This window comes from Microbacterium sp. ZOR0019, from assembly GCF_000800925.1.
In the GTDB taxonomy this organism is placed as follows: Bacteria; Actinomycetota; Actinomycetes; order Actinomycetales; family Microbacteriaceae; genus Microbacterium; species Microbacterium aurugineum.
In genome coordinates this window covers 56,108-111,525 of the sequence record NZ_JRKC01000010.1, presented here as the reverse complement: position 1 = coordinate 111,525, position 55,418 = coordinate 56,108, and the positions used below count along the sequence as shown (strand labels likewise).

The window sequence follows — 55,418 nt, the reverse complement described above, 5'->3', positions numbered from 1 at the left end:
CGACGGCGAGGTGACGGGCGCGGCCCGCATCGAGCTGCTGCCGTTCGTGCACGAGCAGTCGATCTCGATCACCGCACACCGCTACGGCAACCTCGACCCGTGGAGCAGCGACGTGATCTGACGCTTCTCACGCGTGTTCCCGTCCGTCCCTCCGCTCCCGTCGCGTCCCTCCGCTCCCGTCGCGATATGGCACCAGATTCCCTCGAATAGGGCGCCATATCGCGACCGGAACGGGGGAGAACGCTCCGAATGTAAAGAATTCTTGACTCCTACGCCTCTCGGACGTACGCTGAGTGTGTCAAGAATCTTTTACATCGGAGGCGTCATGGTCTACGAAGAACGCAACGCCTGGTCGGGGCTCATCGTCAGCCCGATCGTGATGGTCGTGTACGTCGTGCTGGTGCTTCAGCAGGCCGGGGGAGGACCGCTCACCGACGTCGACTGGTTCCCGCTCATGCTGTGGGTGATCGGTGGCGGCATCGTCGCGACCATCGTCCTCAGCATCGTCTGGGGGATCATCGCCGGGATGACGGATCCGGACGGGGTGGGTCGCTCGGACATCCGCGACCGCGACATCAGCCGCATGGGCGGACGGGTCGAGCAGGCCTTCGTCGTGGTCGCGGGACTCGGAGTCATCGCGCTGTGCGCCGTCGGAGCCGATGTCTTCTGGATCGCGAACACCATGTTCGCGGGTTTCGCGGTGTCGGCGCTCGTCGGCGGCATCGCGCGGGTGATCGCCTACCGGCGAGGACTCGTCTGATGGTCAAGCCCACCCGCGTCTCGAACACCATCCGTGTGCACCGCGAACAGGCAGGACTCACCCAGGCCGAACTCGCACGCACGGTCGGTGTGACGCGCCAGACGCTCATCGCGATCGAGCAGCAGAAGTACTCGCCGACGCTCGAGCTCGCCTTCCAGATCGCCCGCGCGTTCGGTGTGGGCCTCGACGACATCTTCGAGTATCCCGACACGTCAGGAGCATCCGCATGAACCGGTCGATGCAGGCATGGTCCCGGGAGACCTACGGGCCGGCCGACGGCGTGACGCTGCAGAGCATCCCCGTCCCGACGCCCGGTCGGGGGGAGGTGCTGCTGCGGGTGCGCGCCACAGCCCTGAACGCGGGCGATGTGCGTCTCCTCCTCGGTGATCCGCTGCTCGTCCGGCCGGTGTACGGCCTGACCCGTCCGAAGCATCCGGTGCGCGGTATGGAGGTCGCCGGCACCGTGGTCGCACTCGGGCCCGACGTCGTGGGCGCGGAGCTGGGGGAGGACGTCGTCGGAGAGCTCGTCGGCGGCGGAGGCCTCGGCGAATACGTGAGCGTCCCGGCCTCACGGCTCGTGCCGATCCCGCCCGACATCGCGCCCGAGTCCGCCGCGTGCCTTCCGGTGGCCGGGGGGACTGCGTGGCAGGCGCTCGACCTCGCCGGGGTGGGGCTCGCGCATGCCGGGACGCCGCGCGTCCTCATCATCGGCGCCTCGGGTGGTGTCGGTACCTTCGCCGTGCAGCTCGCGGCGCTCCGTGGGGCCGAGGTCTGGGCGACCTGCCGTGCCCGCAACGCACCGCTGGTCGAGCGGCTGGGCGCCGTCCGCACCTTCGATCACCGGGAGTCTCCGCTGGCCGACCTCCCCACAGGACGGTTCGACGCGATCGTCGACATCGCCGGGGGGATGCCGCTGCGGGAGCTGAAGCGCCTCGTCGCTCCCGGCGGCACCGTGGTGCTGGTCACGGGAGACGGCGGACACGTGCTCGGCCCGATCCCCCGGATGCTGCGCGCCGTGTTCCTGTCGATCGGCTCGCGGAGCATCCGCCCCCTCGCCGCGGCACCGCGTCCCGAAGTGCTCGCGAAGCTGCTCGAACTCGTGGCCGACGGTCGTGTGGTGCCCGTCGTCGAGCGAGAGTACCCCTTCTCGGAGGCATCCGCCGCCCTGTCCCGCATCGAGGCCGGACATACGGTTGGCAAGCTGGTCGTCAGCGGCACGGCCTGAGACGGCGAACGGGTCCGTCGTCCCGCAGGGCGACGGACCCGTCGGTGTGCTCGGGGGTCAGCCCAGGGCCTTGGCCTTCAGCGCGTCGTACTCGGCCTGATTGATCGTGCCGGCGTCGAGAAGCGCCCGTGCCTTGGCGATCTCGTCGGAGGGGCTCGCCGCCGCACCGGCGCCCGCGACCGACTTGATGTACTCGGACTGCGCCTCCTGCAGATGCTTTGCCTGCGCCTGGCTGCGCTCACCCATGCCGCGGCCCCGGGCAATAAGGTATACCAGTGCCGTGATGATCGGGAAGAACAGCAGGAAGATGATCCACACCGCCTTCCACCAGCCGTTGAGCTTGTGGTCGCGGAAGAGATCGCCGATGATCGCGAAGAGTACGAACAGGTAGCTGATGAAGACGAAGACCGCCAGGAACCACCAGATGATGTCCCAGAACGAACCCCAGAAGCCCTGGTATTCGTAGCTGATCGGCGTGATCGTTTCGAGAAGTCGCATGGGAGGTCCTTTCAGCGCGACGAAGAGAGAAGCAGCTCACGGTATCGCTGTGTCGATGCTCTGCGCCAGGATTCCGCTGCAATGAGTCCGGACGAACGCTCGGCGCTGTGCTCTGGCGGCATACAGGCGGCGGGTGACACAATGGACCCCGGCGTGCCCGAGTCGCATCTTCCCCGACGCCCGCTCTGAACGAGCGAAGGGTCGAAGGACCGCCGGGCCCCTGGACAGCGTCCGCCGCGCCCGTCCTCCGAGGAGAGCACCCATGTCGACGCCTGAAGCCGCCGTCTCCCCCGCCCCCGCCCGCACCGCGCACCACCGCCGCTACCTGATGTGCAAGCCGGAGCACTTCACGGTCAACTACTCGATCAACCCGTGGATGGAGCCGACCAGGCCGACCGACACCGCCAACGCGGTCGCGCAGTGGCAGAAGCTCCACGATCTGTACATCGAGCTGGGCCACGAGGTCGAGCTCATCGATCCGCTCCCCGGATACCCCGACATGGTCTACACGGCCAACGGCGGGTTCCTCATCGACGGTCGCGCCTACGTGCCCGAGTTCCGCTTCGTCGAGCGTCAGGGCGAGTCCCCGGCCTTCGCCGACTGGTTCCGTGCCGCGGGCTTCGACACCGTGATGCCGAAGGAGGTCAACGAGGGTGAGGGTGACTTCCTCCTCGTCGGCGACGTGATCCTGGCCGGCACCGGCTTCCGGTCGACGGGAGACAGCCACCGTGAGGTCGGCGAGGTCTTCGGCCGCGAGGTCGTCTCGCTCACCCTGGTCGACCCGCGCTTCTACCACCTCGACACCGCCATCGCCGTGCTCGATCCGGTGCAGGGCACGGAGAACGGCGGCCCCGAGCGCGCGAACATCGCGTACCTCCCCGGTGCCTTCGACGACGCCAGCCGCGCGATCCTCGAAGAGCGATTCCCCGACGCGATCCTCGTCTCGGATGAGGACGGTTCGGTGTTCGGCCTCAACTCGGCGAGCGACGGCTACAACGTGGTCATCTCGCCGCGTGCGAAGGGCTTCGAGAAGCAGCTGCGTGAGCGCGGATACAACCCGATCCTGATCGACCTCTCCGAGCTTCTCCTCGGCGGTGGCGGGATCAAGTGCTGCACGCTCGAACTGCGGGGTGCGAAGTGACCGCCCTCGACGAGACCACCACCGCGGGCACCGAGCCGCACGTCGCGCACAACTATCACCCGCTGCCGGTGAACATCGCCCGCGCCGAGGGTGCCTGGGTGACGGATGTGGAGGGCAAGCGCTACCTCGACCTGCTCGCTGCGTACTCCGCCGTGAACTTCGGCCACCGGCATCCGGCCCTCGTCGCGGCGCTCACCGAACAGCTCGGACGCGTCACGCTCGTCAGCCGCGCGTTCCAGAGCGACCGGCTCGAACCGTTCGCCGCGGCACTCGCCGAACTCGCGGGCAAAGACCTCGTGCTGCCGATGAACACCGGGGCCGAGGCCGTGGAGACCGGCATCAAGGTCGCCCGGGCCTGGGGATACCGCGTCAAGGGCATCGCCGAGGGCAAGGCGCGCATCATCGTCGCGGCAGGGAACTTCCACGGTCGCACGACCACCATCGTCAGCTTCAGCGACGACGAGACGGCTCGCGACGACTTCGGTCCGTACACGCCCGGTTTCGACGTCGTGCCCTACGGGGACGCGGACGCGATCGCCGCGGCCATCACCGACGAGACGGCGGCCGTGCTCGTGGAGCCGATCCAGGGCGAGGCGGGTGTCGTGATCCCGCCGGAGGGCTACCTGCGCCGCATCCGTGAGATCTGCGACGAGAAGAACGTGCTGTTCATCGCCGACGAGATCCAGGCGGGCCTGGGACGGGTGGGGGAGACCTTCGCGTGCGACCGGGAAGGCGTCGTCCCCGACCTGTACCTGCTCGGCAAGGCCCTCGGCGGCGGCCTCCTCCCGGTCTCGGCCGTGGTCGGCGACGCCGACGTGCTCGGCGTGATCCGTCCCGGCGAGCACGGCTCGACTTTCGGCGGTAATCCGCTCGCCGCGGCCGTGGGTCTGCGCGTGGTCGAGATGCTGCAGACCGGCGAGTTCCAGGAGCGGGCGCGCGCACTCGGCGCTCACCTCGACCAGGCCCTCCAGCCGCTGATCGGCCACGGCGTGACGGCCGTGCGCATCGCCGGTCTCTGGGCAGGAGTCGACATCGACCCGGCGAAGGGTACCGGCCGCGAGATCGCCGAGAGGCTGCTCGAGCGGGGTGTGCTCGTCAAGGACACGCACGGGCAGACCATCCGCATCGCGCCGCCGCTCGTGATCCGCGCGACCGAGCTCGACTGGGCGGTGGAACAGCTCAAGCTCGTGCTGGCCTGACCCGCTGCCGCGCTCAGGCGGGCGGGGAGTCCGGGTCGAGCGTCTTCAGCGAGTCCTCCTCGGCCTCGTTGTCCGCGTCGAGCTGCTCCTCGGTGTTCTCGTCACCGCCGAGGGCCGAGCGATGGCCCTGACCCGCGTCGCCTTGGATGGCGCCACCGGTCGACTCGCCCCGGGAGCTGTCGCCCTGGATCGCTCCGCCGGTGCCGTCGCCCTGGCCCGAGTCCTCGTCCGGGACGGCGGTTTCCGGTGCGCCCTCTGCCGGGTCCGTCGAGTGGGGGGTGCGTTCCGTGTTCTCATCCATGCGACGACGATACGTACGGCCGGGGCAGCCGTGGAGGGCGTTGACAAACCCGGCGCGGAGGGTCAGCGATCGTCGTCGCGGTTCTTCGGGCTGCGGATCGGCGTGGTCACGGCGGCTTCGTCGCTGAACTCGATCGGGTCCACCTCGACGACCCGCAGCGGACGGGTCTCGTCGAGGGTGAGCAGGAATCGACGGTTCTCGGCGCGACGCAGGCGCCCCGAGGTCGCGACCCAGATGACGCCGATCGCGCACGCGACGAATCCGGCTGTGCCACCGAGCATGATGGCCGCGCGCGGTCCGAAGACGTCGGCGACCCACCCGGCGATCGGCGCGCCCACGGGGGTCGATCCCATGATCACGGCCATGTAGAGGGCGAGCACGCGTCCGCGCAGGGTCGGTTCGGTCGTGATCTGCACGTACCCGTTGGCGGTCGTCAGCAGGGTCACGATCATGAACCCGGTGAACGTCAAGGTGACGGCATAGGACGCGTAGGTCGGCATCGCGGAGGAGACGAACGCGGCGATGCCGAACCCTCCGGCCGCGAGGATGACGACCCGCACCCTGGCCCTGTCGCGGCGCGCCGCCAGCAGCGCGCCGATGAGGGAGCCGATCGCGAGAACGGAACTGAGGACGCCGTAGCCGTCGGCCCCGGCACCGAACTCGAGCGCCATGGTCGAGGCGAAGATCGGGAAGTTCATGCCGAACGCGCCGATCAGGAACACCGTGACGAACACCACGCGCAGATCGCTGCGGCCCCATACGTATCGGAAGCCGTCGGCGAGGCCGCCGCGACTGCGGCTCTTGAGGCGGGGTGCGAGGAGGCCCGTGCGCAGCATCGACAGGGCGAGGATCATCGCGAGGAAGGTCGCGGCGTTCACGATGAAGACCCAGCCGGAACCGATCGCGACGATCAGCAGACCGCCGACCGCCGGGCCGATCATCCGCGCCAGGTTGAACGACGCCGAGTTCAGGGCGACCGCGTTGGAGGTGTCGCCGGTCGAGACCATGTCGGAGACGAAGGCCTGTCGAGCGGGAGCGTCGAAGGCGTTCACGATGCCGAATCCGAGGGCGAAGCCGAACATCATCGGCAGCGTCATCAGGCCGTTCAGCAGCAGCACGCCGACCGCGACGGCCAGGGCGAGCAGCGCCGACTGCGTGGCGAACAGGATGTGTCGTCGGTCGAACCGGTCGGCCACCCAGCCGGTGAGGCTCACCAGCACGAGCGGCGGCCCGAACTGCAGGGCCATCGTGACGCCCATCGCGGTCGCGTCGTTGTCGGTCAGCTCGGTCAGCACGACCCAGTCCTGGGCTGTCGCCTGCATCCAGCCGCCGACGTTGGAGACCAGGGCTCCGGCGAACCAGATCCGGTAGTTGATGTTCGCGAAGGAACGGAACATCGCGCTCATCGCTCCACCACCCGTCGCATCAACGCGCTCGCTTCGCGCAGCGTGGTGAGTTCGTCCTCGGTGTAGTCCACCTCGCGCAGCATGTCGGCCAGCAGCTCGTCGCGCCGCCGGATGGTCTCGGCGACGATCTCGATGCCCGCGTCGGTGATGTCGACCTGCACGCGTCGACGGTCGTCTTCGTCGGGGGTGCGCACGACGAAGCCCTGTTCCTCGAGGCCGTTGATCGTGCTGGTCATCGAGGGCGCCGTCACCCGCTCGCGCTCGGCGAGGGTCGAGATCGTGCGGCGACCGTTCATGCGCAGGTCGGCGAGCACCGCGAGCTGCGCGTCGCTCATCGAGTCCGCGGCCCGTGCGCACCGGAGGCGCCGAGCCAGGCGGAAGGTGGCCATACGCAGGTCTGTGGCGGTGAGGTGGAGGGATTCATCGGACGCAGACATTACTTAGATAGCCTATCTAATTTTCTGGCTCTCGGGTGCGGCCGAGGCCGGGCACAATGGAGGGGTGACCCGAACGATCGCTCTCGAAATCGCCGTGCAGGACCCCGCAGGAGTGCGCATCGCCGCAGAAGTCGGCGCCGACCGCGTCGAACTCGCGACGGCCCTCGCCCTCGGTGGGCTGACCCCGTCGCCCGCGACCGTCGAGCTGTCGGTCGAGGCGGCCGGACAGGCCGGCCCCGAGGTGCACGTGCTGATCCGGCCACGCGCCGGCGGTTTCCACTACTCCGAGGATGAGCTCGCCGTCTCCGAGCGCGACGTCCGCCACGCGATCAGTGCCGGTGCGAGCGGGGTGGTCATCGGCGCGCTCGACGCCGAGGGACGCCTCGACCTGTTCGCCATGGCACGGCTTCGTGACGCGGCCGGGGGAGCCCCCGTCACGCTGCACCGTGCCATCGACATGACCGCGGACCCGGTCGCGACGCTGCGCAGCGCCCGCGAGCTCGGTCTGCGCCGAGTGCTCACCTCGGGCGGCGCGTCCGCCGCGATCGACGGCATCGACACCCTGCGTGCTCTCGTCGCCGCAGCCGAGGGGGAGATCGAGGTCATGGCAGGCAGCGGGGTCGACGTCGACAGCGCCCCCGTGCTCGCGGCCGCCGGCGTCGACGCGCTCCACTTCTCCGCCAAGCGGGCCGTGCTCGAAGACGGCGGCGTGCGGATGGGATCGGCCTCCGATGGGGTCGGCGGCTACGAGGTGACCGACCGCGACACCGCGTTCGCGATCCGGGATGCGCTCGCGCGGTAGCCGCTCCTCCGCGCTCTCGATAGGCTCGCACCGTGATGGATACCCGCGAGTTCACCGATGCCTATGGCGTCGACATCGTCTATGACGTCCATCCTGCGGACGGGACGCCCCGCGGAGTCGTGCAGCTTCTGCACGGCGTCGGGGAGCACGCCGGGAGATACGGCGCCCTGATCGGGGCTCTCACCGCCGCCGGCTTCCACGTGTACGCCGATGACCACCGGGGCCACGGCCGCACCGGCATCCGTCAGCACGGCGGCCCCGAGAAGCTCGGACGCCTGGGCAAGGGCGGGTTGCGCGCGGCCGAGGAGGCCGTCTGGCAGCTGACGGGCATCATCCGTGCGGAGAACCCCGATCTGCCGCTCGTGCTGCTCGGGCATTCCTGGGGCTCGTTCCTGGCGCAGATGCTCGTCAACGACCATCCCGAAGCCTGGGACGCCGTCATCCTCTCGGGGTCCGCACTGCGGATGCCGGGGTCGCTCAACGCGGCGCCCCTGAACGCCCGGTGGGCCGGCGAGGGGGCCACCGGCCTCGAATGGCTCAGCCGTGACCCGGCCGTGTGGGCCGCTTTCGACGAGGATCCGCTGACCACCGACGTCCCGCTCCTCAAGCTCTTCGGTCCGATCGAGGCGGCGAAGCTCTACGGTCGGCCCGCGAAAGACCTCGGCCACGACATCCCGATGCTGCTGCTGGTCGGGCGCGACGACCCGGTGGGCGGTCCCCGCAGCGTGCACAAGCTCGCCGACGAGTACCGCAACCGGTCCGGACTCACCGACGTCACGACGCTGGTCTATCCGGACGCGCGCCACGAGATCTTCGCGGAACTGCAGCAGGACGAGGTGCGTGCCGACGTGCTCTCCTGGCTCGACAAGCACATCCCGGCGCGCTGACGGCTTCTTCCCCGGCGGTGCGGGATCGAAAACGCGCCTGAGGGGCCGGTGCGAGGCGCGAAATCCATCCCGCACGGGCCCCGCGGGCGGAGTTCCGCGCCTTAAGCTGGAACCGTGCACGGTGAATACAAGGTTCCAGGCGGAAAGCTCGTCGTCGTCGACCTCGAGATCGAGGACGACCGGATCGCTCGCTTCCGCCTCGCCGGCGACTTCTTCCTCGAGCCGGACTCGGCGCTGGACGACATCGACGCCGCCGTCAACGGGATGCCCGCCGAGTCGGATGCCTCGGCGATCGCCGCCGCCGTCCGCGGAGCCCTGCCCGACGGTGCGCAACTGCTCGGATTCACCCCCGAGGCCGTCGGTACCGCGGTGCGCCGCGCGCTCGTGACCGCTCCGGGATGGCGTGACTTCGACTGGGAGATCGTGCACGACGCGGCCGTGTCGCCCCGGATGAACCTGGCGCTCGACGAGGTTCTGACCTCACGCGTCGGCGAGGGACGACGTCGTCCGACTCTGCGCATCTGGGAATGGGACGAATCGGCCGTCGTGATCGGGTCGTTCCAGTCCTACCGGAATGAGGTCGACCCGGAAGGGGCTGCGAAGCACGGGTTCGACGTCGTCCGCCGCATCTCCGGCGGCGGGGCGATGCTCATGGCCGCCGGGCAGATCATCACCTACTCGCTCTACGTGCCGGCGTCCCTCGTCGCGGGCATGACGTTCGCCGACTCCTATGCGTTCCTCGACGACTGGGTGCTGCAGGCCTTGCGGTCGCTGGGCATCGACGCGGTCTACCAGCCGCTCAACGACATCGCGAGCCCGACCGGCAAGATCGGGGGTGCCGCGCAGAAGCGACTCGCGAACGGGGGAGTGCTGCACCACGCCACCCTCTCCTACGACATCGACGGTCAGATGATGACCGAGGTCCTGCGTATCGGGCGCGAGAAGCTCAGCGACAAGGGCACCATGTCGGCGGCCAAGCGAGTCGATCCGCTGCGCACGCAGACCGGGCTCGAGCGTGCGGAGATCATCGAGCGCTTCAAGGACACCTTCCGCTCGCTGACCGACGCGGAGACCGGATCGGTGACAGCGGACGAGTATGCCGATGCCGAGGCCCTCGTCGCTTCGAAGTTCGCCACCGAGGCATGGCTGCATCGGGTGCCGTGACGGCTCCGGAGCCTGACCTCCCGACCCCGATCACCGGTGCGGTCACGATCATCGAGGGCGACAACCTCGTGGTCGCGGCCACTCTGCCGTCGGCGTCGTTCACGCTCGTGTACCTCGATCCGCCGTTCAACACCGGTCGCACGCAGGAGCGCCAGGTTGTGACCGCGCGACGCTCGTTCACAACTCCGCAGGAATCCGCGGCGGTCGCGGAGCCCGGTCCGGAATCCGGGGGTGCCGAGGGTGTGAGCAGTGCAGAACTGAGGAGTTCTGAACCGGGGCCCGCCGTGCCCGAGACCGAGGTGCGCCACGGATTCCACGGCCATGCCTACGAGCGGGTGCGCGGAATCCTCCGTGCCTACGACGACCGCTTCGACGACTACGGTGCCTTCCTCATGCCGCGGCTCGAGGAGGCGTGGCGACTGCTCGCCGACGACGGCACCCTCTACCTGCACCTCGACTACCGGGAGGCGCACTACGCGAAGGTGATGCTCGACGCGGTGTTCGGGCGCGACTGCTTCCTGAACGAGCTGATCTGGGCGTACGACTACGGCGCGAAGTCGCGCAGCCGTTGGCCGACCAAGCACGACACGATCCTGGTCTACGTCAAGAACCCTCGGGCGTACGTCTTCAACTCGGACGAGGTCGACCGCGAGCCGTACATGGCCCCCGGGCTCGTGACTCCCGAGAAGGCGGCTCGCGGCAAGCTCCCCACCGACGTGTGGTGGCACACGATCGTGCCGACGACCGGGCGCGAGAAGACCGGCTATCCGACGCAGAAGCCCGAAGGGATCCTCCGGCGGATCGTGACCGCCTCGAGCCGCCCGGGCGATCGGGTGCTCGATCTGTTCGCGGGCAGCGGGACGACCGGCGCGGTGGCATCGGCGCTCGGTCGCGATGCCGTGCTCGTCGATGACAACCCCGAGGCGATCGGGATCATGAGGGCGCGGATGCCGCACGCCGAGGTGACGCCCCTTGACGCGGGGTCACACCGGGCGTAGCAGCACGAGGAACTGCTCGATCTCGGCGGCCATGTCGAGGGAGGGGTCGAGCATCCACGCGGTCTGGAGCCCGTCGGCCAGGGCATGCAGCGAGCGGACGACCCAGGCCGGATCGAGGTCGGCTCGGAGGAGGCCGGCTTCCTGGTCGGCGGCGACCTGCGCGCGCGTGAAGGCTTCGATGCGGTCGGTGCGCTCACGGAAGTAGGCATGCGCGGGGTGCGCGGGGTCTCCGGCCTCCGCGGCCAGCTGCGCATACAGCTGGACGAGGCCCGGCACCGACGCGTTGTGGCGCATGATCGCGAGGAAAGCTGCGGAGGCGTCTTCGGCCGCGTGCTGCTGCTGGTCCCGGTCGTCGCGGGCGCGCAGGATCGCGACGAACAGCTCTTCCTTGGAGCCGAAGTAGTGCAGGAGTCCGGCGGGGCTGAGTCCCGCTGCATCCGCGATCTCGCGGACGGAAGCCTTCCGGTATCCGTGTTCGGCGACGACGGCGAGCGCCGCGTCGAGGATCTCCTCGCGCTTCGCCACGCCCTTGGCGTAGGCCCCTCGTGTCGACATGGCCCCAGGGTATCCGTCGTGTCCGGATCACGAAAACCAAACATCGTTCGTGAATGTCTTGCGGCAGGGGTGACCGATCTGCCAGCATGTCCGATGAATACCGAACATCGTTTGGTATTCATACACAACCGCTCAACGAGGAGCCGACATGTCCCTTCCCCCTCTCGACCCGGCCGCCGAACTCGCCCCGACCGGCGCGATCCGCTCAGCCCCGCCCGCAGCCGGAGAACCGGCGGCGAGCCCGCCCGCGAACCGGCGACTGCTGCCCAGCCTGCTGATCGCCTCGCTCACCCTGTTCGCCACCTACGGCGGTCTCATCGCGATCCTCCTGCCCAGCCAGGTGCTGATGATCGACGAGGCGAACAAGGTCGGCAACCTCGCCGTCGTCACCACGATCTCCTTCGTGTTCACGCTGTTCGCGCAGCCGATCGTCGGCGCCTTGAGCGACCGCACGCGCTCGCGCTTCGGGCGCCGCGTGCCGTGGATGGTGCTCGGTGCGATCGTCGGCGGTGTCTTCCTGTTCGGCATGGGGTCCCTGACGGACATCCTCTGGATCACGGTGTTCTGGGTGATCATCCAGGTGGCGCTGAACTTCTTCCAGGCGCCCCTCACCGCGATCACCGCCGATCGCTTCCCGCGCTCGAAGCGCGGCGGAGCGAGCGCGATGATCGGACTCGGCACGCAGGTCGGCATGACGGTCGGCGTCATGCTCGCCGGTGCCTTCGCCGCGCAGATCGGCGTCGGCTACGCGGTGTTCGGTGGAGCCGTGATCGTGGTGGCGCTGCTGTTCGCGTTCGTGAACCGGGACTGGTCCTCGCAGCACGCTTCGGTCGATCCGTTCCGCTGGAGTGCGTTCTTCAGGGGCTTCTGGATCGATCCACGCCGTCACCCGGACTTCGCGTGGGCGTTCACGGCTCGGTTCCTGCTGATCCTCGGCTACTTCGTCGTCAGCGCCTATCAGCTCTACATGCTCACCGACTACATCGGGCTGCCGCTCGCGGATGCGCAGGGCGCCGTCGTCACCCTGACCCTCGTGGCCTTCGTCCCGACGCTGATCGCGATCGGCCTGTCCGGATGGTGGAGCGACAAGGTCGGTCGTCGCAAGGTGTTCATCTACGTCGCCTCCGCGGTGATGGTGGTGGGCCTGGCGATGCCCGTGCTGCAGCCGAACATGACGGGGATGATCCTGATGAGCATCATCAACGGCATCGGGTTCGGTCTGTACATGTCGGTGGATGCCGCGCTGATGACCGAAGTGCTGCCGAACGAGGGGGTGTCGGCGGGCAAGGACCTCGGCATCCTCAACGTCGCGACCAACGTGCCGCAGGCGCTGAGCCCGGCGATCGGCGGAGTCATCATCACGTCCCTCGGGGGCTATGCGATGCTCTTCATCTTCGCGATCGTGTTCGTGATCCTCGCCGCCGTCGCGACCGCACCGATCAAGGGAGTGCGCTGATGACCAGGAATGACCGGGAGAATGCTGTGATGACCGATACCGAGTTCGACACGGCCGCCGATTTCGTCGAGGTGGACACCACGGCAGGACGGGTGCGTGGTCGCTGGCGCCCGACCACGGGAGGGCGGGGCAACCCGCGGACGGCGGCCTTCCTCGGCATCCCCTTCGCAGAGGCACCGACCGGCCCGTTGCGCTTCCAGGCTCCGGTGCCCAAGGCGCCGTGGGACGGCGTGCGGGACGCGCTCGAGTTCGCCGCCACCGCACAGCGCGGCGACCCGGGGGTGACGCTCATCCCCGAGCCGAGCATCGAGGGCGACTCCACGCTCAACGTGAACGTCTTCACCCCGAGCCCGGAGGCCACCGAGCAGGGGGCCGGTCTCCCGGTGCTGGTCTGGATCCACGGCGGCGGCTACTTCGCGGGCTCCCCGGCGAGCCCCTGGTACGACGGTCGGAACTTCAACCGCGACGGCGTGGTGACCGTGTCGCTCTCGTACCGTCTGGGATTCGACGGCTTCGGGTGGATCGAGGATGCGCCGTCGAACCGCGGTGTGCGCGACTGGCTGCTCGCCCTGGAGTGGGTGCAGCAGAACATCGCCCGCTTCGGCGGGGATCCGTCGCGGGTCACGATCGCCGGGCAGTCCGCCGGGGGTGGGGCCGTGCTGACCCTGCTCGGCATGGAGAAGGCGCAGCACCTGTTCCACGGCGTCTACGCGATCTCCGGAGCCCTCGCTGATGTGGCTCCGGCGCGCGCGGAGGAGTTCGGTCGGGGGCTCGCCGCGTCCGCCGGGGTGGAGCCGACCGTGGCCGGGTTCTCGTCCCTCGCCGAAGACCGCATCCTCGAACTGCAGAAGAAGGCCACCGAGCTCGGCCCCGATGCTCTCGGCAGCGTGGTGGAGGACGGCCTCCCGCTCGGCCCTGCCGTCGACGGCGATCTGCTCGTGCGTCCTACCCGGGAGTCGATCGCCGCGGGGGTCGGCGCGGACAAACCTCTCGTGCTCGGCGCGACCGATGACGAGTTCACCATGGTGTTCGCGGGGGCCGAGAAGAAGCTGCGCTGGGTGCCGCGGTCGCTTCTGTTGAACCGGCTCGGGCTGCCGAAGAGCGCGCGGAGGGCGTACCTGGCCGCCAACGCCGACATCACCGGACTCGGCAATGCCCGCGTGGGCGGTCGGCTGCTGACCGACCGCATGTTCCGCACGGCGCTGCTCAAGGTCGTGGCCGACCGCGGTGACGCGCCGACCTGGCTGTACCGGTTCTCCTGGCCGTCCGGACACTTCGGCTTCGCCGAGCACTGCCTCGACGTGCCGTTCTTCTTCGACTGCCTCGACGGTCCGGCCATGGAGCCGCTCGCCGGACCGAACCCTCCGCAGGAGCTGGCCGAAGAGGTGCACGGGGCCGCCGTCGCCTTCGTCACCACCGGCGACCCGGGCTGGCCGCGCCATCAGGGGGCCGCGGGCATCGCACGGGTCTACGACGTCCCCACGCGCGACGTCGCTGACGCCTATGCCTCCGTGCGACCGCTGCTCGGCTGACATCGGCCGACGCACCGGGGTGTCAGGCGACGTAGACCTTGCGCAGCGTCTCGGTGACGGTCCAGGTGGTGCGCATGCCTTCCGCGAGGCGCACCACCGAGCCGGGGCCGACCTCGAGATCGGGCAGCCCGGACGAGGCGAACGCGATCGTGGCACGGCCCGACAGCACGACGAAGACCTCGTTGGTCTCGGTGTCCGTGGCGGTGCCCGGCGTCATCTCCCAGATGCCCACTTCGACACCGCCGAGGGTCGCGAGCTCGTGCACGGCGGTGGTCGGAGCCCCGGCGATCACCTCGTCCGCGGGTAGGGGAGCATGCGCGAGGTCCAGGGCGATGGCATCCACTCCGCCGCCCGCAGCGAGGCTGCTCATGAGTCGAAGCCCATGCCGAGGGCGTCGAGCGTCTTGAGGAAGAGGTTGCGCTTGCCCTCGTTGTGGTCGGCTCGATCCATCGCCGCGCGCACCAGGTTGACGCCGATCGAGGCGGCGGGCTCGGGCGGGAACGGAATGGGCTTCTCCCGCACCATCCGCAGCTCGGTGCGCTCGGTCTCCTCGCCCGCGAGCTTGTCGAGCATCACGTCGGCGGCGAAGCGCGCCGCGCCCACACCGAGACCGGTGAAGCCGGTCGCATAGGCCACGCGTCCCTTGCGCGCGGTGCCGAAGAAAGCGCAGAACCGACTGGACGAGTCGATCGCACCCGCCCACCGGTGCGTGAAGCGCAGGCCCGCGAGCTGCGGGAACGTGGTGAAGAAGTGCGAGGCGAGCCGGCGGTGGCTCTCGATGCGGTCCTCGTACTCCGGGCGCACCTTGCCGCCGAAGTGGTAGATCGCGTCGTAGCCGCCGAACAGGATGCGGTTGTCGGCGGTGAGGCGGTAGTAGTGGAACTGGTTCGCGCTGTCGGCGAGACCCTGCCGGTTCGACCAGCCGATCGCGGCGAGCTGCTCCGTGGAGAGCGGCTCGGTCATCAGCACGTAGTCGTACACGGGCACGGTCATCAGGCGATTGCGCTTGAGGAGGGAAGGGAAGACGTTCGTGCCGAGCGCGACCGCATCGGCGACCACCCGGCCGTTCGGGGTGACGAGGGCGATGGGGCCGGACCCGTCGCCCTCGATCGCACGCACCAGGCTGTGCTCGTAGATCTCGACGCCGAGGTCGGCAGCCACACGTGCCAGCTCGACGCCGAGCTTCGCGGGGTGCACCATCGCACATCCTTCGCGGTCCCAGTCGCCGGCGAGGAACGTCTCCGAGTGCACCTCCGCCTGCACCGCCTCGCGGTCGAGGAATCCGGGTTCCTCGCGGAACCAGTCGACCTGGTGCGGTTCGACGGCGACGGCGAGCTGTCCGGTGCGCTCGAACTCGGCGTCCATGCCGTAGCGCGCGATCGTCTCCTCGATGCCGTCGAGGTTGGCGTGCCCCAGCTCTTCGAGCCGGTCGATCTCCTCCGGCCAGCGGTTCACACCGTTCTCGTGGCCGTGCGTCAGGCTCGACTCGCAGAAGCCCCCGTTGCGGCCGGACGCGGCCCACGCGATCCGCGACGCCTCCAGCAGGACGACGCGTCGTCCGGGGTCGCGTTCCTTGGCGCGCACGGCGGTCCACAGGCCGGCGTACCCACCGCCGACGATCGCGAGATCCGCGCGGACCGTCCCGTTCAGGGAGGGATGCGTCGGCCGATCGACGTCGTCGAGCCAGAACACGCGGAGAGCCGTCTCGCGCAGGGAGTCGTCGACGATTCCCTGCGGCGGACGTCGGCGTTCGAAGACGGTGGTGCCCATGTTCACTCCGATGTGAGGGGGGCGCGTCAGCGCGTTCCCCAGTTGTAGAGGTCTTTGTAGAGGCCCGCGTAGAGCAGGCTCTCGGTGTGCGCGATGCCGGGGATGGTCCGGATGCGGGTCGCGATCAGGTCGATCAGGTGCTCGTCGTCCTCACACACGGCTTCGACGAGGATGTCGAACGTCCCGAGCGTGACCACGACGTAAGCCAATTCCGGGATGGTCGTGAGTTCTTCGGCGATGGTGCGGGGGTCGCCCGACACGCGGATGCCGATCATCGACATGCGCCGGAAGCCGAGCTGCATCGGATCGGTGACCGCGACGATCTGGATGACACCCGCCTCGGTCATCCGCTGCACGCGCTGCCGTGCGGCGGCCTCGCTCAGACCGACCTCGCGTGCGATCTCCGCGTAGGGACGGCGGCCGTCCTCCTGCAACAGTTCGACGATGCGCTTGGAGATGTCATCCAGTGCGGGCTGGGCAGGCTTCGAGCTCATGTGTCGATATTGTCAGCTATGACGCTGATCTGCAACTGATTCAGTTGAATTATCGGTCTACATCTTCAGATTCCGCACCCGACGCGCTAGCATGACGCCATGCCCAGCACTCTTCTGAAGACCTCCGCTCCCTTGCAGAACTTCATCCGCGGACACTTCGTGCCCGCGAACGGCTCGGGGCGGATGCCGCTCATCGATCCTGCCACCGAGGAGATCTACGGGGAGTCGCCCGTCTCGGCCGCGGCCGACGTCGACGCCGCCTACGCCGCCGCGTCCGCGGCCTTCCCGCTCTGGCGCGACACGACGCCCGCCGACCGACAGCTCGCGCTGTTCCGGATCGCCGACGAGATGGAAGCCCGCGCGGAGGAGTTCGCCGACCTCGAATCGCAGGACACCGGCAAGCCGCGGGCGAGCCTCGTGGCGGACGAGATCATGCAGTCGGTCGATCAGCTGCGCTTCTTCGCCGGGGCCGCGCGGAGTCTCGAAGGACGAGCGGCAGCGGAGTACCTCGCCGGCCACACGTCGTTCGTCCGCCGCGAGCCCGTCGGTGTGATCGGGCAGGTGACGCCCTGGAACTACCCGCTGAACATGGCCGTGTGGAAGATCGCCCCTGCGCTCGCCGCCGGCAACACCGTCGTGCTGAAGCCCGCTGAGTCCACTCCGCTGACGACGTTGCTGCTGGCGGAGATCGTCGCCCGGCACACGCCGGCCGGCACGTTGAACGTCGTGCTGGGCGATCGCGACACGGGTGTCGCGCTGGTGGAGCACCCGACCCCGCAGATGGTCGCGATCACCGGCTCGGTGCGTGCGGGGATGGCGGTCGCGCGGTCGGCGGCGAGCGACGTCAAGCGCGTGCACCTCGAACTCGGCGGGAAGGCGCCCGCGATCGTGTTCGCGGATGCGTCCCTCGAGAAGGCCGTGGAGGGCATCATCACGGGCGCCTTCTTCAACGCCGGACAGGACTGCACGGCCGCGACCCGCGTGCTGGTGCATGAGTCACGGCATGACGAGCTCGTCGAGGCACTCGTCGCGCGGGCGCGCAGCCATGCGCGCACGGGCGGTCCGCGGGAGGACGGCGTCCTCTACGGCCCGTTGAGCAGCGCCGCACAGCTCGCGCAGGTGCAGGGCTTCATCGACCGCCTCCCCGCGCACGCGAAGATCGAGACCGGTGGTCGCCGTCAGGGCGAACAGGGCTACTTCTGGGAGGCCACGATCGTGTCGGGCGTGCGGCAGGACGATGAGGTGGTCCAGGGGGAGGTCTTCGGGCCGGTCCTCACGGTGCAGTCGTTCTCGGAGGAGAGCGAGGCGTTGGAGATGGCGAACGATGTGCCGTACGCGCTCGCGTCCTCGGTGTGGACGACGGATCACGCCCGCGCGATGCGCTTCTCGCGCGACCTCGACTTCGGCTGCGTGTGGATCAACACCCACATCCCGTTCGTGTCGGACATGCCGCACGGAGGGTTCAAGCACTCGGGCTACGGCAAGGACCTCTCCCAATACGGCTTCGACGACTACACCCGCATCAAGCACGTGATGAGCGCCCTCGACTGACGCCCACCCGCGCCGGAGGCCCTGCGATCAGGGTGCCAGCAGCTTCACGCGGCGGTGCTCGCAGAGGGTGAACCCGGGGCGCTCCTCGATCTTGATGGCGCCGTCTTCGATCCAGCCGTGGCGCGCGTAGAACGTGTCGGCACGCACGTTCCCGTCGAGCACCCACAGGTAGGCGCGCGCGTGTCCGGCGTCGGCCATGCGCTGTTCGGCGGCGTCGAGAAGCGCGTGTCCCGCGCCCGTCGACCAGGCATCGGGATCCGCGTAGATCCCGTACACCTCGGCGTAGGCCAAGCCGTCGGGGTCGCGGCCGGAGCCGAACGACGTCCACCCGAGGATGCGGTCGTCGCGTTCGGCGACCAGGAGCCCGAGAGTCGTGGGCAGCGGATCCGTGATGAGGCGACGCCAGCCCGTCGCGCGTTCGGCGATGGAGAGCCCGTCGAGCACGGACTGGTCGATGAGCCCGCGGTAGGCAGCCTGCCAGGACCGTACGTGCACGCGAGCCACCTCGTCGGCGTCGTCGACGCCCGCTTCCCGGACCACCAGCGGACTCATCCGTCCACCCTAGGGGAGGGGCGAGAGGCTCTCCGCGGCAGGGTGCGCCTCAGCTCACGTTCTTCTCGAGCCACGGCATGGGATCCACCGCGACCGTGTTGATGTGGACTTCGAAGTGCAGGCAGGAGCCGAACACGTACCCGGTCGATCCGACGTCGCCGATGTACTGCCCGGCGTCGACGCAGTCGCCGACCTCGACCGCGCGGGTGCCGTAGTTCAGGTGCGAGTAGACGGTGCTCACGGCCTGGCCATCGACGATGCTCTCGATCTGGATCGTCACTCCGTAGCCCTGATAGCTCTCGGTGGAGCGGGAGACGCAGCCCGTCATCGCGGCGTTGATCGGCGTGCCGACCCCCGCGGCGAAGTCCTGGCCGAGGTGCGACCGGCCGGGGCGGGAGGCGCCGAAGCCGTCGGTGAACGTGTAGGTGCCGTCGGCCATCGGCATCACGACGCGATCGGCGACGGGGATCTCCATGGCACTTCCGAGAGGCATGCCGGCGGCGATCGCGGCGGCGACGGCACGCGAACGCGTTTCCTTGATCTCCTCCGGCGTCGTCGCGGCGAAGTTCCCTCGAGGCGCGATCTCCGCGCGGATCTCGTCCGTCGAGGTGTACGACTGCGCGAAGTCGCTCGCGGCGGTCGTGACTTCGGCGGAGGCGGCGGCGACCGAAGTGATCTCCGGGTTGAACGCGGGCAGTGCTGCCCCGGTGATCATCGCGCCGACCGCGAGTGTGGCTCCCACCGCCTTGGCCTTCGCCCACGGGCGCGTCGCTCGGCGGGGACGGATCCGCGGGGTCGAGGCCTTCCGCCGACGGGTCCGCGTCGCGCTCGGGGGCTGCTCAGTCGGTTCCGGGGATGGCGTCGAGGGCTGCGTCGGTTCCGGGGATGGCGTCGGTTCCGGGGATGGCGTCGGGGGCTGCTCGCGGGCGGCGCGCGGGCGGGACTCGGTCGGCGATGCCGGAGGCGACGACGGGCGAGGGGCGTCCGTGTCCGGCGTGTTCGCGGTGCGGGCGGGCTGCTGCTCGGCGTTCGCGGAACGGCGCAGGTCGCGCCGCAGAAGCGGTCGAGGCGTACCGGCGGTTTCTGTGGGGGCTTCCGAGGCGTCGTGAGCGCTCTCGGGCGGCAGGGAATTCGTGACGGGATCCTTCCGGAGGGGAGGTGTGCGTGGCGGGCGATCCCCCCGGATGCCGCCGTTACCGATCTGTAATCTAAGCGGCGAACCCCGAGAGCGTCAAATCGAGGGCGGAAAGGAGCGGCGAACTGTCGACGAGTGCGACGCGATGTGGCATGCTTGCGGACACCGCGTCGAGGACGCGCGAGCGAGGGAGACGCCGGAACGCATGTCCAGACCACTCGCGGGACCGCAGGGCCTGCTCCGCACGCTCAACGGCCGCGCGATCCTGGAGGCCCTGGCGCGCAGCGGTCCGCAGACCCGCGCGGAGCTGATGTCGACGACCGGTCTCTCCCGCACCGCCGTCACCCAGGTGCTGCGGATGCTCGAAGGGGCAGGAGCCGTCGCCGCGGCCGGCGTGGATCGAGAGACCCGCGGACCCGCAGCCGGACGGGTCGCCCTGCATCCGCGACTCGGCTTCGCCGCCGCCGTGCACATCGACCACCACGCAGCGCATGTCGTCCTGGTCGACGCGAGCGGGGCCGTGCGCGCCGAGCAGCACGCTGCGCTCACGTCCACCGAAGACCGCGTCGCGCACATCGTCGACCTCGTCGACCGCTGCCGTCGTGCGGTCAAGGCGACGAAGGACGCCGTCCACCTCGCTGTCGTCGGCGTCCCCGGCATCGTCACCCCGGATGGCGGCATCCGGGATGACCTCGGCCCTGACGGCGGCGCCTTCCGCACCGCGCTCGCCACGGCCCTCGACTGCCCGGTCCGGATCGAGAACGACGTCAACCTCGCAGCCCTCGCCGAGCTCACCGCCGGCGCGGGTGGGGACCTCGCCAGCTTCGCGCTGCTCCTGCTCGACGACGGACTGGGAGCGGGCATCGTGGTCGACGGAGCGTTGCACCGCGGATTCTCCGGTGTGGCGGGCGAGGTCATGTACCTGCCGCAGCCCCCGCTCCCGATCGGTGCACCCATCCTGAGCGACGCCGTCGTCCGCGATCTCGCTCTCAACGAGGGGTGCGACCCCGACGCCTCCCTGGCGGACCGCCTCGAGGCCGCTGCGCGCGGGGACGCCGCCTCGGCCCGGGTCGTGGAGGAGATCGGACGACGCATCGTGCTCGTGGCCGGCAGCGTGGGTCTGGTGCTCGACCCCGAAGCCTTCATCCTGAGCGGCCGGGCAGCACACCCCGCGCTCGTGGCGGCGATCGAGCGGATCGCCGAAGAATACGTAGCGCAGCTCCCGCTGCGGTTCCTCGTCTCCTCGTTCGGACCCGAGGCGCCGCTCGTCGGTGCCGTCGGCGAGGCGGCGTCCGCGCTCCGCGGCACCCTGTTCACCCGCATCCTCACGCCGGCCGCGAAGCCCGGACGCTGAGGATCGCCGCCCCCCACCGCCCCTTTCCGACAGGATCACCGATGACCCTTCCCTCCGACCTCGCCGACCGTCTCGGCCTCGCCCCCGGCGCACGAGCGATCATCCTCAACGCGGATGACTTCGGCATGTGCCATGCGGCGAACACCGCCATCGTCGACCTCCTGGACGCCGGCCGGATCGACTCGGCGACCGTGATGGTGCCATGCTCGTGGTCCCCGGAGGCGCTCGCCTTCGCCGCCTCCCGCCCTGACCTCGACATCGGTGTGCATCTCGTGCTCACGAGCGAATGGTCTCGCTACCGGTGGCGGCCGCTCACCGGCACGGCCACGAGCCTCGTCGACGCGGCGGGCTTCTTCCCCGTGGATGTCGCGTCCGTCGAGCAGACCGCATCGGACGAGGATGTGGCCGCCGAACTCGCCGCCCAGCTCCAGGCCGCGCTCGACGCCGGCGTCGACGTGACGCATCTCGACAACCACATGGGTTCCGTCTACGGGCTCGAGACCGGTCGCGACTTCCTTCGTCCGGTGTTCGAGCTCGCCGCGCGTCACGGCCTTCCGTTCCGGCTGCCGCGCAGCATGGACGGCGTGGGCGAGGACGCGGCCCTGCAGGCGACCCTCGATGCCGCTGCTGCTGCCGCCGATGCGTCCGGCGTCGTGATCATCGACCGGCTCTGGTCGCATCCCTTCCCGCTGCTCGGGGAGGGCACGCCGGAGGAGGAGACCTACGAGCAGGTGCGTGACGGCTTCATCGCCCTGTTGCGCGCGGTTCCCGCAGGCGTGACCGAGATCTATCTGCATCCGATGGTCGACGACGAGGAGCTGCGGTCAGCGGTCGATTTCAGTGCGACGAAGCGCGGCTATGAGTTGCGATTGCTCCGCGACCCCGCGGTGCTGCAGGCGATCGAGGATGAGGCGCTCGTGCGCGTCGGCTGGCGTGCCCTGCGTGACGTGCAGCGGGCAGGTGTCCGATGACCTCGGTGGGCGAGCGCCTGCGCGACCGCCGTCTCGACGCGGCTCCGACCCGACGGCAGGCGATCGCGTTCGGAGCCTCCGGCTTCCCGACGCAGCTCATGGCGCAGACCTTCTCCGCGTTCGTCGTCTACTTCTACGTCTCGCACCTCGCGGTGCCGGCAGGGTGGGTGGCCGTGGCGATGATCGCCCACGGCATCCTGAACGCGGTGTTGAACCCCGTCGTGGGGGCGATCTCCGACCGGCTGCGCACCCCCTGGGGCCGTCGCATCCCGTGGATCGGGCTGGGCGTCGTGCCGCTCGTCGTCGCGTTCACGCTGGTGTGGATGCCGCCCGAACTTCCCGTCGCCGGTCTCATCGTCTGGTTCCTCGTCGTCGTGGCCGTGTACGACATCGCCTTCGTCGTCGTGGTGCTGAACATCTCGGCACTGTTCCCCGAGATCTTCCGCACCACGGAGGAGCGCGCCCGCGGCAACGTCCCCCGGCAGATCTTCGCGATCCTCGGCATGGTCCTCGGCACGGCCGGCGCCCCCGCCCTGTACGGCGCTCTCGGATGGCCGGGTATGGCGCTCGTGCTCGGCGCGGTCTGCCTGGTGCTGCTCGCGTGGTCGTTCTTCGGCGGGATGATCGAGCGCCGGGTGCCCGAGGCGGCGTCGGAAGCCATGCGGTGGAAGGATCAGCTGACCTACACCTTTCGCAACCGGGCGTTCGTCCCCTACGTGCTGGGCTCGCTGTTCGTCCAGACCTCGATCGCGGTCATCCTGGCCGCGGTCCCCTTCTACGTGCGGTACTCGCTGCACGCCGAGGAAGGGGAGGGGAGCCTGCTCCTCGGGGCGATCTTCGCCACGGCGATCCCCTCGATCGTGCTGTGGAGCGCGGTCGTCCGTCGCACGTCACCGCGCACCGCCGTGCTGTGGAGCGTCGCGGTGTTCGGCGTCGCCGTGCTCGGCTACCTCGCGCCGTCGACCGTGCTCGGGGCGTCGCTGGTCGGAGTCGCCGTGGGGGTCGGCGTCGGCGGACTGCTGCAGCTGCTCGAGGTGATGCTCGCGCAGATCATCGATGACGACACCGTGCGCACCGGGCACCGACGGGAGGGCGCCTACTTCGGAGTGAACGGTTTCGTGGTGCGCGGTTCGGTCGTGCTGCAGGCGGTCGTGGCCGCGGTGGTGCTGACGGTTTCGGGGTTCGACGCCACGCTCGGCGATGCCCAGCCCGAAAGCGTCGACGGGGGTATCCGTCTGATGCTCGCGGTCATCCCGCTCGGGTTCACCGCCCTCGCGTGGCTGTGCTTCTGGCTCTATCCGATCCGCACCCGCGACCTCTGAGCCCTAGAGGGACGCCGCCTTCCGCGCCTCCCATCCCGTGCGCACCATCTCGTCGACGGTGTATCGCATGGTCCAGTCGAGGTCGCGCGCGGCGAGCTCCCCGGTGGCCACGATGCGGTCGGGGTCGCCAGGACGGCGGGGTCCGATCTCGGGGGTGAAGTCGATGCCGGTGACTCGGGCCACGGCGTCCATGATCTGCGTGACGCTGAGTCCCTCGCCGGATCCGAGGTTGTATGCGGTCTCGATCGGTCGTCCGTCTGCGAGGCGCTGGGCGGCGGCGACGTGCGCTGCCGCGATGTCGCCGACGTGCACGTAGTCGCGCACGTTGGTGCCGTCCTCGGTGTCGTAGTCGTCGCCGAAGATCTTCGGCGTCCTGCCCTCGAGCAGTGCTTCGAACACGATCGGGAAGAGGTTGTGCGGGCTCACGTCGTAGACCGTGGGGTCGGCCGAGCCCACGACGTTGAAGTACCGCAGCGAGGTGTGGCGCAGCGGGTGTGCGGAGTCGGCCGTCGCGATCGCCTGGTCGCGCAGCAGCCATTCCCCGATGAGCTTCGACTCTCCGTACGGACTGGCCGGCTTCTTCGCTGTGTCCTCGACGACCAGCGCGACATCAGGAGTGCCGAACACGGCGGCCGAGGAGGAGAACACGATGTTCGAGACGCCCGCGGCCTCCATGGCCTCGAGGATGATCCGGGTGCCCTCGACGTTCTGGGCATAGGTGTGCAGGGGGCGCTGCACCGAAACGCCCGCGTACTTGTACCCGGCGACGTGGATCACGCCTTCCGCGTCGTGGTCGCGCAGCGCTTTCTCGACGAGTGCGCGGTCGAGGATGCTGCCCCGCACGAACGGGACGCCCTCGGGGACGAACGGTGCGACCCCGCTGGACAGGTCGTCGAGGACGACGGGGGTCATCCCCGCGCTCGCGAGGGCGCGGACGACGTGGGCACCGATGTAGCCGGCACCGCCGGTGACGATCCAGGACACTGCATTCCTCTCCTGCCGCGGAATCTTCGCGGCCCGATGGATCATTCTGTCAGGCGTCGCGGTGAGGTCCCGCAGAAGGGGTGACGGTGAACAGGTGCGGTGCCGCGAACCGGGCTGCGACGAAGGCCGCGTTCACCGCTGCGGATACGGTCTCGACGGCATCCTTTTCGATCAACGCGATCGCCGCGCCGCCGAAGCCGCCGCCGGTCATCCGCGCCCCCAATGCCCCCGCCGAGAGTGCGGTGTCGACCGCGGTGTCGAGCTCGGGGGTCGAGATCTCGAAGTCGTCACGCATCGACGCGTGCGAGGCGATGAGCAGGTCGCCGATGGCCCGCGCGCCGTCCGTGCGGAGCGTGTGCACCGTGTCGACCACGCGCTGGTTCTCCGTCACGACGTGCCGCACTCGGCGGAAGGTCTCCTCGTCCAGCCGTTCGCGGGCGCGGGGCAGGTCGGCGATCGACACGTCGCGCAGTGCGGGCACCCCGAGGGCTGCGGCTCCGCGCTCGCAGGAGGCGCGACGATCGCGGTAGCCACCGGTGGAGTGGGCGTGCTTCACGCGGGTGTCGATCACGAGGATGGCGAGGCCTGCCTCGGCGATGCCGAGCGGCACGAGTTCGGTCTCGAGTGAACGGCAGTCGAGGAAGAGAGCGGTGTCAGGCGCTCCCAGCATGGACGCCATCTGGTCCATGATCCCGGTGGGTGCGCCGACGGCTTCGTTCTCCGCCCGTCGTCCGATCCGGGCGAGGGCTCTGCCGTCGAGGCCCGTGCCCCACAGCTCGTCGAGCGCGGAGGCCGTCGCTCCCTCGATCGCGGCGGAAGAGGAGAGTCCGGCTCCCACCGGCACATCGGAGGCGATCGCGATGTCGACACCACGGAACGGGCCGTCGCCGGTCGCGGCCTGGCGCAGCGCCCACGCGACGCCGAGCGGGTAGGCCGCCCATTCGGGAACGGCCGGAGACGTGCCCGGTGCGGTCGGGAAGAGCCGGTCGAGTTCGTCGAGGCCGACCTCGACCGGATCGGAGGCGAAACGGGAGCTGACCCGCACGCGGCCGCGGTCGTCGTCGCGGCGGCCGACCGCGGCGAAGGTGCGTTGGGGGATGGCGAACGGCAGGACGAAGCCGTCGTTGTAGTCGGTGTGCTCGCCGATGAGGTTCACGCGGCCGGGTGCGGACCAGACGCCGTCCGGTCGCCGTCCCGTGAGCTCGGTGTAGAGCGCTCGCGCGTCGTCGTGGGCCGTGGTCATGCGGATGCTCCTTCTCCGGTGGTGGTCGGCGACGCGCGCTCGATGGCCTCGCGCAGGCGAGCGGCCCCCGCTTCCGGCGGGACTTCGGCGGCCCAGGCCCACATCGCGGCCTCGGAGCCGGCCAGGAATTTCAGCTTGTCGGCGGCGCGGCGCGGACTCGTGAGCTGCAGGTGCAGGCGCACGGTGTCGCGTCCGACGTGCACCGGTGCCTGATGCCAGGCGGCGATGTACGGGGTGGGGGAGTCGTAGAGGGCGTCGACGCCGCGCAGCAGGCGCAGGTAGAGCGGAGCGAGCTCGTCGCGCTCGGACGCGGTCGTCTCGGCGAGGTCGGGAACGTGGCGGTGCGGCATCAGATGCACCTCGAGTGGCCAGCGGGCGGCGAACGGCACGAAGGCGGTCCAGTGCTCGCCGCGGAGGACCACGCGCTCCGACGCCTGCTCGGATTCGAGGATGTGCTGGAACAGGTCGGGGGCCGTCCGGTCGATCGACTCCAGGACGCGGGTCGTGCGGGGAGTCACGTACGGGTAGGCGTAGATCTGGCCGTGCGGATGCGGCAGGGTCACGCCGATCGCCTCGCCGCGGTTCTCGAAGGGGAAGATCTGCTCGATGCCGGGCAGTGTCGACAGGGCAGCGGTGCGGTCCGCCCAGGCCTCGATCACGGTGCGGGCGCGGGTCTCGGACTGCGTGCCGAAAGAGCCGGAGTGCTCGGGGCTGAAGCACACGACCTCGCAGCGTCCGACGGCGGCACGGGTGCGGCCGAGGCCCAGCGCGGAGAGGTCGTCCCGTCCGCGTGGTGCATTGGGCGCCTGGGGGGCACCGCCCACGGCTTCGCTGAGCGCGGGGCCGAACGCGGGGGAGCGGTTCTCGAACACCGCGACGTCGTATCGCGAAGGGACCTCGGACGGGTTGCCGGGCGTTTGCGGTGCCAGGGGGTCGGCGTCGGCGCCGGGCATCATCACGCGGTTCTGCCGATTCGCGGCCACCGTGATCCAGTCGCCGGTGAGCACGTCGAGGCGCATGGTTGCGGTGTCGGGCCGTGGGTCGAGCACGCGGGCGTCGACCGCCCGCTCGGCGCCCAGAGTCGTGCCGGGTTCGTCGTAGTAGAAGAGGTCGCGGCCGTCGGCGAGGGTGGTGGTGCGTTTGACGACGCCGGCGCCGAGGGCCTCGGTGCGCAACTCAGGAAGATCGTGCGTGTTCACGTAAACATGGTACGCACAGGGCCGTGATAACGTCAACATGACGGAGTTGTGAACCGGTGGACGGAGAGACAGGGTGAGCGAGCGCAGCGAAGTCGAGGGCCTCAGGGTCGATCGGCGACGCTCCTCCACGGGGCGCGTGTCGATGGCCATGGTCGCCGTCCGCGCCGGGGTCTCGGGACAGACCGTCTCGCGCGTCGTCAACGGCAGCCCGCGGGTCGACCCCGACACCCGAGCTCGGGTCGAGCGTGCGATGGCGGAACTCGGCTATCGACCCCACCGCGCCGCTCGGGCGTTGCGCACCGGCCGTTCGCAGACCATCGGACTCGTCGTCACCACCCTCGCCACGGTCGGCAACTCACGGATGCTGCAGGCCACCGCCGAGGCCGCGGCCGAACGCGGGTACGCCCTCACGCTCGTGACCGCTGCCGCCGATGTCGCCGAGGCCTTCGATCGACTCGCCGAGCAGGAGGTCGACGGTGCGATCGTGCTGAACGAGGCCTCGGCGCTCGTCCCCGGTGCACAGCCGCCCGCCGGACTGCGCCTGGTCGTGGTGGACGCCCCGACCGAAGCCGGGTTCGCGTCGGTGCACAGCGATCATGCCGGTGGTGCCTCCGCTGCCACGGCCCGACTCCTCGCTCTCGGCCACGACACGGTGCACCACCTCGCGGGACCAGCCGACTCCTTCGCCGCAATCGAGCGTGAGCGCGGATGGCGCGAGACCCTCGTGACCGCCGGAGTCCGCCCGCCCCCGGTGGTTCGCGGCGACTGGAGTGCGGACTCGGGGTATGCAGCGGGCGGGGAGTTGCGGGCGGCGTCCGCCGTCTTCTGTGCCAACGATCAGATGGCGCTCGGTCTGTTGCGCGCGCTCGCCGAAGCGGGGCGACGCGTGCCGGACGACGTCGGGGTCATCGGGTTCGACGATGTGCCGGAGGCGGCGAACTACCGTCCTCCGCTGACCACGATCCGCCAGGACTTCGCGGCTCTCGCACACCGGGCCGTGTCGTCGCTCGTCGCGGCGATCGAGGGTGCTGCGGGAGATGCGGTGTCGGTCGTCGTCCCGACGGAGCTCGTCGAGCGCGCCAGCACATCCTCGCGCTGACGCGTCCCTGCTCCTTCCTCCCACCCCCGCCTCCCGACGCCCCTTCCGCTCCTCCCGACACCTCCTCCTGTGTCGAGACCCCCTCCTGTCGTCGACGCCCCCTCCTGACGTCGTGCGCGCGAGGGGGTCTCGGCGCGCACGGGGGGCGTCGACGGAAGTGGTGAGGCAGGGCCGGGAGTCCGGACCGGATCGGACCGGACCGGGGCCCCGGACCGGATCGGGGCGCCGGACTCCCGGACCGGATCGAGGCGCCGGACTCCCGGACCGGATCGAGGCGCCGGACTCCCGGACCGGATCGAGGCGCGGGGCTGCCGAACCGGAGCGGGGCGCGGGGCCGCCGGGTCGGATTGCGTGGTTGCACTCGGGCGGAAGCTCATGACATGATCTCGGAAAGCGCTTTCCGGTCCTGTGGATCGGAACTACGACCAGCCTCCCGAGACAGAAACGGAACACCATGGCACAGGCGAACACCCGCGAGATCGGGATCATCATGAACGGCGTCTCGGGGCGCATGGGCTATCGGCAGCACCTCGTGCGCTCGATCCTCGCGATCCGCGATCAGGGCGGTATCGAGTTGTCCGACGGCTCCCGCATCACCGTGAAGCCGATCCTCGTCGGCCGCAACGAGTCCAAGCTCGCCGAGCTCGCCGCGAAGCACGGCATCGAGGACTGGACGACCGACCTCGACGCCGCGCTCGCTGACCCCCGGTGGGAGATCTACGCGGACTTCCTCGTGACCAAGGCGCGCGCCTCCGCGATCCGCAAGGCCATCGCCGCAGGCAAGGCGATCTACACCGAGAAGCCCACCGCCGAGTCGCTCGAGGAAGCACTCGAACTCGCGCGCCTCGCGAAGGAGGCCGGCGTGAAGACCGGGGTCGTGCATGACAAGCTCTACCTGCCGGGCCTGCAGAAGCTCAAGCGTCTGATCGACTCGGGCTTCTTCGGTCGCATCCTCTCGGTGCGCGGCGAGTTCGGGTACTGGGTCTTCGAGGGCGACTGGCAGCCCGCGCAGCGCCCGAGCTGGAACTACCGCACGGAAGACGGTGGCGGCATCATCACCGACATGTTCCCGCACTGGAACTACGTGCTGGAGAATCTCTTCGGCGAGGTCAAGAGCGTCTACGCGCAGGCGGCCGTGCACATCGCCGACCGCTGGGACGAGCACGGCGAGCACTACACGGCGACGGCCGAGGACGCGGCCTACGGCATCTTCGAGATCGAGGGCGGCGTGATCGCCGAGATCAACTCCTCCTGGACCGTGCGCGTGAACCGGGACGAGCTCGTCGAGTTCCAGGTCGACGGCACCCACGGATCCGCGGTGGTCGGGCTGTTCGGCGCGAAGATCCAGCCCCGCAACGCCACCCCCAAGCCGGTGTGGAACCCTGATCTCGAAGACACCCGCGACTACGACGCGGACTGGCAACAGGTGCCGACCAACGATGTCTTCCTCAACGGCTTCCGCCAGCAGTGGGAGGAGTATCTGGTGTCGTACGTCGAGGGCACCGACTACCCGTTCGACCTGCTCGCGGGCGCCCGTGGAGTGCAGTTCGCCGAGGCCGGTCTGACCTCCAGCGCCGAGGGCCGCAAGATCGCCCTCGAGTCGTTGACCCTGGATTGAGGCGCACGATGGCCACGCTCCGACTCCTGCACCCGACAGGCGCGACCACCGACGTCGCTCTCAACGATGTCGGCGCCTGCACACGTCCGACCGCGCCGCTGCGAAGCCGTGTCGCGTACGCCGCCGCACACGTCGTGCCCAAGGTGCACGCCGACAACACCCCCGGGCAACCCGCCGACATCGACTGGGACGCCACGCTCGCGTTCCGCCGCAACGTGTTCTCCTGGGGGCTCGGAGTCGCCGATGCGATGGACACCGCGCAGCGCAACATGGGCTTGGACGCCGCGGCCACGCGGGAACTGATCGCTCGCAGCGCTGAAGTCGCCCGCGAGGAAGGCGGCTCGGTGGTGGTCGGCGTCAACACCGACCACATCGCCGAGTCGGCGATCTCCCTCGACCAGGTGATCACGGCCTACACCGAACAGCTGCACTTCGCCGAGGAGCACGGTGCCGGTCCTGTGCTGATGGCGTCCCGGCACCTCGCCCGCGCGGCGACGGATGCCGCGGACTACCGTCGTGTGTACCGCGAGGTGCTGTCCCGGGCGACGACCTCCGTCGTGCTGCATTGGCTCGGAACCGCCTTCGACCCTGAGCTCGCCGGCTACTTCGGGGCAGACGGCTGGCAGGAGGCATCCGAGGTGCTGCTGCAGATCATCGCCGAGAACCCGGGGAAGATCGCGGGAGTGAAGATGAGTCTGTTGAACGCCGAGTCCGAGATCTCGGTGCGCGCACGGCTTCCCGAAGGCGTGCGGATGTTCACGGGCGACGACTTCAACTACGTCCGTCTGATCGGGGGCACAGCGGAAAGGATGACGCCGGGCGACGACATGCACTCCGACGCGCTCCTCGGCGCGTTCGCGGCGATCACCCCGGTGGCTTCGGCGGCGATCCAGGCTCTGGACGCCGGTGACCAGGAGGAGTATCTGCGCATCCTGGGCCCGACCGAAGCGCTCAGCCGGCAGATCTTCGCCGCCCCCACGTTCTATTACAAGACGGGCGTGGCCTTCCTCGCCTGGCTGAACGGGCATCAGCCCGCGTTCCAGATGGTCGGTGGCCTGCATTCCGCGCGCAGCCTGCCGCATCTGAGTCGCATCGTCGAGCTTGCGAACACCTCGCTCGCGCTGGAGCAGCCCGACCTCGCGCAGGAACGGTGGCACCGCATGCTGCGCGTGAACGGAGTGGACGCATGAGCCCTTCTTCGCAGATCCCCGACCCGCGCCTGTCGATCAACCAGGCGACGATCAAGCATGCCGATCTCGCCACCGCACTGCGGGTCACGGCCGACGCGGGGGTGCGATCGATCGGCCTCTGGCGGGAGCCCGTGCACGCGGTCGGCCTCGACGTCGCTGCGCGGATGCTGTCCGACTCGGGTCTGCGCTTCTCGACCCACTGCCGGGGCGGCTTCTTCACCCTGCCGGCCGGTGCGGACCGGGAAACGGCGTTGGATGACAACCGCAGGGCGATCGAGGAGACCGCAACGCTGGCCGCGGCCGGTGCGGAAGGCTCGACCGCCGTGCTCGTGCTCGTCGCGGGCGGATTGCCTGCGGGATCACGCGACCTGAACGGAGCGCGGGAGCGGGTGCGCGATGCGATCGGTGTCCTCGCTCCCGAGGCGGAGGCGGCGGGGGTGACGCTCGCGATCGAGCCGCTGCATCCGATGTACGCGTCGGATCGCGCCGTCATCTCGACGCTCGGGCACGCACTCGACATCGCCGCTGACTTCGCGCCCGAGGTGGTCGGGGCCGCCGTCGACACGTTCCACATCTGGTGGGATCCGCAGGTGCTCGAACAGATCGCGCGGGCGGGCAGGGAGAACCGGATCGCGACCTATCAGGTGTGCGACTGGAAGACGCCCCTCGCCGCCGACGTGCTGCTCTCCCGGCACTACACAGGAGACGGGGTGATCGACTTCGGCTCACTCACCCGCGCGGTCGTCGCGACCGGGTACGACCGCGACATCGAGGTCGAGATCTTCAACGCCGAGATCTGGGCGGATGCCCCGGAGAGCGTCGTGCGCCGCACGGCGGAGACATTTGCGGCTGCCGTCTCTCCGCACCTCGCATGAGGTCCGATCCGGAGGTTCGGCGTACCACCTGTCGGGAGCGCGCACGGATGCAGGGCGCACGGGCGGCTTTCCGTCCGACATCCATGCATCGGCCCGACATCCGTGCAGGGGGCGTCGGTGCGTCGGCGGGCCACCCGTGACCCCCGAGGTCGGCGCGGTACCGGGCGGGGAAGTAGGATCTGGGGCATGACAGAGCCCGCATCGTCGGCGGAGCGGCCGGCGCCGACCAGGGCCCAGCGTCACACGCGGGGACCCGCACCCACCCTGCACGACGTGGCTCGCGAGGCCGGTGTATCGCTTGCGACCGCCTCCCGTGTGCTCAACGGATCGGAGCGCAAGGTCGCCGAGTCGTTCCGTGAGCGTGTCGAAGCGGCGGCCGCGGAACTGGGCTACACCGCGAACGTCTCCGCCCAGGCGACCGCGCGTGGCACCTCGCCGGTCATCGCCCTGCTCGTCGCCGACATCGCCGACCCCTACTTCGGTCTGATCGCCTCGGGGGTGGCGCGCGGTGCCGACGAGCACGGGCTCGTCGTCACGGTCGCCATCACCGACCGTGATCCGGCCCGGAAGGCGCGCATCGTCCGAGCTCTGCGGGGTCAGCGGCCGCGGGGCCTGATCCTCGCCGCCTCCGGCACGCAGGACCCGATCGAGGCCGATGTCGCCCACGACCTCGCCGAGTTCTCGCGTCTGGGCGGCAGGGTGGTCGCCTTCGGGCCGGGCTCCGGCGTGGAGCGGAGTATCGAGATCGACAACCGCTCCGGAGCCGAGGCGCTGGGTCGACGGATGGCCGAGCGGGGGTATCGCTCGGCGATCGCGCTCGGTGCCGCCGAGGGCGTGTGGACCTCGGATGATCGTCTGGCCGGGTTCCGCGCCGGGTTCGAGGCTTCAGGAGGAGCTGTCGTGCGCACGCTGCGTGGCGGCTTCCTCCGTGAATCAGGCGCGGAGAGTATGGCCGCGGCGCTCGCCGATGGTGTGCCCACCGGCACCCTGGTCTTCGCGATCACCGATGTCGTCGCGATCGGCGCGATGTCCGCGATCCGCGACGCCGGTCGGGAGATCGGCGCCGACATCGCGGTCTGCGGCTTCGACGACGTGCCCGCGAGCAGCGACGTCTCCCCGGCATTGACGACGGTGCGTGTGCCGCTGAGCGAAGTCGGCTACCAGGCCTTCCGTGCGACGGTGGATGCGGACTGGGAGCAGGCGCCGCTGCCGCTCGACGTGGTCGTGCGCGCCAGCACCCCGGGAGTCCCGCGGTGACCCGGGTCGTGCTGGCCCCGGACAGCTTCAAAGGCACGATCACGGCAGCCGATGCCGCGGCGGCGCTCGCCGAAGGATGGGCGTCCGTCGACCCCGCGGCGGAGTTCGTCCACCGGCCCATGGCGGACGGCGGCGAGGGCACCGTGTCGGCGTTCGAGGCCGCGGTCCCGGGGGCCGTGCGGATGCCGGTCACGGTCGACGGGCCTGCGGGGCACCGGATCGATACCGCCTGGCTGCTGCTTCCCCCGACCGAGGATGCCCCCGCGGGGACGGCTGTCGTCGACCTCGGCTCGACATCGGGCATCGAGTTGCTGACGGAGCTGCGCCCCTGGGACGCCGACACCGCCGGGTTCGGGCAGGCCATGGCCGCGGCCCTCGATCACGGGGTCTCGCGCCTCGTCGTCGGGATCGGCTCGAGCGCATCGACCGACGGCGGCACCGGCATGCTGTCGGCACTGGGGGCGCGGTTCCTCGATGCCGCGGGCGCTCTTGTCGCTCCGGGCGCACGGGGACTCGGAGACATCGCCGCGGTCGACCTCTCCGGACTGCGCCCGGCTCCGGAGGTACGCGTGCTCACCGACGTGACGAACCCGCTCGTCGGTCCGCGCGGGGCCGCCGCGGTGTTCGGCCCGCAGAAGGGACTGCGCACCCCCGACGACATCGTCGTCGTCGACGACGGGCTGCGCCGGCTCGCCGCACTGCTCGGCGTCGATCCGGACGGCGCGGGCAACGGCGCGGCCGGAGGGACCGGTGCCGCCCTGGTGGTGTGGGGCGGAGTCCTCGCTCCCGGCGCATCCGAGGTCGCGGAACTCATCGGGTTGGCCGAGGCGATCGCCGATGCCGATGCGGTCATCACCGGGGAGGGGTCCTACGACGGGCAGTCCGGCGACGGCAAGGTGCCCTCCTACCTCGCGGGTCTCGCCGCTGAGGCCGGGACGCGCGCGATGGTCGCGGCCGGTCGCATCACCGAGGATGCGGATACCGCGCTGTTCGCGGCATCCGCCTCACTCACCGAGCTGGCTGGCTCGTCCGACGCGGCCCTCGCCGAACCGGCGCGCTGGCTGCGCGAGGCCGGCGCCGTGCTGGCCCGTTCCGCCGCAGCCTGAGACGTCGCCCGCGTGGGTCAGCCGCCGAGTGCGGCCGACACGACAGCGCGTGCCTCCGCCTGGACCTCCGCGAGGTGTTCGGGGCCGCGCAGGCTCTCGGCGTAGAGCTTGTAGACGTCTTCCGTGCCGGACGGGCGCGCCGCGAACCAGGCGTGCTCCGTCTGCACCTTGAGACCTCCGATCGCCGCACCGTTGCCGGGCGCGTGTGAGAGCTTCGCCGTGACCTCCTCGCCGGCGAGGGTGGTGGCCGTCACCGACTCGGGGGCGAGCTTTCCGAGCGTCGCCTTCTGTTCCGGTGTCGCGGGGGCGTCGACCCGCTGGTAGGCCGAGGCGCCGAACGCCTCCTCCAGCTCGGCGTACCGCTCCGAGGGCGTCTTGCCCGTGACGGCGATGATCTCGGCGGCCAGCAGGCACAGCAGGATGCCGTCCTTGTCGGTCGACCACACGGAGCCGTCCTTGCGGAGGAAGGACGCTCCGGCCGACTCCTCGCCGCCGAACGCGACCGAGCCGTCGAGGAGCCCGGGGACGAACCACTTGAACCCGACCGGGACTTCCAGCAGGCGGCGACCGAGCGATTCGGCGACGCGGTCGATGATCATCGACGACACGAGCGTCTTCCCGATCGCGGCATCGCGGGGCCAGTCCTGCCGATGCGAGAACAGGTAGTCGATCGCGACGGCCAGGTAGTGGTTCGGGTTCATCAGCCCGGCGTCCGGGGTGACGATGCCGTGCCGGTCGGCATCCGCGTCGTTCCCGGTCAGCACGTCGTAGTCGCCCTTCTTCGCGACCAGCGACGCCATGGCCGAGGGCGACGACGGATCCATCCGGATCTTCTCGTCCCAGTCCAGGGTCATGAAGCGCCAGGTCGGGTCGACCTCGGGGTTCACCACGTCCAGGTCGAGGTCGTGCATCTCGGCGATGAGTGCCCAGTACTCCACGGACGCTCCGCCCAGAGGGTCGGCGCCGATGCGCACCCCGGCCGTGCGGATCGCGTCGAGGTCGATGATGGACGGCAGATCCCGCACATACTCCTCGCGGAAGTCGTAGCCGGTGAGGGCATCCCAGTCGATGTCGGCGAAGCGCTCGAGCTTCACTCCCTCGAGCCCCGCGGCGATCAGGGCGTTCGCGCGGTCGGCGATCCATCCGGTGGCGTCGGTGTCGGCGGGTCCTCCGTGCGGCGGGTTGTACTTGAAGCCGCCGTCGCGGGGTGGGTTGTGCGACGGGGTCACGACGATGCCGTCCGCGCGACCGGGGTCGTCGGCAGCGCGTCCACGGTTGTAGGTCAGGATCGCGTGGCTGAGCGCGGGGGTCGGCACCCACGAGTCGCGGGCATCGACCCGCACGTCCACACCGTTCGCGAGCAGCACCTCGATGGCGCTGCGCTCGGCGGGCAGGGAGAGCGCGTGTGTGTCCCGACCGAGGAACAGCGGACCCGTGATGCCCTGGGCTGCGCGGTAGTCCACGATCGCCTGCGTCGTGGCGAGGATGTGGTTCTCGTTGAAGCTGTTCGACAGGGAGGAACCGCGATGGCCGCTGGTCCCGAAGACGACCCGCTCGGCCGCGACCTCGGGGTTCGGTGTGCGGTCGTAGTAGGCGGCGATCAGTTCGTCGACGTCGATCAGGTCACTTTCCTCCGCAGGGAGGCCGGCACGGCTGGTCATCCTCTCAGTCTGCCCCCTGATCGGCGGGATCGCACCCGAGAAGTCATGCGTATCTCCGTCGTCGCGCCGAGGGCTAAGGTGAAACCCGTGACTGAACGCCGCACCTACAGCTATCTCGGCCCTGCCGGAACCTTCACGGAGGCGGCGCTCGATCAGGTGGCGGAGGCTCGCGGCCAGACCTGGCGCCCCGTGCACAACGTGGGTGAGGCGCTGGCCGACGTGCTCGAGGGCCGCAGCGATGCCGCCATGATCGCGATCGAGAACTCCATCGAGGGCGGTGTCTCCACCACGCAGGATGCGCTGGCGACCCTGCCGGGCCTGCGCATCATCGGTGAGTACCTGGTGCGGGTGAACTTCGTGCTCGTCGCCCCGCGTGGCACGACGCTCGATCAGGTCGAGGTGATCGCGGCGCACCCCGTCGCCTATGCGCAGTGTCATGGCTGGCTCGGTGAGCATCTGCCCTCGCACTCGCACGTGCCGGCCTCGAGCAACGTGGCGTCGGCGATCGGCGTCCTCGACGGCACCCTCGCCGCGCAGGCGGCCATCGCGGCCCCGGGCATCGTGAGCCACTACGACGTCGACGTGCTCGCGGAGGGCATCGGCGACAATGCGCAGGCGGTGACCCGCTTCGTGCTGGTCACCCGGACGACCCGTTCCCCCGAGCCGACCGGCGCCGACAAGACCTCCCTGATCGTCGAGCTCCCGCACGATCACCCCGGGTCGCTCCTCGAGATGCTGGAGCAGTTCTCGACCCGCGGGATCAACCTCTCGCTCATCGAGTCGCGGCCGATCGGCGACGAACTCGGTCGCTACCGGTTCGTGATCGACGCGGACGGACACATCGAGCACGAGCGCATGGCCGACGCGCTGCTCGGCATCCGGCGCTTCAGCCCGCGCGTGGTGTTCCTCGGCTCCTACCCGCGTGCGGATCGCCAGATCGTGCAGTACCCCGACCGCTACTCGGACGACGTGTTCGTCGAGGCGCGCGACTGGCTGCGCGGCATCCTCTCCGGCGAGCCCGAGGTCTGACCCCCGCACCCCCGCACCAGTGAGGCTGTTGCGGGATCGAAAACGCGCCTCCGGGACGTCACGGAGGCGCGTTTTTCATCCCGCACGAGCGGGACTCGGGGTCAATGCTCCTGGAAGCGCGGCCAGTCGCTGCCGGGAGCCATGCGCGCGTGCAGGGCACCCTTCGCGGAAGCGAGGCTGGGATAGGTACTGGCTTCGGCATCCGCTTCCGCCATCGTGACGTGGTATCCGTCGTCGTCGTGCCGGATGCTGCCGACCACTCCGTTGCGTCCGTAAGCGACCCAGAGTGCGAGCGTCTTGGTGGTGCTCATCCTCGGACCCCCTTTCTGCCGTCGAGGGTACGCCGATCTGTGTGTTGTCGACACCCCTTGACGGGATCCGCGGCGCGGTTGCGGGATCGATAACGCACCTCCGCTGGCCGGGCGAGGAGCGTTTCTGATCCCGCACCGGGGGACGCAGGTGTCAGCGCGAGGAAATCGCCCGGCGGATGAGGGAGACGAGGGCGGCGCCGCCGTCGCGCAGGTCGAGCTCGGTGACGCGGATCACGATCCATCCGGCGGCTTCGAGGTCGCGCTGTCGACGGATGTCGGTGCGCCACTGCTCGCGGCTCGTGCGGTGTCCGTCCCCTTCGTACTCGATCGCGATGCGCCACTGCGGATAGGCGAGGTCGACGCGGGCGATCGCCCGTCCGGCGGCCCGGACGACGTGCTGGATCTCCGGCTCGGGAAGCCCTGCGTCGACCAGCAGCATCCTGGTCTCGGTCTCCTTCGGTGACTCGACTCCTCCGCGCACTCGGGGGAGAGCCCTGCGGATGCGCCCGCACCCGGGGAAGCGCCCCCACTCGAGGAGGCGCTGTTCGATCCTCTCGACGTCCACCGAAGGTCTGCCCTCGTGGAGGCCGGGGTAGTTGTCGGCCGCGGTGATCAGGGCTTCGAGGGCGACGGTCATCGGCACACGGGTCAGCTCCGCGGCGCAGAGGAAGAGCGCAGCCACGGGGTCGACCACCGGTGCCCTTCCGATCTCCCAGGAGTGTGCTCGCCCCGACGCGATGCGACGACCGCGGATGCCGCCGGTGCGCGGGGGAGAGTGGCCCGTGTCCACTGCGATGTCCAAGGGTTCGGCCGTCGTCCAGCGAACCGGGAAGGGGATTCCCCAGAGCCGCAGCGCCGTCCGTCCGGCGAAACGCTGGCCCGGTCGCAACCGCGGCACGTAGCACTCCACGTGCTCGACGAAGCTGGCGGGCGCCTCCGCAGCGCGGACACCTGCATACGGCCGGATGAGATCGCGCGCGGAGTGCCGCTTGCGCCCGACTCCGGACGCTTCGGCATCGCGGACGGAGAAGTGCGCGCCGAGCTCGGCGGGGAGGGGGATCCGGTGTCGCATCCGCCCATGGTCGCTCGCGAGCTTCCGCTCCGTCCCGACCTCCAGCCTCGCGCTCCGGCATCTGTGGACAACTGTCGCCTGTGGAGAGCGCCCGCTCCGGCTGCGGGATGAAAAACGCGCCTCCGGGTGCCCGGGAAGGCGCGTTTTCGATCCCGCAACCGAGTGGGGGACGGGTCAGGCGGCGGCGATGAGTTCCAGGGACTGGGCTCGGCCGAGGGGGGAGTCCTTCGGCTCGGACTCGTACGCACCGGCGACCGGGGACAGCATGACCTCGTCGACACCGTGGCGCTCGGCGAAGCCGCGGACCTCTGCGGCCACACTCTCTCCGGTGCCGACGAACCAGCGGGAGCGGGCGGCCTGGACGACCTCATCCGTGGTGGCGTCCGTCTCCGCGGCGAGTGCCTCCTCGACGGTCTCGAGCGCTCCCAGGGGCTGGTTCAGCCGCAGCCGTGCCATCATCCGCAGTTGCGGGAGCGCACGAGCTTCCGCTTCCTCCGAGGTGGGCGCGGCGACCGCGTTCACCGTGAGGAAGGTTCGGGGCTCCGGGTGCTCCTCGCTCGGGCGGTAGCCCGTGCGGTACAGGTCGAGCGCGCGCTCGAGGCCCTGTCCCGAGAAGTGGTTCGCGAAGACGTAGGGGAGTCCGTGGGAGGCCGCGAGCTGGGCGGAGTAGTCGCTCGATCCGAGCAGCCACACCTCGGGGCACCCGGTCGCCGCCGGGGTCGCGCGCACGGTGTACTCGCCGCCCGAGGTGAACCGCACGGTGGCGCCGTCGCCCGAGAGGAGCGCGGCGATGTCCTGGACGTGACGGGGGAACTGCTCGACGTCACTCGTGGTGCCGGAGCCGCGGAGCAATTGCGTGATCACGGGGTCGCTGCCGGGGGCGCGACCGAGGCCGAGGTCGATGCGTCCCGGGGCGATGGCCTCGAGCGCTGCGAACTGCTCAGCCACGATGAGGGGCGCGTGGTTGGGCAGCATCACACCACCGGATCCGAGTCGCAGGCGCGTCGTGCGCGTCGCCGCAGCGGCGATCAGCACCGGGGGTGTGGTGGACGCGACGGCCGGCATGTTGTGGTGCTCGGCGAACCAGTAGCGGCGGTAGCCGAGGCGGTCGGCGGTCTCGGCGAGGGACAGGGAGGAGGCGATGGCCTCGGCGCTCGTCTGGCCGGTGCGCACCGGGACGAGATCGAGGACGGAGAGAGCTGTAGCGGACATCCTCTCCTGCAACGTCTCGCGGGGTGGCGTCATTCCCCCCGGTAGCGTTGCCGTATGGAAGCAGGCATCTTCTACGTCCTCGTCGGGTCCGTCGCCGTGGCCGCGTTCGCGCGTTGGAGAGGATGGCCCGCGCCGTTGCTCGTGACCGTCGTGGCGCTCGCTGCGTCGTTCCTGCCGTTCGTGCCCGATCTGGACATCGACGGACACCTGCTGCTCAGCCTGGTGCTGCCGCCGCTGCTGTACTCGGCCGCGCTCGACGTCTCGTTCGTCGGCTTCCGGCGCAGCCTGCCGCAGATCCGCCGACTCGGGATCTGGCTCGTGCTGCTCACCGCCGTCGCCGTGGGATTCGTGGCGTGGTGGCTCCTGCCCTCGCTCACCCTCCCCGGCGCGCTGCTGCTCGGTGCGATCGTGGCTCCGCCGGATGCGGTTTCGGCCGCGGCGATCGGCCGTCGCCTCGGACTGCCCCGGCGCATCATGACCGTGCTCTCCGGGGAGAGCCTGATCAACGACGCGACCTCGCTCACGCTGTACCGGGTGTTCGCGGCGATCCTCGCGGGCGCCACCGTCTCGGTCTGGGGCGGCATCTGGCAGTTCCTCCTGGCGGTCGGCGTCGGCGTCGGCGTGGGCCTGGTGTTCGGAATCGTCCTGCACCAGCTGCGCACCCGCATCAGCGACCCGGTGGTGATCGGGACGTTCGGGCTCCTGGCCCCGTTCGGTGCCTACGCGATCGCCGAGCACCTGCTCGGATCCGGTGTGCTCGCGGTCGTCGCGATGGGGCTCTACGTCGGCTACAACTCGCCGCGCACCGACTACACCACTCGGCAGCAGGAGAAGCCGCTGTGGCTCTCGGCCGACCTGCTGCTGGAGAGCTTCGTGTTCGCATACATCGGCCTGCAGTTCCCGCGTGTGCTCAACGACCTGGGCAGCGAGTCGGTCGGGCGGATCCTGCTCCTGTCGGGAGCGGTGCTGCTGTTGGTGCTGATCGTGCGGCCGCTTTACATCTATCCGACCAGCGCGTGGGCGAACTTCCAGGATCGCCGACGGCTCGAACGCTGGGATCGCGGCGTCGAGACCGAGCAGTTCGAGAAACGACACAAGAAGTCCCGTCGATGGGGGGACTACTCCACCGACGAGTTGCGCAGCCATATCGTGCGCGAGCGGATGGCGGGGCTGCAGCTCAACTGGAAGGACAGCGCCGTCATCTCCTGGGCAGGGATGCGCGGTGTGGTGACCCTCGCGATCGCGGTCGCCGCCGCCGACCTCGCGACCCTCGACACCGAGGCGTCGCATGCCATCGTCGTCGTGGCTTTCATCGTGACCGTCGGCACGTTGCTGATCCAGGGACTCACGTTGCCGCTGCTGATCCGTGGTCTCGGCATCGCGAGCGACGTCGACGAGGAAGAGGACCAGGAGGCGCTCTCCGCCGTCCGGGAGAAGAGTCGCGAGGCCGGCACGGCCTACCTCGCGAAGAAGCGCGTCGAGTGGGAGGCGAAGTACGGCGAGGTCGACCTCGGGGTCTTCGACGCGTTCACCAAGCGGATGACCCGGGTCGAGAAGGACACGGACGAGGTGCAGAGAGTGGAGGATGCCGCGAGCCGGCCCTCGTATGAGGACCTCGTCGCCCTGACGAAGGGCTGGTTGCAGGTGCGGCGCGAGATACTCCTCGCCGAGCGGGATGCGGGCAATCTCGACGAGGAGGTCATGCGCGAGCTGATCGCCGCGATGGATGCCGAGGAGCTCGCGCTCGACACCCGCGGTGCCACGCGTCCGCAGAGCCGCGCCTGAGTGCGGACGACGGAGCGCCCCGTCCCGGAAGGGGACGGGGCGCTCCGTGAGGCGGAACCGCGGTCAGCGGGCGCCGATCGGCTCCCTGTCGGAGGAGGTGTCCGCTTCCGGCGCACCCTCGTCATCTCCCCAGTCGTCTCCGGAGTCGTCGGCGAAGGGGAGTCCCTCGCGGGGAGCGTTGTAGAGCTCCTCGTTCAGGATGCCTTCGCGCTTGGCGACGATCGTCGGGATCAGTGCCTGGCCGGCGACGTTGACCGCGGTGCGGCCCATGTCGAGGATCGGGTCGATCGCGAGCAGGAGCCCGACGCCCTCGAGCGGCAGGCCGAGGGTCGACAGTGTCAGGGTGAGCATCACGACGGCGCCCGTGGTGCCGGCGGTGGCTGCCGAGCCGACGACCGAGACGATCACGATCAGCAGGTACTGAACGAAGTTCAGCTCGATGCCGAAGAACTGGGCGACGAAGATCGCGGCGATGGCGGGATAGATTGCCGCGCAGCCGTCCATCTTCGTGGTCGCGCCGAGCGGGACGGCGAACGACGCGTAGGAGCGGGGCACGCCGAGGTTGCGCTCGGTGACGCGCTCGGTGAGGGGCAGCGTGCCGATCGACGAGCGGCTGACGAAGGCGAGCTGCACGGCCGGCCAGACACCGGAGAAGTACTGCTTGATCGACAGGCCGTGCGTGCGTACCAGGGCCGGATAGACGACGAAGAGCACCAGCGCGAGGCCGATGTAGACCGCAGCGGCGAACCAGCCGAGGGAGGCCAGCTTCTCCCAGCCGTACTTGATCACGGCCGAGCCGATGAGGCCGAAGGTGCCGATCGGGGCGATGCGGATGATCCACCACAGCACGCGCTGGATGACCTTCAGCAGCGACTCGGTGAAGATGAGGAACGGCTCGGCCTTCTTGCCGGCCTTGAGAGCGGCGATGCCGATGACGGCCGCCACCACGATGACCTGCAGGATGTTGAAGCCGACGTTCGACGAGAAGGTGCCCTCGACGGCACCGGGCGAGGTGCTGACGGTGAGGCCGAGGAAGTTCTGCGGGATCAGGCCGAGGAGGAAGTTCCACCAGGTGCCGACCGTGTACGGGTCGCCGGGCTCGAGGCCGTCACCGGCGCGGTTGCCGGGCTGGATCACGAGGCCGAGGACGATACCGATGATGACGGCGATGAAGGCGGTGATCGCGAACCAGAGGATCGTCTGACCGGCCAGGCGGGCGGCGTTCTGCACGCGGCGCAGGTTCGAGATGCTGGCGACGATCGCTGTGAAGATCAGCGGGACGACGGCGGCACGCAGCAGCGTGACGTACGAGCTGCCGATCGTGTCGAGGGTCGCGGACAAGCCGGTCGGGTTCTCGGCGGTGGCGCCGAGTTGGCGGCCGATCAGACCGGCGGCGATGCCGAGGACGAGGGCGGCGAGGATCTGGAAGCCGAACGACGTCAGCAGCTTCCGGACCGGTCCGCGGGTGTCAGGCGCCTTCTGCGCGCGTGCGGTGGTGCTCATGGGGTGGGGACTCCAGGATCGCGGTGCGCCGGGTGCGCGCCATGAGGCTCAACGCTAGGACTCCCTGGGAATTCCCTGGGTGGATATGACGAAGGATGACATGGTTCCTCCCGATGATCGTCGGCTCAGCGGGGACCGTCGGCACGCGCGTCCGTCGCCGGATCGAACCACCTGAGGTCGGGGAACCGGCCGAATCCGCGGTCACGCGTGGCGAGGCGTGCACCGTTCGCCAGAGTCAACGCGGCGATGTACGCGTCGGGGACGAGGTTCCCTCGGATGCCCTGGTCGACCGCGGTGAGAGTTTCGAGCCGGTTCCAGGACGGTGCCCCGGCCGTGAGCCAGTGGGTGCGCGGAGCGGCGACGAGACTGCGGGCGAAGGCCATCGCCGCGTCGATCGGTGCGGGCACGGTGGTGATCCGGGGGTGGGTGACGATGCGGACGAATCCGCTGAGGATCGTGTCGGAGACGCCGATCGCTTCGCGGGTCAGGGTCTCGTTGAGCCAGGGTGCGTAGGTCTGATGCTCTGCGGAGTCGGCGCGGAATGCGTAGACGAGGATGTTGACGTCGGGAACGATCATCGGGTCGAGGTCTCTTCCAGTGCGTCCCACAGAGCGTCACGGTCGTCGATGTTGACGAGGAACCGTGATGTGCGCGGGTCGCCGAAGGTCGGCAGGGGCTCGCTGGGTGCAGGGGATGGACGCTTCGCCAGGTGCTCGCGGAGGGCCTCTTCGATGAAGCTCGTGAAGGTCAGGCCCTCTGCGGCTGCGCGTGCCTTGGCTTCGGTCGCGAGTGCCGCGGAGAGATTCAACGTGGTGCGCATACAGATAAGCATACGCGCGTGCGCAGACATCTGCTCGGCTCAGCGGGAGGTGAGCACCAGCAGGTCGCCGACCTCGCAGTCGAGCGCGTCGCAGATCGCCCGCAGGGTCGAGTAGCGGATGGCGCGGGCGCGGTCGTTCTTGAGCACCGACAGGTTCACGATGCTCACCCCGACGGTGGCACTGAGCTCGGTGAGCGTCATGCCTCTCTCTGCGAGCAGCTCGTCGAGCCGGCAGTGGATGCCGGTGAACTCGTCGTCGCTCTCCGCCGGGCTCACACCAGGCCCTCCGTCTCCTTCTGGAGCGCCGCCTTCTCTTGTTGGAGACGGATGCCGCGGCGGAACGCGACGGCGATCAGGCCGACCGTCACCCCGGTGGCGAAGATCGGCGCGATGGTCCAGAACTCGATCGGATGCACGGGCTCTCCGTCGCCGATGCCGAGCGCGGTGGTCACGCCGTTGCGTCCCATCGTCTCGAGCATGACGATCAGTATGGGGGCGGCGACGAGTGTCCAGCCGATCACGTCGAAGGCACGTGCGTTTCCGCGAACGAAGAAGCGTCCGCGGAGGAAGTTCCAGGCGACCAGCGTCACTGACGCGATGATCAGGACAGCTGCGAGAGTCCACAGAGCGATGGCGGCGATGATGGCGGTGACCGACACCACGTTCACATCGGTCGCGAAGACCATCGCATCCTGCGCGATCCCCTCGATGGAGAGGGCGCCGGAGTCGGTCGTCGCGGAGATCGGCTGCTCGTCGATCGGGATCGACCACGCGATTCCGGAGTCGCGGAAAGTGCTGCCGATGCGGAGCACCGTGGCGATGACAACCGTGATGAGCGCCGCGGCGGCGTAGAGGATCACGGTGATGGCATCTGCCGTTTCGGAGCGGGTGGGGGTGGCGGTGCTGAGCATCAGACGAGTCCTTCCGTGTCGCGCTGGAGGCGCCGGCCGATCTCGAAGACACCGGCGATGAGGGCGAGGGCGAACGCCCAGCCGACCGGGGCGAGGTCGAACTGCACCAGCAGGGTCCACAGCACGTCTTCGACGCCCGGATCGGCGGCGGCCAAGTCTTGGACGATCATCGCCCGTCCGATCCCGCCGGCGAGCTGCCCGAGGAGGGCCCCGGCGAGCATCAGACAGGCGGCGAGGCCGAAGATCCACCCGAGCGACGCACGGAAAGGTCGCGAGCGGATGAGGGACACCCCCAGCCACCAGACGCCCGCGCACAGTGCCATCGTGGCGAGTGCCGGGAGTGCGACCTCGAGGAGCAGCATCCAGCGGGCGCCGGTGGTCATCGTCGAGAACGTGACGAGGGCGGAGTCGACCGTTGCCGCGCTCACACCGGAGACGTCATCAGTGCGGTCAGGTCGACGTCGTGGACCGGCATGAGCACCGCAGGCGCCGCGCCGAACATCTCGAACGCGGCGGAGGCGACCGCGAAGATCGCGCCGATCCCGACACTCACGGCGCCGGTGGCGATGAGTCCGAGGGCGATCCCGTCGGCGAGTGAGGGGCGTCCTTGTCTGGTGAGCATCGCTGTCTCCTTGACGTTGGTTGTTATCGACATTCGTTAACATAACGACTGTCGATAACTCGGTCAACCCCCGGTATGCCCACGGCGAACACGGGCATACGTGCCCGATGTGGTGGTTACTCTCGATGTACAAGCGCTTCACGCGTCTTCGCCCCGTGCGAATAAGGAGTCACAGCATGTTCGAGAGATTCACGGACCGAGCCCGTCGAGTGGTCGTCCTCGCCCAAGAAGAGGCGAAGATGCTCAACCACAACTACATCGGGACCGAGCACATCCTGCTCGGCCTCATCCACGAGGGTGAAGGCGTCGCCGCCAAGGCCCTCGAGAGCCTCGGCATCTCCCTCGACGCCGTGCGCGAGCAGGTGCAGGACATCATCGGCCAGGGTCAGCAGCAGCCGACCGGGCACATCCCGTTCACCCCTCGTGCCAAGAAGGTGCTCGAGCTCAGCCTCCGCGAGGCCCTGCAGCTCGGCCACAACTACATCGGCACGGAGCACATCCTGCTCGGTCTCATCCGCGAGGGCGAGGGCGTCGCCGCTCAGGTGCTCGTCAAGCTCGGTGCCGACCTCAACAAGGTCCGCCAGCAGGTCATCCAGCTGCTCTCCGGTGCCCCCGGGCGCGAGCCGGCCTCCGTCGGCGCGCAGACGAACGACTCGCCGGCCGGTGCCCAGGGCGGCTCCGCCGTGCTCGACCAGTTCGGACGCAACCTCACGCAGGCCGCACGCGACAACAAGCTCGACCCGGTCATCGGGCGCGAGAAGGAGGCGGAGCGGGTCATGCAGATCCTCTCCCGGCGCTCCAAGAACAACCCCGTCCTGATCGGTGAGCCCGGCGTCGGCAAGACCGCCGTCGTCGAGGGCCTGGCCCAGGCGATCGTCAAGGGCGATGTGCCCGAGACGCTGAAGGACAAGCAGCTCTACTCGCTCGACCTCGGCTCGCTCATCGCCGGTTCCCGCTACCGCGGTGACTTCGAGGAGCGCCTGAAGAAGGTCACCAAGGAGATCCGCACGCGCGGCGACATCATCGTCTTCATCGACGAGATCCACACCCTCGTGGGTGCGGGTGCCGCCGAAGGGGCGATCGACGCGGCCAGCATCCTGAAGCCGCTCCTCGCGCGTGGCGAGCTGCAGACGATCGGTGCCACGACGCTCGACGAGTACCGCAAGCACTTCGAGAAGGACGCCGCGCTCGAGCGCCGCTTCCAGCCGGTGCAGGTCAACGAGCCGACGCTGCCGCACGCGATCAACATCCTCAAGGGGCTGCGCGACCGCTACGAGGCGCACCACAAGGTGCAGATCACCGACGGCGCCATCGTGGCCGCGGCGAACCTCGCCGACCGCTACGTCTCCGACCGCTTCCTTCCGGACAAGGCCATCGACCTGATCGACGAGGCCGGCGCACGCCTGCGTCTGTCGATCCTGTCGAGCCCGCCCGAGCTGCGGGAGTTCGACGAGAAGATCGCCGCCGTGCGCGAGCAGAAGGAGATCGCCTCCGAGGAGCAGGACTTCGAGAAGGCCGCCTCCCTGCGCGATGAGGAGAAGAGCCTTCTCGCCGAGCGTCTCCGCCTCGAGAAGCAGTGGCGTGCAGGCGACGTCGCGACCTCCGCGGTCGTCGACGAGGGCCTGATCGCCGAGGTGCTCGCTCAGGCCACCGGCATCCCCGTCTTCAAGCTCACGGAGGAGGAGTCCAGCCGACTCGTCTTCATGGAGAAGGCCCTGCACCAGCGCGTCATCGGTCAGGAGGAGGCGATCGCCGCTCTCTCCAAGACGATCCGTCGTCAGCGTGCCGGCCTCAAGGACCCGAAGCGTCCTTCGGGCTCGTTCATCTTCGCCGGCCCCACGGGCGTCGGAAAGACCGAGCTCGCCAAGGCCCTCGCCGAGTTCCTGTTCGACGACGAGGCCGCGCTGATCTCCCTCGACATGAGCGAGTTCGGTGAGAAGCACACCGTCTCGCGTCTGTTCGGTGCCCCTCCCGGGTTCGTCGGATTCGAAGAGGGCGGCCAGCTCACCGAGAAGGTGCGGCGCAAGCCGTTCAGCGTGGTGCTCTTCGATGAGATCGAGAAGGCCCACCCCGACATCTTCAACTCGCTGCTGCAGATCCTCGAAGAGGGTCGGCTCACCGACGGTCAGGGTCGGATCGTGGACTTCAAGAACACGGTCATCATCATGACCACCAACCTCGGTGCCCGTGACATCGCAGGCGGCCCCGTCGGCTTCCAGATCGAGGGCAACGACTCGACCAGCTACGACCGGATGAAGGGCAAGGTGAACGAAGAGCTCAAGCGGCACTTCAAGCCCGAGTTCCTGAACCGTGTCGACGACATCATCGTGTTCCCGCAGCTCTCGAAGGAGGAGCTGGTGCAGATCGTGGATCTGTTCACCAAGCGCCTCGGCGAGCGTCTGCTGGACCGCGACATGACGATCGAGCTGTCGCAGGCCGCCAAGGAGCGGCTGATCGAGATCGGCTTCGACCCGGCGCTCGGCGCCCGACCGCTGCGTCGCGCGATGCAGCACGAGGTCGAGGACCGTCTGTCCGAGAAGATCCTCCACGGCGAGCTCAACTCGGGTGACCACGTGAAGGTTGATGCCAAGGACGGGCAGTTCCTGTTCGAGCACGGCCCGCGCGGCGAGAAGGTCGCGGTCGGCGTCAACACCGGTGGCGGTGCGATCGCCGGCACTCCCGACCTGGCGGTCGCCAGCGGCGAGTAAGTCAGACAGGACCACGAGGGGCGGATGCTGCGGCATCCGCCCCTTTCCTGTGTCCCGGTCCCTCCTGCGAAAACCCAGACGGGATGCGATCGCCCGGGCGCGTCATGCTCACGACGCGCCGCACCGCGAGCGAACCGTCTGGGTTTTCGCAGGGGCATGGGTCATAGGCTTGTGCCGTGAGCGAGTACATCGTCCGGCCGGCGCGCAGCGCCGACGTCATCGGCATCCGCAACCTCCTGCAGCCCCTCGTGGAGCAGCGCATCCTGCTCGGCAAGGACCTCGCGGTGCTCTACGGATCCGTGCAGGAGTTCGTCGTGGCGGAGGCGGACGGGGTGCTGATCGGCTGCGGTGCGCTGCACGTGATCTGGGAGGATCTGGGCGAGGTGCGCACCCTGCTCGTGCGCGACGACTGGCTGCACCACGGAGTCGGTCGGGCCATCGTCGACCGGCTGGAGGAGACGGCGCGGATGCTCGGGCTCTCCCGCCTGTTCTGCCTCACCTTCGAGGTCGAGTTCTTCAGCCGTCGCGGTTTCACGCCCATCGGGGAGCAGGTCGTCGACCCCGACGTCTACTCCCAACTGCTGCGCAGCGGTGATGCCGGTGTCGAGGAGTTCCTCGACCTCGCCCACGTCAAGCCCAACACGCTCGGCAACACACGCATGCTCAAAGTGCTCTGAGGCGCCTCCTGCTCGACGACCGTCCGTCGGCCTCCCCGGTTGCGCAGGTGCGATCGCTTAGCCTGGAGATATGCCCCGTCGTTCCGCCGCCGTCTACCGCCGTCGGCGACTGGTCGTCATCGGCGGGCTCGTCCTGCTCCTCGCGGCCATCGGTGTCGGGGTGTGGCTGCTGATCGCGAAGCCGTGGGCTTCCGCCGAGACCGGTCCGAAGCCGTCGGCGTCCTCCTCGGAGACCTCCACGCCCTCACCTTCGCCCGGGACGGCGTCTCCTTCTCCGGATCCGTCGGCCTCGCAGACACCCGCGATCGTCGCCTGTGAGGCGAAGGATGTCGAAGTCGCCGCGGTGGCCGATGCGGAGACCTATGCCGCCGGAGTCCTGCCGAAGCTCTCGATCTCGTTGACCAACAAGGGCACGAAGGACTGCACGATCGACGTCGGATCGACGACGCAGGTGTTCACGGTCTCCAGCGGTTCGGATGTGTGGTGGCGCTCGACCGACTGCCAGAAGGACCCGAGCAGCATGATCGCGACGCTCACCGCCGGGACGACCGTCACGAGCAAGGATCCGGTGACATGGGATCGGACGCGTTCGAGCGTCGAGACCTGCGACCAGGAGAATCGTCAGCGCGCGCCCGGTGGGGGAGCCTCGTACCATGTCGAGGTGTCGATCGGCGGGTTCACGAGCCCCAGCACGGTGCAGATCCTGCTGTACTAGCGGCCTCCGTCTTCGAAGCGACCTCGACGGGAAGCATTCGAAATGCGTCGTCATCTGCCTTGTGGGGTGCGAATCACGGCGATGTGCGCATCGTTCGCCGCATCATGCTGACAGGTGCTCATCTTTGGGATACCATTGAGATGACTCTCCGCATCATGCGGCACAAGCCATCCCCAGTGGCGTCGAACTACAGCGTCCCCAGCGCTTCGACATCGCCGCTCGAGAGTCCGAGGGCCCTCTCGAGTACCCCAGTCCCCAATGTGGGACTCGAGAGGGCCCCAATCGTCTCCGCGGTCGATTTCGCGCGCCGCGCCCTCCTCCGTGAATAAGCTGGAGACATGGCAGCGAAGAAGTCGAAGACCTCGAAGAAGAAGCCCGCACCCGAGGACTTCCGCTCGGATGCCCTGGCTCAGGCTCTCGAGAAGCAGGATGTCGCTGCGGTCGCCCTCGCTCTGCGCCACGGCACCACGGTCGTGCCGCTGATCACCCCGGGCGCGCGCGACAACCCGCTCGACAGCGGGGAGGTGTGGACGTACCGCGACCCGAAGACGGGTGATCTGGCCCTGCTGCTGTTCAGCGATGCGAAGAACAAGCCGGCCAACCTGCCGCCCGGCGTCGGGATCTACACCGCGGACTGGCTGCGCAAGTTCCTCTCCGCGCACCCGATCACGACGGTGTTCCTGGACATCGCCGGCCCGCACCCGATGCAGGCCGATCCCGCCGAGCTGCTCAAGGCGCTCGACGCCTGAGACGGTCTGCGGCAGGCGCCGCGGCTCCCGGGCGGACCAGAACGGCTCCCGGGCGGATCAGAACGGCGGGATGTCGCGGTCGGATCGGCGTGAGGTGTTGCGCGCCCGCACATCGCCGAGCGCGGCACGGAGGGTCTTCGAACGGTCGTCGACGACCTGTTCGTATCCGAGTCGCGCCGCCTCAGACCGCCGCTGCGCGGCCTGGGTCACCGGACGGATCTCGCCCGCGAGGCTGAGCTCACCGACCGCTGCGACGGTGCGCGGCACCGCGATCTGCTGGATGGAGCCGGCGACGGCGATCGCGATGGCGAGATCGGCCGCGGGCTCGGTGAAGCGCACGCCTCCGACGGTCGACACATAGACGTCGAGAGTCCCGGTGGGGATGCCGGCGCGGCGTTCGAGGATCGCCAGCACCATCGCCACGCGCGAGGAGTCGAGGCCGTGCACGATGCGGCGCGGGTTCGGAGCGTTGCTGGGCACGGTGAGGGCCTGCACCTCGACAGGGAGCGCGCGGCGCCCCTCGAGCGAGATGGCGACGCAGGTTCCGGGTTCGGTCGCGCCCTGAGAGAGGAAGAGCCCCGAGGGATCGGGAACCTCGGCGATGCCGTCGCCCGTCATCTCGAAGCAGCCGACCTCGTCGGTCGGACCGAAGCGGTTCTTGAGGGCGCGGATGAAGCGCAGCGACGTCTGCCGATCCCCTTCGAAGTGGCAGACGACGTCGACCAGATGTTCGAGGACCCGGGGGCCGGCGACCTGGCCGTCTTTCGTGACGTGACCGACGATGATGATCGGCAGATCGCGGTCCTTCGCCACGCGGATCAGCGTCGCGGCGACCTCGCGGACCTGGCTCGGCTGACCGGCCGCACCGTCGATCAGCGACGAGGAGACGGTCTGCACGGAGTCGACGATCACCAGCTGCGGCTTCACCTCGTCGATGTGCCCCAGGATGGTCGCCAGGTCGGTCTCGCTCGCCAGGTACAGTTCGTCGTGCAACGCTCCGGTGCGCTCGGCGCGCAGGCGGACCTGCCCCGGAGATTCCTCGGCGCTCGCATACAGGACCCGTCGCCCGCCGCGGGCGGCTTGGGCGGCCACCTCCAGCAGCAGCGTGGACTTGCCCACACCGGGCTCTCCGCTGAGCAGGATCGCGGCGCCGGGGACCACGCCACCGCCGAGCACGCGGTCGAACTCCCCGACCCCGCTCGAGCGCCGCGGTGCGTCCTGCGTCGTGATCTGCGTGATCGGTCGTGCCGTCCGCTCGGCGCTCGGTGCGACCGGACCCACGCGGCGGAGGATGCCGGTCTGCGCCGCCTGTTCCTGCACCGTGCCCCACTGCTGGCACTCCCCGCAGCGTCCGACCCACTTCGCGGTCGTCCAGCCGCATTCCGTGCAGACGTAGGCAGGAGGAGCGGGTTTTCGGGTGGCCATGCTCTCAGGCTATCGGCGGGATCGGACATCCCTATCGGCCAGGTGTTTATTCACGGCCCGTACCTCTGGGTAAACCCGCGATCTCACGGAATACTGGTGACATGGCCAACGGCGGGCCCGTCTGCGGGCCGATCTCGAGCTACTCCCGGGTGCAGATCCTGCACTTGCTCTTCGAAGCGGGAAGTTCGCAGACCCGAGCCGCCGTATCGATCGCGGAGCTGTGCGAGGCGACCGGACTCCACGCGAACACGGTCCGTGAGCACCTGCAGCGCCTGATCGAAGGCGGATACGTGATCCCGACGATCGAGCACCGCACCACGCGGGGGCGTCCGCGCACGCTGTACAGCGCGGCCACCGGAGCCCCGGGCGCCTCCAGCCCGGTCGCGCGCGACAAGGCCAAGGCGGCTGCTCGTCGGGGCGACCTGATGCGCAGCATGCTGCCGGATTCCGCGCCCGATCTCGGCCGTGAAGCCACCTATCAGCTCGACGCGCTCGTGGAGCACCTGGAGGAGAGCGGCTTCGAGCCCGTGGTCGACGACCGCCGGCTCACGGTCGACCTCAGCCCGTGCCCGCACGCGGCGGGCCGTTCCGAAGACCGCCCGATGCTCTGCCGTGTGCACCTCGAGCTCATGCAGAGCGTGTTGAACGAGGCCGGTGGACCCCTCGAAGCCGAGTGCGTCCGCGATGCCGTCCTCGCATCGGACTGCACCGTCCAGCTGCGTGACAGCACGAGGCAGCGGCAGCACAGAACAGGAGTCGTGCATGGAATGGCTTGATCCGCTCGCGCTCGCCCGATGGCAATTCGGGTTGACCACGGTCTATCACTACCTCTTCGTCCCCCTGACGATCGGCATGGCGCTGGTCGCCGCGATCTTCCAGACCGCATGGGTGCGCACCGGCAAGGTCCAGTACCTGCACCTGACCCGCTTCTTCGGCAAGATCTTCCTCATCAACTTCGCGATGGGCGTCGTCACCGGCATCGTGCAGGAGTTCCAGTTCGGCATGAACTGGTCGGACTACTCCCGCTTCGTCGGCGACGTGTTCGGTGCTCCGCTCGCCTTCGAGGGCCTGCTGGCGTTCTTCTTCGAGGCGACCTTCATCGGTCTCTGGATCTTCGGCTGGGACAAGCTCCCGCAGAAGCTGCACCTGGCCACCATCTGGTGCGTGTCGATCGGCAGCATCCTGTCGGCGTACTTCATCATCGCGGCCAACGCGTTCATGCAGAACCCGGTCGGCTACACGTTCAACCCCGAGACCAACCGGGCCGAGCTCACCGACTTCTGGGCGCTGCTGACCAACCCGGTCGCGCTGGCCGCGTTCCCGCACACGATCTTCGGCGCGCTGATGTTCGCGGCCGGTGTCGTGATCTCGGTCTCCGCCTGGCACCTCGCTCGCGGACAGCACTTCGACACCATGCGCATCTCGCTGAAGTTCGGACTGTGGGCGATGATCGTCTCGACCGCGGGTGTCGTGCTCACGGGTGACCAGCTCGGCCTGGCGATGTACGCCGCGCAACCCATGAAGATGGCTGCGGCTGAAGCGACCTTCAACACGGTGTGCGGACCGGACGCGTCGTTCAGCCTGTTCACCCTCGGCACCCCGGACGGCAGTTCCGAACTGTTCTCGATCCGCGTCCCCTACCTGCTGTCCCTGCTGTCGACGCACACGCTCGACGCGTGCGTGCACGGCATCAACGACCTGAACGCCGAGTACGCCCAGACCTACGCCGCCACCGGTCTGACGGACTTCGCCCCGATCCTGTGGGTCACCTACTGGGCGTTCCGCTGGATGATCGGCCTGGGCATGGCCGCCGCGCTCGTGGCCGTTGCCGGCCTGTGGCTCACCCGCAAGGGCGCCAAGAAGCCCCCGGCGCCGTGGATGTGGAAGCTCGCGATCTGGTCGTTCCCGCTCGCGCTCGTCGCCAACATCATGGGATGGGTCTTCACGGAGATGGGCCGACAGCCCTGGATCGTGTTCGGGCTGATGACCACGCAGGACGGCGTCTCGCCGGGTGTCAGCGGGGTCGAGGTGCTGATATCGCTCATCGCGTTCACCGCGATCTACGCGGCCCTCGCCGTGGTCGAGGTCCGACTCATCGTCAAGGCCGCGCAGAAGGGCCCGGACACCGAAGAACAACCGCATGACGAGACGGCCCAGCTGCCGTCGGTCGTCTACTGAGGGGGAGGAGCATCATGGATCTCGCAACACTCTGGTTCTTCATCGTCGCGTTCTTCTTCGTGGGCTACTTCGTGCTCGACGGGTTCGACTTCGGCGTCGGCATGTCGCTGCCGTTCCTCGGCAAGAACGATGTCTCGCGCCGTCAGGTCATCAACACGATCGGTCCGGTCTGGGACCTCAACGAGACGTGGGTCATCGTCGCCGGTGCCGTGCTGTTCGCCTCGTTCCCCGAGTGGTACGCCACCCTGTTCAGCGGTTTCTACCTGCCGCTGCTGCTGATCCTGCTCGCGCTGATCCTGCGCGGGGTGTCCTTCGAGTACCGGCACCAGCGCGACAGCGTGAAGTGGAAGGCCGGATTCGACCGGATGATCGTGATCGGGTCGGCCGTTCCCGCTCTGCTCTGGGGCGTCGCCTTCGGCAACATCGTGCAGGGGGTGGCGATCGATGAGAACCACATCTACGTCGGCGGCTTCTTCTCGCTGCTGAACCCGTACGCGCTGCTGGTCGGCGTCACGACCTTGCTGCTGTTCTTCCTGCACGGTGTGCTGTTCGTCGCTCTCAAGACCGATGGACAGGTGCACGAGGATGCGCAGAAGCTGGCGAAGAAGGCTGCTCTGCCGACGATCCTCGTCGCGGCCGGAACGGTGATCTGGACGGTGGCGATCGCGATGGGCCGCGAGGCTCCGCTGCTCTGGCTCGTCATCGGCACCGGGGTGCTCGCGGCGGTCAGTCTGATCGCGGCCGTCGGGTTCTCGCTCGTCCGACGTGACGGGTGGGCCTTCTTCTCCGGGATGCTCACGGTGATGTTCGCCGTGGTCATGCTCTTCTCGGCGCTGTTCCCGTTCGTGATGCCCTCGACGATCGATCCGGCGTACAGCCTGACGATCGCGAACGCATCCAGCACCCCGTACACGCTGCAGATCATGAGCTGGACGGCCCTGATCGCGATGCCGCTCGTGCTCGCGTACCAGGCCTGGACGTACTGGGTCTTCCGCAAGCGCGTCACCCGGAAGTCCATCGAGGGGGCACCGGCGCACGCGTGAAACCCGTCGATCCGAGACTGCTGCGCTACGCGGGTGCCGCGAGGGGATTCCTCGCGGCATCCGCGTTGATCGGCGTGGTCCAGACCGCGGTCGTGATCGTGTTCGCCTGGCTGCTGACGGATGCGGTGACCGGGGCGATCGCCGGGCGCGACGTCACGGCTTCCCTGCTCTGGCTGCTGGTCACGGCACTGCTTCGCGGTGTGCTCATCGCCGCGTCCGATGCGGCGGGCACCCGTGCAGCGGCGAAGACCGGCATGCAGCTGCGGTCCGCGTTGATCGCGGCGGTGGGGCGGCTCGGGCCGGGGTGGCTGGCGCAGCGGAACCAGACCGAACTCGCGGTGACCGCCGGACATGGTCTGGAAGCGCTGGACGCCTACTTCGCGCGCTACATCCCTCAGCTCGTGCTGACCGTCATCGCGACGCCCGTGCTGGTCGCGGTGATGTGGTGGCAGGACTGGCCGAGCGGTCTCACCGCTCTCATCACGCTGCCGCTGATCCCGCTGTTCCTCATCCTGATCGGGATGGCGACGCGCACGGTGCAGAAGCGGCAGTGGCAGACGTTGCAGCGGCTCGCGGCCCGGTTCGCCGACACGGTGCAGGGACTCTCGACGCTGCGGCTCTTCGGACGCGACCGACGCGCGGCGGACCGCATCGAGGTCACGGCAGACGAGTACCGGCGCGAGACCATGAAGGTGCTGCGGTTCTCGTTCCTGTCCGGGTTCGCGATGGAGCTGCTGGCCTCGATCGCGGTCGCCCTGATCGCCGTGTCGGTCGGGTTCCGGCTGTTGTCGGGGGACCTCACGCTCGAGGTGGGGCTGTTCGTGCTGCTGCTCGCGCCCGAGGCGTTCCTGCCGATCCGACAGGTGGGGGTGCAGTTCCACGCCGCGGCCGAGGGCGTCGCCGCGACCGAGGACGT

General features: G+C 69.3%; 57 protein-coding genes (2 of these 57 running past the window's edge). 32 read left to right on the top strand and 25 right to left on the bottom strand.

Annotation, left to right across the window (positions count from 1 at the left end):
- The 4 genes from L978_RS03575 to L978_RS03560 form a co-directional block, all read left to right on the top strand.
- Window positions 1-121, top strand: part of the annotated coding region (locus tag L978_RS03575) for an aldehyde dehydrogenase family protein (protein ID WP_047520383.1) (this coding region is incomplete at its 5' end). Its footprint begins 1,757 nt before the window's first position; 121 of its 1,878 annotated nt are in view.
- Between the two features lie 204 nt (window positions 122-325).
- A complete protein-coding gene (locus L978_RS03570; RefSeq protein ID WP_047520337.1) occupies window positions 326-760 on the top strand; it encodes a hypothetical protein in 435 nt (144 codons plus the stop codon).
- Window positions 760-990: a helix-turn-helix transcriptional regulator gene (locus L978_RS03565; protein ID WP_047520335.1), complete on the top strand. Its 231-nt coding sequence runs from the start codon at window positions 760-762 to the stop codon at window positions 988-990. Before L978_RS03570 ends, L978_RS03565 begins: the two co-directional genes overlap by 1 nt.
- Window positions 987-1,985, top strand: a complete 999-nt coding sequence (locus L978_RS03560; protein ID WP_047520333.1) for an NAD(P)-dependent alcohol dehydrogenase — start codon at window positions 987-989, stop codon at window positions 1,983-1,985. The genes L978_RS03565 and L978_RS03560 overlap by 4 nt, the downstream gene beginning before the upstream one ends.
- A gap of 57 nt (window positions 1,986-2,042) precedes the next feature.
- Here the strand turns inward: L978_RS03560 and L978_RS03555 are convergent, their stop codons facing one another.
- A complete protein-coding gene (locus L978_RS03555) occupies window positions 2,043-2,483 on the bottom strand; it encodes an SHOCT domain-containing protein (protein ID WP_052193298.1) in 441 nt (146 codons plus the stop codon).
- 262 nt (window positions 2,484-2,745) lie between these two features.
- On the opposite strand from L978_RS03555, the gene ddaH reads away from it, so the two are divergent.
- Together ddaH and rocD are read left to right on the top strand one after the other, a co-directional pair.
- A complete protein-coding gene (gene ddaH / locus L978_RS03550) occupies window positions 2,746-3,624 on the top strand; it encodes a dimethylargininase (protein ID WP_047520331.1) in 879 nt (292 codons plus the stop codon).
- The gene (gene rocD / locus L978_RS03545) at window positions 3,621-4,823 is read left to right on the top strand and encodes an ornithine--oxo-acid transaminase (RefSeq protein WP_047520329.1); all 1,203 of its coding nucleotides are present in this window, start codon (window positions 3,621-3,623) and stop codon (window positions 4,821-4,823) included. Before ddaH ends, rocD begins: the two co-directional genes overlap by 4 nt.
- A 13-nt stretch (window positions 4,824-4,836) precedes the next feature.
- On the opposite strand, the gene L978_RS03540 is transcribed toward rocD, so the two are convergent.
- The 3 genes from L978_RS03540 to L978_RS03530 form a co-directional block, all read right to left on the bottom strand.
- The gene (locus L978_RS03540; RefSeq protein ID WP_047520327.1) at window positions 4,837-5,124 is read right to left on the bottom strand and encodes a hypothetical protein; all 288 of its coding nucleotides are present in this window, start codon (window positions 5,122-5,124) and stop codon (window positions 4,837-4,839) included.
- A 62-nt stretch (window positions 5,125-5,186) separates the two neighbouring features.
- Window positions 5,187-6,521 (bottom strand): MFS transporter, encoded by a 1,335-nt coding sequence (locus L978_RS03535; RefSeq protein ID WP_052193302.1) that lies wholly within the window; start codon window positions 6,519-6,521, stop codon window positions 5,187-5,189.
- A gap of 5 nt (window positions 6,522-6,526) precedes the next feature.
- Window positions 6,527-6,967: a MarR family winged helix-turn-helix transcriptional regulator gene (locus tag L978_RS03530; protein ID WP_047520323.1), complete on the bottom strand. Its 441-nt coding sequence runs from the start codon at window positions 6,965-6,967 to the stop codon at window positions 6,527-6,529.
- Between the two features lie 64 nt (window positions 6,968-7,031).
- On the opposite strand from L978_RS03530, the gene L978_RS03525 reads away from it, so the two are divergent.
- From L978_RS03525 to L978_RS03510, 4 genes are all read left to right on the top strand, one after another.
- On the top strand, window positions 7,032-7,769 hold the full coding sequence (locus tag L978_RS03525; RefSeq protein ID WP_047520321.1) for a copper homeostasis protein CutC: 738 nt from the start codon (window positions 7,032-7,034) through the stop codon (window positions 7,767-7,769).
- A 35-nt stretch (window positions 7,770-7,804) separates the two neighbouring features.
- Window positions 7,805-8,656 (top strand): alpha/beta fold hydrolase, encoded by an 852-nt coding sequence (locus L978_RS03520; protein WP_047520319.1) that lies wholly within the window; start codon window positions 7,805-7,807, stop codon window positions 8,654-8,656.
- Window positions 8,657-8,770: 114 nt separating this feature from the next.
- Window positions 8,771-9,820, top strand: a complete 1,050-nt coding sequence (locus L978_RS03515; protein WP_047520318.1) for a lipoate--protein ligase family protein — start codon at window positions 8,771-8,773, stop codon at window positions 9,818-9,820.
- Window positions 9,799-10,818 (top strand): DNA-methyltransferase, encoded by a 1,020-nt coding sequence (locus L978_RS03510; protein WP_081996906.1) that lies wholly within the window; start codon window positions 9,799-9,801, stop codon window positions 10,816-10,818. Before L978_RS03515 ends, L978_RS03510 begins: the two co-directional genes overlap by 22 nt.
- Here L978_RS03510 and L978_RS03505 read toward each other — a convergent pair.
- The gene (locus tag L978_RS03505; RefSeq protein ID WP_081996905.1) at window positions 10,804-11,373 is read right to left on the bottom strand and encodes a TetR/AcrR family transcriptional regulator; all 570 of its coding nucleotides are present in this window, start codon (window positions 11,371-11,373) and stop codon (window positions 10,804-10,806) included. The two genes, L978_RS03510 and L978_RS03505, sit on opposite strands and share 15 nt — an antisense overlap.
- Before the next feature lie 148 nt (window positions 11,374-11,521).
- Here L978_RS03505 and L978_RS03500 point away from each other — a divergent pair, with 148 nt between their 5' ends.
- On the top strand, window positions 11,522-12,829 hold the full coding sequence (locus L978_RS03500; protein WP_047520316.1) for an MFS transporter: 1,308 nt from the start codon (window positions 11,522-11,524) through the stop codon (window positions 12,827-12,829).
- A gap of 29 nt (window positions 12,830-12,858) precedes the next feature.
- Window positions 12,859-14,361: a carboxylesterase/lipase family protein gene (locus L978_RS03495; RefSeq protein ID WP_047520314.1), complete on the top strand. Its 1,503-nt coding sequence runs from the start codon at window positions 12,859-12,861 to the stop codon at window positions 14,359-14,361.
- A gap of 22 nt (window positions 14,362-14,383) precedes the next feature.
- On the opposite strand, the gene L978_RS03490 is transcribed toward L978_RS03495, so the two are convergent.
- The 3 genes from L978_RS03490 to L978_RS03480 are packed head-to-tail and all read right to left on the bottom strand — an operon-like array spanning window position 14,384 to window position 16,625.
- The gene (locus tag L978_RS03490) at window positions 14,384-14,731 is read right to left on the bottom strand and encodes a cupin domain-containing protein (RefSeq protein ID WP_047520312.1); all 348 of its coding nucleotides are present in this window, start codon (window positions 14,729-14,731) and stop codon (window positions 14,384-14,386) included.
- A complete protein-coding gene (locus tag L978_RS03485) occupies window positions 14,728-16,131 on the bottom strand; it encodes an NAD(P)/FAD-dependent oxidoreductase (RefSeq protein WP_047520310.1) in 1,404 nt (467 codons plus the stop codon). Before L978_RS03485 ends, L978_RS03490 begins: the two co-directional genes overlap by 4 nt.
- Window positions 16,132-16,157: 26 nt before the next feature.
- Window positions 16,158-16,625, bottom strand: coding sequence for an Lrp/AsnC family transcriptional regulator (locus L978_RS03480; protein ID WP_047520308.1), 468 nt, complete (start codon window positions 16,623-16,625; stop codon window positions 16,158-16,160).
- Between the two features lie 99 nt (window positions 16,626-16,724).
- Here L978_RS03480 and L978_RS03475 point away from each other — a divergent pair, with 99 nt between their 5' ends.
- Window positions 16,725-18,176, top strand: a complete 1,452-nt coding sequence (locus L978_RS03475) for a gamma-aminobutyraldehyde dehydrogenase (RefSeq protein WP_047520306.1) — start codon at window positions 16,725-16,727, stop codon at window positions 18,174-18,176.
- Between the two features lie 27 nt (window positions 18,177-18,203).
- Here L978_RS03475 and L978_RS03470 read toward each other — a convergent pair whose 3' ends face one another.
- Both L978_RS03470 and L978_RS03465 read right to left on the bottom strand, forming a co-directional pair.
- Entirely contained in the window at window positions 18,204-18,728 is a 525-nt protein-coding gene (locus L978_RS03470) for a GNAT family N-acetyltransferase (protein WP_047520305.1), read from the bottom strand.
- 49 nt (window positions 18,729-18,777) lie between these two features.
- Window positions 18,778-19,470, bottom strand: coding sequence for a M23 family metallopeptidase (locus L978_RS03465; RefSeq protein WP_231554960.1), 693 nt, complete (start codon window positions 19,468-19,470; stop codon window positions 18,778-18,780).
- 598 nt (window positions 19,471-20,068) lie between these two features.
- On the opposite strand from L978_RS03465, the gene L978_RS03460 reads away from it, so the two are divergent.
- The 3 genes from L978_RS03460 to L978_RS03450 are packed head-to-tail and all read left to right on the top strand — an operon-like array spanning window position 20,069 to window position 23,510.
- Entirely contained in the window at window positions 20,069-21,217 is a 1,149-nt protein-coding gene (locus L978_RS03460) for an ROK family transcriptional regulator (RefSeq protein WP_047520301.1), read from the top strand.
- A gap of 41 nt (window positions 21,218-21,258) precedes the next feature.
- On the top strand, window positions 21,259-22,188 hold the full coding sequence (locus L978_RS03455) for a polysaccharide deacetylase family protein (protein ID WP_047520299.1): 930 nt from the start codon (window positions 21,259-21,261) through the stop codon (window positions 22,186-22,188).
- On the top strand, window positions 22,185-23,510 hold the full coding sequence (locus L978_RS03450) for an MFS transporter (protein WP_047520297.1): 1,326 nt from the start codon (window positions 22,185-22,187) through the stop codon (window positions 23,508-23,510). The genes L978_RS03455 and L978_RS03450 overlap by 4 nt, the downstream gene beginning before the upstream one ends.
- Before the next feature lie 3 nt (window positions 23,511-23,513).
- Here the strand turns inward: L978_RS03450 and galE are convergent, their stop codons facing one another.
- Genes galE through galT form a run of 3 tightly spaced genes read right to left on the bottom strand, consistent with a single transcriptional unit; the run spans window position 23,514 to window position 26,936 of the window.
- Window positions 23,514-24,494 (bottom strand): UDP-glucose 4-epimerase GalE, encoded by a 981-nt coding sequence (gene galE, locus L978_RS03445; RefSeq protein ID WP_047520295.1) that lies wholly within the window; start codon window positions 24,492-24,494, stop codon window positions 23,514-23,516.
- Window positions 24,495-24,543: 49 nt separating this feature from the next.
- The gene (gene galK / locus L978_RS03440; RefSeq protein WP_047520293.1) at window positions 24,544-25,737 is read right to left on the bottom strand and encodes a galactokinase; all 1,194 of its coding nucleotides are present in this window, start codon (window positions 25,735-25,737) and stop codon (window positions 24,544-24,546) included.
- The gene (gene galT / locus L978_RS03435; protein WP_052193297.1) at window positions 25,734-26,936 is read right to left on the bottom strand and encodes a galactose-1-phosphate uridylyltransferase; all 1,203 of its coding nucleotides are present in this window, start codon (window positions 26,934-26,936) and stop codon (window positions 25,734-25,736) included. The genes galK and galT overlap by 4 nt, the downstream gene beginning before the upstream one ends.
- A gap of 142 nt (window positions 26,937-27,078) precedes the next feature.
- Between galT and L978_RS03430 the strand changes: the two genes are divergently transcribed.
- The 6 genes from L978_RS03430 to L978_RS03405 all read left to right on the top strand — a co-directional run bounded on the left by L978_RS03430 (window position 27,079) and on the right by L978_RS03405 (window position 34,081).
- Window positions 27,079-28,035 carry a LacI family DNA-binding transcriptional regulator gene (locus tag L978_RS03430; protein ID WP_047520375.1) on the top strand — a complete coding sequence of 319 codons (957 nt, stop codon included), beginning with the start codon at window positions 27,079-27,081 and terminating at the stop codon, window positions 28,033-28,035.
- 454 nt (window positions 28,036-28,489) lie between these two features.
- On the top strand, window positions 28,490-29,653 hold the full coding sequence (locus L978_RS03425) for a Gfo/Idh/MocA family protein (RefSeq protein WP_047520289.1): 1,164 nt from the start codon (window positions 28,490-28,492) through the stop codon (window positions 29,651-29,653).
- 8 nt (window positions 29,654-29,661) lie between these two features.
- A complete protein-coding gene (locus L978_RS03420; protein ID WP_047520288.1) occupies window positions 29,662-30,843 on the top strand; it encodes a dihydrodipicolinate synthase family protein in 1,182 nt (393 codons plus the stop codon).
- Window positions 30,840-31,718, top strand: a complete 879-nt coding sequence (locus tag L978_RS03415) for a sugar phosphate isomerase/epimerase family protein (protein ID WP_047520286.1) — start codon at window positions 30,840-30,842, stop codon at window positions 31,716-31,718. Before L978_RS03420 ends, L978_RS03415 begins: the two co-directional genes overlap by 4 nt.
- 186 nt (window positions 31,719-31,904) lie before the next feature.
- Complete coding sequence (locus L978_RS03410; RefSeq protein WP_081996904.1) at window positions 31,905-32,975, top strand: LacI family DNA-binding transcriptional regulator; 1,071 nt, start codon at window positions 31,905-31,907, stop codon at window positions 32,973-32,975.
- Window positions 32,972-34,081, top strand: coding sequence for a glycerate kinase (locus L978_RS03405; RefSeq protein WP_047520285.1), 1,110 nt, complete (start codon window positions 32,972-32,974; stop codon window positions 34,079-34,081). Before L978_RS03410 ends, L978_RS03405 begins: the two co-directional genes overlap by 4 nt.
- Before the next feature lie 17 nt (window positions 34,082-34,098).
- On the opposite strand, the gene pgm is transcribed toward L978_RS03405, so the two are convergent.
- Complete coding sequence (gene pgm, locus L978_RS03400) at window positions 34,099-35,742, bottom strand: phosphoglucomutase (alpha-D-glucose-1,6-bisphosphate-dependent) (protein WP_047520284.1); 1,644 nt, start codon at window positions 35,740-35,742, stop codon at window positions 34,099-34,101.
- Between the two features lie 45 nt (window positions 35,743-35,787).
- Here pgm and pheA point away from each other — a divergent pair, with 45 nt between their 5' ends.
- Window positions 35,788-36,771, top strand: a complete 984-nt coding sequence (gene pheA / locus L978_RS03395) for a prephenate dehydratase (RefSeq protein WP_052193296.1) — start codon at window positions 35,788-35,790, stop codon at window positions 36,769-36,771.
- Between the two features lie 101 nt (window positions 36,772-36,872).
- On the opposite strand, the gene L978_RS03390 is transcribed toward pheA, so the two are convergent.
- The 3 genes from L978_RS03390 to L978_RS03380 all read right to left on the bottom strand — a co-directional run bounded on the left by L978_RS03390 (window position 36,873) and on the right by L978_RS03380 (window position 39,366).
- Window positions 36,873-37,082 (bottom strand): hypothetical protein, encoded by a 210-nt coding sequence (locus tag L978_RS03390; RefSeq protein WP_047520283.1) that lies wholly within the window; start codon window positions 37,080-37,082, stop codon window positions 36,873-36,875.
- Between the two features lie 151 nt (window positions 37,083-37,233).
- A complete protein-coding gene (locus tag L978_RS03385) occupies window positions 37,234-38,154 on the bottom strand; it encodes an endonuclease domain-containing protein (protein WP_047520282.1) in 921 nt (306 codons plus the stop codon).
- 174 nt (window positions 38,155-38,328) lie between these two features.
- Window positions 38,329-39,366 carry an LLM class flavin-dependent oxidoreductase gene (locus tag L978_RS03380; RefSeq protein WP_047520281.1) on the bottom strand — a complete coding sequence of 346 codons (1,038 nt, stop codon included), beginning with the start codon at window positions 39,364-39,366 and terminating at the stop codon, window positions 38,329-38,331.
- Between the two features lie 54 nt (window positions 39,367-39,420).
- Between L978_RS03380 and L978_RS03375 the strand changes: the two genes are divergently transcribed.
- Window positions 39,421-41,151 carry a cation:proton antiporter gene (locus L978_RS03375; RefSeq protein WP_047520280.1) on the top strand — a complete coding sequence of 577 codons (1,731 nt, stop codon included), beginning with the start codon at window positions 39,421-39,423 and terminating at the stop codon, window positions 41,149-41,151.
- Window positions 41,152-41,214: 63 nt separating this feature from the next.
- Here L978_RS03375 and L978_RS03370 read toward each other — a convergent pair whose 3' ends face one another.
- The 7 genes from L978_RS03370 to L978_RS19105 form a co-directional block, all read right to left on the bottom strand.
- On the bottom strand, window positions 41,215-42,654 hold the full coding sequence (locus L978_RS03370; protein ID WP_047520278.1) for a dicarboxylate/amino acid:cation symporter: 1,440 nt from the start codon (window positions 42,652-42,654) through the stop codon (window positions 41,215-41,217).
- 125 nt (window positions 42,655-42,779) lie between these two features.
- On the bottom strand, window positions 42,780-43,232 hold the full coding sequence (locus L978_RS03365; RefSeq protein WP_047520276.1) for a TA system VapC family ribonuclease toxin: 453 nt from the start codon (window positions 43,230-43,232) through the stop codon (window positions 42,780-42,782).
- The gene (locus L978_RS03360) at window positions 43,229-43,474 is read right to left on the bottom strand and encodes a hypothetical protein (protein WP_047520274.1); all 246 of its coding nucleotides are present in this window, start codon (window positions 43,472-43,474) and stop codon (window positions 43,229-43,231) included. The genes L978_RS03365 and L978_RS03360 overlap by 4 nt, the downstream gene beginning before the upstream one ends.
- 39 nt (window positions 43,475-43,513) lie before the next feature.
- The gene (locus L978_RS03355) at window positions 43,514-43,750 is read right to left on the bottom strand and encodes a helix-turn-helix domain-containing protein (RefSeq protein WP_047520272.1); all 237 of its coding nucleotides are present in this window, start codon (window positions 43,748-43,750) and stop codon (window positions 43,514-43,516) included.
- Window positions 43,747-44,385: a hypothetical protein gene (locus tag L978_RS03350; RefSeq protein WP_047520270.1), complete on the bottom strand. Its 639-nt coding sequence runs from the start codon at window positions 44,383-44,385 to the stop codon at window positions 43,747-43,749. Before L978_RS03350 ends, L978_RS03355 begins: the two co-directional genes overlap by 4 nt.
- Window positions 44,385-44,813 carry a hypothetical protein gene (locus L978_RS18215; RefSeq protein ID WP_052193295.1) on the bottom strand — a complete coding sequence of 143 codons (429 nt, stop codon included), beginning with the start codon at window positions 44,811-44,813 and terminating at the stop codon, window positions 44,385-44,387. Before L978_RS18215 ends, L978_RS03350 begins: the two co-directional genes overlap by 1 nt.
- A complete protein-coding gene (locus tag L978_RS19105) occupies window positions 44,810-45,007 on the bottom strand; it encodes a hypothetical protein (RefSeq protein WP_047520268.1) in 198 nt (65 codons plus the stop codon). The genes L978_RS18215 and L978_RS19105 overlap by 4 nt, the downstream gene beginning before the upstream one ends.
- A 176-nt stretch (window positions 45,008-45,183) precedes the next feature.
- On the opposite strand from L978_RS19105, the gene L978_RS03335 reads away from it, so the two are divergent.
- The 4 genes from L978_RS03335 (at window position 45,184) to L978_RS03320 (ending at window position 49,856) form a co-directional block, all read left to right on the top strand.
- Window positions 45,184-47,715, top strand: coding sequence for an ATP-dependent Clp protease ATP-binding subunit (locus L978_RS03335; RefSeq protein ID WP_047520266.1), 2,532 nt, complete (start codon window positions 45,184-45,186; stop codon window positions 47,713-47,715).
- A gap of 176 nt (window positions 47,716-47,891) precedes the next feature.
- Window positions 47,892-48,392, top strand: a complete 501-nt coding sequence (locus L978_RS03330; protein ID WP_047520264.1) for an amino-acid N-acetyltransferase — start codon at window positions 47,892-47,894, stop codon at window positions 48,390-48,392.
- A gap of 70 nt (window positions 48,393-48,462) precedes the next feature.
- Entirely contained in the window at window positions 48,463-49,107 is a 645-nt protein-coding gene (locus L978_RS03325; protein WP_047520262.1) for a hypothetical protein, read from the top strand.
- Window positions 49,108-49,445: 338 nt separating this feature from the next.
- A complete protein-coding gene (locus L978_RS03320; protein ID WP_047520260.1) occupies window positions 49,446-49,856 on the top strand; it encodes a hypothetical protein in 411 nt (136 codons plus the stop codon).
- 57 nt (window positions 49,857-49,913) lie between these two features.
- Here L978_RS03320 and radA read toward each other — a convergent pair whose 3' ends face one another.
- Window positions 49,914-51,281, bottom strand: a complete 1,368-nt coding sequence (gene radA, locus L978_RS03315) for a DNA repair protein RadA (protein WP_047520255.1) — start codon at window positions 51,279-51,281, stop codon at window positions 49,914-49,916.
- A gap of 101 nt (window positions 51,282-51,382) precedes the next feature.
- Between radA and L978_RS03310 the strand changes: the two genes are divergently transcribed.
- The 4 genes in view from L978_RS03310 to cydD are tightly spaced (at most 14 nt apart) and all read left to right on the top strand, a layout consistent with a single transcriptional unit that may run on beyond the window.
- Complete coding sequence (locus L978_RS03310) at window positions 51,383-52,057, top strand: helix-turn-helix domain-containing protein (protein ID WP_047520253.1); 675 nt, start codon at window positions 51,383-51,385, stop codon at window positions 52,055-52,057.
- Window positions 52,044-53,459 carry a cytochrome ubiquinol oxidase subunit I gene (locus tag L978_RS03305; protein WP_047520251.1) on the top strand — a complete coding sequence of 472 codons (1,416 nt, stop codon included), beginning with the start codon at window positions 52,044-52,046 and terminating at the stop codon, window positions 53,457-53,459. Before L978_RS03310 ends, L978_RS03305 begins: the two co-directional genes overlap by 14 nt.
- Before the next feature lie 14 nt (window positions 53,460-53,473).
- The gene (gene cydB, locus L978_RS03300) at window positions 53,474-54,502 is read left to right on the top strand and encodes a cytochrome d ubiquinol oxidase subunit II (RefSeq protein ID WP_047520250.1); all 1,029 of its coding nucleotides are present in this window, start codon (window positions 53,474-53,476) and stop codon (window positions 54,500-54,502) included.
- Window positions 54,499-55,418: the 5' portion of a thiol reductant ABC exporter subunit CydD gene (gene cydD / locus L978_RS03295; protein ID WP_047520247.1), read on the top strand. The gene runs 739 nt beyond the window's last position; 920 of the gene's 1,659 nt are visible here — the first part of the coding sequence; the start codon lies at window positions 54,499-54,501; its stop codon lies beyond the right edge, outside the window. Before cydB ends, cydD begins: the two co-directional genes overlap by 4 nt.

Coding starts and splice junctions, on each gene's coding strand:
- L978_RS03375 (WP_047520280.1), top strand. CDS start 39,421: ATGGAAGCAGGCATCTTCTACGTCCTCGTCGGGTCCGTCGCCGTGGCC.
- L978_RS03470 (WP_047520305.1), bottom strand. CDS start 18,728: ATGAGTCCGCTGGTGGTCCGGGAAGCGGGCGTCGACGACGCCGACGAG.
- L978_RS03565 (WP_047520335.1), top strand. CDS start 760: ATGGTCAAGCCCACCCGCGTCTCGAACACCATCCGTGTGCACCGCGAA.
- L978_RS03485 (WP_047520310.1), bottom strand. CDS start 16,131: ATGGGCACCACCGTCTTCGAACGCCGACGTCCGCCGCAGGGAATCGTC.
- L978_RS03560 (WP_047520333.1), top strand. CDS start 987: ATGAACCGGTCGATGCAGGCATGGTCCCGGGAGACCTACGGGCCGGCC.
- L978_RS03305 (WP_047520251.1), top strand. CDS start 52,044: ATGGAATGGCTTGATCCGCTCGCGCTCGCCCGATGGCAATTCGGGTTG.
- L978_RS03310 (WP_047520253.1), top strand. CDS start 51,383: ATGGCCAACGGCGGGCCCGTCTGCGGGCCGATCTCGAGCTACTCCCGG.
- galK (WP_047520293.1), bottom strand. CDS start 25,737: ATGACCACGGCCCACGACGACGCGCGAGCGCTCTACACCGAGCTCACG.
- L978_RS03360 (WP_047520274.1), bottom strand. CDS start 43,474: ATGCGCACCACGTTGAATCTCTCCGCGGCACTCGCGACCGAAGCCAAG.
- L978_RS03505 (WP_081996905.1), bottom strand. CDS start 11,373: ATGTCGACACGAGGGGCCTACGCCAAGGGCGTGGCGAAGCGCGAGGAG.
- L978_RS03450 (WP_047520297.1), top strand. CDS start 22,185: ATGACCTCGGTGGGCGAGCGCCTGCGCGACCGCCGTCTCGACGCGGCT.
- L978_RS03380 (WP_047520281.1), bottom strand. CDS start 39,366: ATGTCCGCTACAGCTCTCTCCGTCCTCGATCTCGTCCCGGTGCGCACC.
- pgm (WP_047520284.1), bottom strand. CDS start 35,742: ATGACCAGCCGTGCCGGCCTCCCTGCGGAGGAAAGTGACCTGATCGAC.
- L978_RS03455 (WP_047520299.1), top strand. CDS start 21,259: ATGACCCTTCCCTCCGACCTCGCCGACCGTCTCGGCCTCGCCCCCGGC.
- L978_RS03490 (WP_047520312.1), bottom strand. CDS start 14,731: ATGAGCAGCCTCGCTGCGGGCGGCGGAGTGGATGCCATCGCCCTGGAC.
- L978_RS03385 (WP_047520282.1), bottom strand. CDS start 38,154: ATGCGACACCGGATCCCCCTCCCCGCCGAGCTCGGCGCGCACTTCTCC.
- L978_RS03415 (WP_047520286.1), top strand. CDS start 30,840: ATGAGCCCTTCTTCGCAGATCCCCGACCCGCGCCTGTCGATCAACCAG.
- L978_RS03475 (WP_047520306.1), top strand. CDS start 16,725: ATGCCCAGCACTCTTCTGAAGACCTCCGCTCCCTTGCAGAACTTCATC.
- L978_RS03410 (WP_081996904.1), top strand. CDS start 31,905: ATGACAGAGCCCGCATCGTCGGCGGAGCGGCCGGCGCCGACCAGGGCC.
- radA (WP_047520255.1), bottom strand. CDS start 51,281: ATGGCCACCCGAAAACCCGCTCCTCCTGCCTACGTCTGCACGGAATGC.
- L978_RS03540 (WP_047520327.1), bottom strand. CDS start 5,124: ATGGATGAGAACACGGAACGCACCCCCCACTCGACGGACCCGGCAGAG.
- pheA (WP_052193296.1), top strand. CDS start 35,788: ATGCGTATCTCCGTCGTCGCGCCGAGGGCTAAGGTGAAACCCGTGACT.
- L978_RS03530 (WP_047520323.1), bottom strand. CDS start 6,967: ATGTCTGCGTCCGATGAATCCCTCCACCTCACCGCCACAGACCTGCGT.
- L978_RS19105 (WP_047520268.1), bottom strand. CDS start 45,007: ATGCTCACCAGACAAGGACGCCCCTCACTCGCCGACGGGATCGCCCTC.
- L978_RS03460 (WP_047520301.1), top strand. CDS start 20,069: ATGTCCAGACCACTCGCGGGACCGCAGGGCCTGCTCCGCACGCTCAAC.
- L978_RS03535 (WP_052193302.1), bottom strand. CDS start 6,521: ATGTTCCGTTCCTTCGCGAACATCAACTACCGGATCTGGTTCGCCGGA.
- L978_RS03500 (WP_047520316.1), top strand. CDS start 11,522: ATGTCCCTTCCCCCTCTCGACCCGGCCGCCGAACTCGCCCCGACCGGC.
- L978_RS03520 (WP_047520319.1), top strand. CDS start 7,805: ATGGATACCCGCGAGTTCACCGATGCCTATGGCGTCGACATCGTCTAT.
- L978_RS03510 (WP_081996906.1), top strand. CDS start 9,799: ATGGCTGCATCGGGTGCCGTGACGGCTCCGGAGCCTGACCTCCCGACC.
- L978_RS03430 (WP_047520375.1), top strand. CDS start 27,079: ATGGCCATGGTCGCCGTCCGCGCCGGGGTCTCGGGACAGACCGTCTCG.
- L978_RS03320 (WP_047520260.1), top strand. CDS start 49,446: ATGGCAGCGAAGAAGTCGAAGACCTCGAAGAAGAAGCCCGCACCCGAG.
- cydB (WP_047520250.1), top strand. CDS start 53,474: ATGGATCTCGCAACACTCTGGTTCTTCATCGTCGCGTTCTTCTTCGTG.
- L978_RS03370 (WP_047520278.1), bottom strand. CDS start 42,654: ATGAGCACCACCGCACGCGCGCAGAAGGCGCCTGACACCCGCGGACCG.
- L978_RS03420 (WP_047520288.1), top strand. CDS start 29,662: ATGGCCACGCTCCGACTCCTGCACCCGACAGGCGCGACCACCGACGTC.
- L978_RS03325 (WP_047520262.1), top strand. CDS start 48,463: ATGCCCCGTCGTTCCGCCGCCGTCTACCGCCGTCGGCGACTGGTCGTC.
- L978_RS03555 (WP_052193298.1), bottom strand. CDS start 2,483: ATGCGACTTCTCGAAACGATCACGCCGATCAGCTACGAATACCAGGGC.
- L978_RS03480 (WP_047520308.1), bottom strand. CDS start 16,625: ATGAGCTCGAAGCCTGCCCAGCCCGCACTGGATGACATCTCCAAGCGC.
- L978_RS03425 (WP_047520289.1), top strand. CDS start 28,490: ATGGCACAGGCGAACACCCGCGAGATCGGGATCATCATGAACGGCGTC.
- L978_RS03390 (WP_047520283.1), bottom strand. CDS start 37,082: ATGAGCACCACCAAGACGCTCGCACTCTGGGTCGCTTACGGACGCAAC.
- L978_RS03495 (WP_047520314.1), top strand. CDS start 12,859: ATGACCGATACCGAGTTCGACACGGCCGCCGATTTCGTCGAGGTGGAC.
- L978_RS03570 (WP_047520337.1), top strand. CDS start 326: ATGGTCTACGAAGAACGCAACGCCTGGTCGGGGCTCATCGTCAGCCCG.
- ddaH (WP_047520331.1), top strand. CDS start 2,746: ATGTCGACGCCTGAAGCCGCCGTCTCCCCCGCCCCCGCCCGCACCGCG.
- L978_RS03350 (WP_047520270.1), bottom strand. CDS start 44,385: ATGCTCAGCACCGCCACCCCCACCCGCTCCGAAACGGCAGATGCCATC.
- L978_RS03335 (WP_047520266.1), top strand. CDS start 45,184: ATGTTCGAGAGATTCACGGACCGAGCCCGTCGAGTGGTCGTCCTCGCC.
- L978_RS03365 (WP_047520276.1), bottom strand. CDS start 43,232: ATGATCGTTCCCGACGTCAACATCCTCGTCTACGCATTCCGCGCCGAC.